The following is a 55,057-nucleotide window of genomic DNA, read 5'->3' as shown; positions in this document are numbered from 1 at the left end:
CGCCGCCGTTCCGGTTCCCGCCGGGCGGCCGCTTCTTGCTGCCCGGCTCCCCTGCGAGCTGCGGAGCACCCCTTGAACCCCGTCCCTTTTCCCGAAGTCATGTCCCTGCCCGTCGAGGCGGGCGGCAGCGCGCACGTCCGTGCCGAGGGCCTGACCGTCACCCGCGGGTCCCGGCGCGTCCTGCACGACGTCTCGCTCACCGTCTCCGCCCGGTCACGCATCGCCGTCGTGGGCGAGAACGGCCGCGGCAAGACGACCCTGCTGCACGTCCTCGCCGGACTGATCACGCCCGCCGAGGGTGCCGTGCACCGGGCCGGCACGATCGGCCTGGCCCGCCAAGAGCTGTCCGCCCGCGACGGTGAGACCGTCGGCACCCTGACCTCCCAGGCGCTGGCCGCGTCGCTCGCGGCGCTGGCCGCGCTGGACGAGGCGACCCTCGCCCTGGCCGAGGGCGACACCGCTGCCGATGACCGCTACGCCGACGCGCTCGACGCCGCCACCCGCCTCGACGCGTGGGACGCCGAACGCCGGGTCGACGTCGCCCTCGATGCCCTGGGCGCCTGCGCCGACCGCGACCGTCCCTTGTCGACGCTGTCGGTCGGGCAGCGCTACCGCGTCCGCCTCGCGTGCCTGCTCGGCGCGCGGCACGACGTCCTGCTGCTCGACGAGCCGACCAACCACCTCGACGCCGACGGCCTGGACTTCCTGACCCGCAGGCTGCGCGAGCACGACGGCGGTCTCGCGGTCGTCAGCCACGACCGGGCGCTGCTGCGCGATGTCGCGAACCGGTTCCTGGACCTCGACCCGTCCCGCGACAAGAAGCCACGTCTGTACGCCGGCGGCTATGACGCCTGGCAGGAAGCCCGGCGCCGTGAGCGCGAGCGCTGGGAGCAGGACCACCAGGAGCAGCAGGCCGAGCACCGGCGGCTGCAGGACGCCGTGTCCACGGCCCGCGACCGCCTCTCCACCGGATGGCGGCCCGACAAGGGGACGGGCAAGCATCAGCGCCAGTCCCGCGCACCGGGCGTCGTGCAGGCCCTGAAGCGGCAGCAGGACACCCTGGAGGCGCACCGGATCGACGTGCCGCAGCCACCGCCGGTGCTGCGGTGGCCCGACCTGGGGGTCCGGCCGAGCGCTCCGCAGCTGCGGGCGCACGGGGTCGCGGTCCACGGGCGGCTGGCCGGTCCGGTCGACCTCACGCTCGACGGCGGCGACCGGCTGCTCGTGACCGGACCCAACGGCGCCGGGAAGTCCACGCTGCTCGCGGTCCTCGCCGGTGCGCTCGAACCCACGGACGGGCATGTGCGGACGGCGAAGGGCGCACGGATCGTCCGGGTGACCCAGGAGACCGCCCGGCAGGACCCCGGTCTGACCGCGCACGAGGTGCACGCCCGCCACGTGGGACGGCTGGTGGCCGGCGGATCGCTCCGGGACGCCGACGCCGTCCCGCTGGGGGTGCTCGGGCTGCTGGACGCCGACGCGATGCGCACGCCGGTCGGGCGTATGTCGCAGGGGCAGCAGCGGCGCCTCGACCTGGCGCTGGCCCTGGCCGGGCGGCCCGGTCTGATCCTGCTCGACGAGCCGACCAACCACCTGTCGTCGACGCTGATCGACGAGTTGACCGATGCGCTGCGCGGCACCAGCGCCGCGGTCGTGGTCGCCACGCACGACCGCCAGCTTCTGCGGGATCTCGCGCACTGGCCGCGTCTGGAGGTGGGTGAACCTCCCGCGCCAGGAGGCCGATCCGGCGCGGCACGTTCGATCGGCGGGTGACAGCGCCGCCCGATGTCGCTGGGAGCACCACCGTCGAGCGCGCCGAGCACGTCCAGGCGCCCGCTACATGCTCACGCTCAGCGGGGTGCCTGCCGCAATGCCTCGTGCTGCTTTCCTGCCGCGGGAGCCGGCACCGTTCGTGGCTCGCCCGTCAGGAGGTACGTGGCGAGCGTTCCTCCGGTGCGTACCACCGTGATGCTGTTGCCTCTGGCGCCCGGGGCCCGCGTGTTGGTCAGGACGTACGCGACGGAGTCGTCGCCTGCCTTGGCAGGGGGCAGCGGTTCGACGGTGAAGGGGGAGGCCCAGCCTCGTTCGGACGTGGCGGTGAACTCGGTGCATTGGGTGCGGGCCGCCTTGAGGTCCCTCATCCAGGCGTCGGCCCCGTCGCGGGCGAGGCTGGAGAGGGCCAGGCTTCCTTCGACGGAGGTGTCCTTGTCCTCCAGGGTGGCCCACACCAGGGCCTGGCGCGGGTGCTTGGGGCGCACGCTCATCATGTCGGCGATGGGCCGGCATGCGGGCTTGTCCACGGTGACCACGTCCTGCTTCTCCAGCAGGGGCAGGCTCTGGGCCTTGGCGGTGTAGCCGGGAAGACCGTCGGCGGCCGGCAGCGCGTCCCTCAGTGCCGCCGCGCTCAGGGGCTCGTCGGAATCCGGCGGCGTACCGCACGCCGCCAGAGCGACGGTCGACAGGACAACGAACATCAGCGGAATGGTGCCGCGCACAGACAGCCCCTTCATCCTCGGCGGAACTGCGCCCCGCGCCATGCGAACAGCTGATGATCGCAGGACGGGGTCCGCCGATCCAGCGCTTTGTCCCGGCCGTGTACCCCGCGCCATGCACGGCCCCGCGCCGCGCACGGCCGCCTCGTCAACTCCCCAACAGTTTCTCCTTATTGAGGACAAAGTATGGACGGTGCGCGGCACTGTTCGTACGCTGGGCGTCGCTCTCGTACGGAAGTCTGCGCAAGGCGCGGCCAAAAGCCGCAGCCCGCACCACCACCGGTATGTGCAACGAACTCCACTCCGCGGACGCGGGCCGAGGCGGCCCGGGCCGCCTCTCAGCGCCCAGCAGGAGACAGAGTGACGCCACACGAGCACCCCACGCGCCCACCCCGCATCCGTCCACGCACGCGCCTGAGACCGCGCAGAGCCACCGGGATACTCCTCGGACTGCTGCTGGCCGGCGGGCTCACCGCGCCGGCCGCCGGCGCCGACGACAAGCCCTTCGCCGACCTGCCGCCGCAGGAACCCGGCGTCACGCTGCGGGTGTTCGACGTCCAGTCCCCGCTCAGCAAGCTCTGCGACCTCAAGCCCGCCCAGACCCCCAACGTCGACAAACTGATCCCCACCGTCGACTGGTCCTCCACCGAGGGCTTCGGGTTCAGCGACAACTTCGTGTCGCAGATCATCGGCAACATCGACGTGCCCGCCGACGGCGCGTACACCTTCCGTCTGATCAGCGACGACGGCTCGCGCCTGTTCATCGGCGACAAGAAGGTCATCGACCACGACGGACTGCACGGGGCCGAGCCCAAGGACGGCGAGATCACGCTCACCCCGGGCCACCACCCGCTGCGCATCGACCACTTCGACCGGAGCAACGACCAGCAGGTCACCCTGCAGTGGAAGCCGCCGGGCGCCGACGCCTTCGCCCTGGTGCCCAACTCCGTGCTGAGCACGGACGCCGACGTCGTGCGGGTCACCGCGCCGGGCCGCAAGGAGTGCGAGGGCACCTACGACACGCCCGGCGACGGCCTCCCGCTGAAGTCGGTCAACCCCGGCTACACGCTGACCGACCTGCGGCCCAAGGGATTTGAGCCGCAGGTGTCCGCGATGGACTGGCTGCCCGACGGCCGGCTCGCGGTGACCACGTGGGGCGGCAGCCAGGAGACCAAGGGCGAGGTGTACGTCCTGGACAACGTCACCGGCGACACCGGCCCGGACAAGGTCACGTACGAGAAGATCGCCGACGGGCTCAAGGAGCCGATGGGCATCAAGTACGTGGACGGGAAGCTGTACGTCTCGGAGAAGCACCAGCTGACCGAGCTCGCCGACCTCGACGGCGACAACGACGCGGGCGAGACCCGGAAGATCGCCGAGTGGCCGTACGGCGGGAACTTCCACGAGTTCGCCTTCGGGCTGCTGTACGAGAAGGGGAACTTCTACCTGAACCTGTCCGTCGCCATCAACTACGGCGGCGCGACGACCGATCCACAGCCCGCCGCCAACCGCGGCACCACGATCAAGGTGAACAAGGCCAGCGGAAAGGTCAGTTACCTGGCCGGCGGTCTGCGCACCCCCAACGGCATCGGCCGCGGCCCCGACAACGAGCTGTTCGTCACCGACAACCAGGGCGGCTGGCTGCCCGCGTCGAAGCTGATGCACGTCAAGCAGGACCGGTTCTTCAACCACTACACGAACCCCGACGGCCCCTTCGACGACAAGAGCGTCACCAAGCCGGTGCTGTGGCTGCCGCAGAACGAGATAGCCAACTCCCCCAGCACCCCCATGACGGTGAAGAAGGGACCCTTCGCCGGGCAGCTGATGTTCGGCGACGTCACCTACGGCGGACTGCAGCGCGCCGACCTGGAGAAGGTCGACGGCGAGTTCCAGGGCGCGGTCTTCCGCCACACCCAGGGCCTGGAGTCCGGCATCACCCGCATCTCCACCGGCCCGGACGGGGCCATCTACACCGGCGGGCTCGGCGCGGACGGCAACTGGGGCCAGGAGGGCAAGCTCCGCTTCGGGCTGCAAAAGCTCACCCCGAACGGCAAGACGGCCTTCGACATCAAGACCATGCGCGCCACCCGCGACGGCTTCAAGCTCACCTACACCAAGCCGCTGTCGGACAAGACCGTCGAGAAGCTGACCAGCGGCGCCTACTCCGTCGAGCAGTGGCGCTACGCCCCCACCCCCGCGTACGGCGGCCCCAAGGTCGACGAGGAATCCCTGCCCGTCACCAAGGCCGACGTCTCGGCCGACCGCCGTACCGTCCAGCTGACCATCCCCGGACTCAAGAGCGACCGGGTGGTGCACGTGCGCTCGCCGCGCCCGTTCTCCTCGGCCGACGACGAGCAGCTGTGGTCCACCGAGGCCTGGTACACCCTCAACGCGCGCCCCGGCCACAAGGAGCCGGTCACCTCCTACGACGCCGAGTCGGCGCGGCTGTCGGGCGGCGCGGACACCGACACCGAACACGCGGGCTTCACCGGCGGCGGTTTCGTCGACGGCTTCAGCAAGGAGGGTGCCACGGCCACCTTCGACGTCCAGGCTCCCGCCAAGGGCACCTACGCCGTGGGCCTGCGCTACTCCAACGGCCCCAACCCCTCCGCCGGAACCAAGACGCTGGGCGTCAGCGTGAACGGCGGTGAGGCGCGCCAGACGAAGCTCCCCTCGACCGAGACATGGAAGCGCTGGTCGACCAAGACCGAGCAGCTCGCTCTGCGCAAGGGCCGCAACACCATCACGTACGCCTACCGTTCCGGGGACACCGGTCACGTCAATCTCGACATGATCGAGGTGCGCCGGCCCAACAGCCGTATCGATCTGTTCTCCGGCGGCAGCACCTCGACCGCCTGGCAGCACACCGACGGCCGCAGCGTCGAATGGCCGCACACGGCCGACAAGTCGATCGAGGTGTGCTGCGGGGACATCCGCACCAAGCAGGCCTTCGGCGACTTCAAGCTGCACGCCGAGTTCCGTGTGCCGAAGCTGCCGGACGACGTCACCGGACAGGATCGCGGCAACAGCGGGATCTACCTTCAGGAGCGGTACGAGATCCAGATCCTGGACTCGTTCGGCGTGGAGAAGCTCGCCGCGAACGAAGCCGCTTCCATCTACAACAAGAAGGCCGCCGACCTCAACGCTTCCACCGCGCCCGAGACGTGGCAGAAGTACGACATCGTCTTCCGCGCCGCCCGCTTCGACGCTGACGGCAAGAAGACCGCCGACGCCAGGGTCACGGTGGTGTGGAACGGCAAGAAGGTCCACGACGACGTGGCCGTCGACGGCCCCACCGGAGCGGGCGACGCCGAATCCGCGGCGGCGGGCGCGATCCGACTGCAGGACCACGGCAACAAGGTCCGCTTCCGCAACGTCTGGATCGAACCGGTCGACTGACCAGTGGCCTGACCTGGTGCTCTCCGGGCCGCCGTGCGGCGGCCCGGAGAGCACCAGACACCCCTGACATCACCCCTGCGGGGGATAGCCGCGCACCGAACAGGGCAACGAGCCTGAGGTGACAACGGCCCGCGCCTCGCAGAGCCGCGGGCCCCGATGACTGAGGCGGACGCTATGCGCAGGGCAATCACGATGAGGAAAAAGCTCTCCGGACTACTGATGGCAGCGGCCGCGACGACCGCTGTCGTGGTGCCGGCCTCGACGGCACACGCCGCCGACGGTTACGACCGGTGCCCCGACGGCTCCTACTGCATGTTCTCGGGCCTCGACGGAACCGGCGACATGATCGCCCTCAGATCCAGCACCCCGGATCTCGCGGCGCTCGGCATGTCCGACCGCGCCAAGTCGGACTGGAACCGGACACCGTCGACCATCTACCTCTGGTCCGATGCGAACTACAGCGGCTGTACGGTCGTGACCTCTTCCGGCCCGACGGGCAAGGGGAACTTCTTCCCTGCCTACCGGGACTTCCTGAGTTCGGTGCAATTCGGCGGACCGGGCGGTCAGAGCTGCGGCACGCCGCCCGGCGAGGGTGGCTGAGCACCACCGGCAGCACGAGGAAGCCGGCTCAGGGGTGAAGGGCGTCCTGCGGCCGGCTCTCCGGGTGCCAGAGGCCCGCCCGCCGCAGGGACTGTGAGCAGTGCAGGAAGATCTCGTCTATCTCGACCACGAGTGCCAGGTGGGGGCGCCGGCCCTTGACGCTCATCGCGTCGAAGAACGGGGCGTCCGTCAGGATCCGTGCCCGGCCGTTGATGCGCAGGATGTCGGAGCTGCCGGGCACGAGGTGGAGCAGGCCCACATGCGGGTTCTCGAGGATGTTGCGGAAGCTGTCGCCGCGCCGGTTGCCGGGGCGGTCGGGCAGGACGACGGTGCGCGCGTCGAGGATGTGGACGAAACCCGGTGCGTCGCCGCGCGGGGAGGTGTCGCAGTTGCCGTCCGCGTCCGAGGTGGACAGGACACAGAACGGGGAGCGGGCCAGGATCCCCAGGTCGTCCGGGGTGAGTTCGGCGTGGACCTTGTCGATGACGATCGGGTGGGGTTCGCCGAGCAGTGCGGTCAGCTCGTCGTCCGAACCGAGCTCTTGCCAGGTGTGGGGCGCCGTGGCGCTACCGCCAGGGGACGGGACGGTTGCGGGTGTCGCGGCGTCGGGCACGGGGGTCCTCACAGGTCGGCGGTCAGGCGAACGGACTGGCGAGTCAGTTACGTTAGGCTCACCTTACTTGAACGTAGAACGACAGCTGGGTGTGCCCCTCCAGCCGGTACCTCGGGGCGTCGAAGCAGGCATGAATCGGCCGGGGCCTGCCTACGTTTGACGTATGGAAAATGTGTCGCGTGATCCTGTCGTGCCGCACGGCTCGAATCCGCTCCGCCGGCTCTCGCTCGAGCAACTGCGACGGCGTACGAGCATGAAGTGGCGGACCTATCCGCCCGACGTGCTGCCGCTGTGGGTGGCCGAGATGGACGTCCCCCTGGCCGAGCCGGTCGCCGACGCGATCACCGAGGCCGTGGCGCTCGGCGACACCGGTTATCCCGCCGGGACGGCCTATGCCGAGGCGCTGGCCGAGTTCGCCCACAAGCGGTGGGACTGGGACGGGCTCGCCGTCGCGCGCACGGCGATCGTGCCCGATGTGATGCTGGGCGTCGTCGAGATGCTCAAGCTGGTCTCGGCGCCCGGCGACCCCGTCATCGTCAACTGCCCCGTCTACCCGCCCTTCTACCAGTTCGTCGGCAACCTGGACCGCCGCGTCGTCGAGGCACCCCTGGGACCGGACCTGCGCATCGACTTCACCGTGCTGGAGGATGTGTTCCGGCGTGCGGCCCAGGGGCCCAACCGGCCGGTGTACCTGCTGTGCAGCCCGCACAATCCCACCGGGACCGTGCACACCGCCGCCGAGTTGGCGCGGGTGGCACACCTGGCACGCGAACACGGCGTACGCGTCGTGGCGGACGAGATCCACGCCCCGGTCGTGGCGGCGGACACCGCGTTCGTCCCCTTCCTGAGCGTGCCCGGAGCGGAGAACGGGCTGTCCCTCATGTCGGCCTCCAAGGCCTGGAACCTGGCCGGGCTCAAGGCCGCTCTCGCCGTCGCGGGACCCGAAGCCGCCGACGACCTCGCCCGCATCCCCGAGGAGGTCAGCCACGGCCCCAGCCATGTCGGCATCATCGCCCACACAGCAGCCCTGCGGGACGGCGGCGACTGGCTCGACGCACTGCTGCGCGGCCTCGACGACAACCGTCAACTGCTCGCCGCCTTGCTGGCCGAGCACCTGCCCGCCATCGGCTACGCGCCCGCACAGGGCACCTTCCTGGCCTGGCTGGACTGCCGGGAACTGGGCCTGGGTGGCGACCCGGCCCAGGCCTTCCTGCACCGCGGCCGCGTGGCCCTGAGTTCCGGGAAACCCTTTGGAACCGGCGGTGAGGGCTTCGTCCGTCTCAACCTGGCCGCCTCACCGGAAGTGGTCACCGAGGCGGTGCGGCGCATGGCCTCGACCGGCGGCTGACCCCGGCTGCGAGAACTTCGAACACGAGATCAACATGACCGGGATATGGGGGTGAATATTCGCCCAGTGTGTTCACCGGTGCACACGAACACGTAGTCTTCGCTGCCCGCACATGAGTTACTGCTGTTGCAGGTTGGGCAGTCAGCATTCAGGGGTGTGTTCAGATACGCCCTCCACCAGGAGTGCTCAGTCGTGAGCACGACCCGCCATTCCCCGCACGATCGCGTGCGCTCACGAAAAGGTCACTGCTTATGTCAGACGTTCAGTCCGAAACCGCCGGAGTGCAGGCCCAGTACGCCGCCCGCGTCACCGCGGACCTGGAGACCAATCGCAAGGAGCAGGAGCGCATCGGCGCCGATGTGGCAGCGCTCCAGGAGCAGTTGCAGGCCCTGGAGAACGACCACGCGCTGCTGCTGAGCATGCAGCAGGCACTGGGCTCCCCCAGCACCCCCGCGCCCGCCGCGCCCGCCAAGCCCGCCGCCAAGAAGGCGTCCCCCCTCAAGAAGTCGGTGCCTGCCCCGCGGGCGAGCGCCAACTCCCGTACGGCTCGCGCGAAGAAGCCCGCTGCCACCAAGCCCAAGGGCAAGGACAAGGACAAGTCGGCCAAGAGCACGCCCAAGGCCGCCGCGCAGAAGTCGGCCGCACCGACCGCGCCGGCCGCGGGGCCGACGCTGGTCGAGCTGATCGACAGCCACCTCGTCGAGCAGAGCGAACCGCGCTCCGCCGCGGAGATCACCACCGCGCTCGGGCAGGCTCACCCCGACCGCGCCATCAAGACCACCGTCGTGCGCACCACGGTGGAGGGCCTGGTCGCCAAGGGCCGGGCTCTGCGCACCAAGCAGGGGTCGTCCGTCTTCTACACCGCGGCCGCCGCGGCAGACTCCCCCGCCGCCCCGCAGGCGGAGACCTCCACCACCTGAGGCCCAAGCCGCCCCACTCCCTCGGCGGGCACCACGACCTGGTGCTTGCCGATGGGGCGTCGGCGCGGAAGCACGCTACCCACGCCGTACGAGATCGGCCGCCGCATCCGGCCAGTCGGCGTGCTCGAAGACGAAGCCCGCGTCGAGCAGTCGGCCCGGGACGACGCGGCGGCTCTTGAGGAGCAGCTCGGTGTCGGTGCGCAGCGCGAAGGCGCCGATCTCCGCCATCCACTTGGTGGCGGGAAGTCCCACCCGGACGCCTGCCGCGGCCCGCAGGTCCCGCATGAACGCGCGGTGCGGGAGCGGGCCGGGGGCGGCCAAATTCACCGGGCCCTCGATGTCGTCGCGGGCGATCAGGAACTCCACCGCGCGCACGAAGTCCCGGTCGTGGATCCAGGACAGGTACTGGGCTCCGCCCGCGACCGGCCCGCCCAGGCCGAGCCGGACCATCCGCAGCAGGACGTCGAAGACGCCACCGCGGTCGGGACTCATCACCATGGCGGCGCGCAGGGCGACCTTGCGGGTGTGCGGGGTGACGGCCTCCTGCTGCGCGCGCTCCCAGTTCTTGGCGATCCGTACGCTGTACTCCCAGTAGTCCGGGACACCGGCTTCCGTACCGCCGATGATTCCGGTGGCCTCGTCATGGGGTGCGTCGAAGCGGTGCGCGTAGATGGTGGCGGTGCTCATCTGGAGCCAGAGCGCCGGCGGTTTCGCCGCGGCGGCGATCGCCGCGCCCACGGCCTCGGCGGACCGCACCCGCGAGTCCATCATGTCCCGCAGGTTGGCCTCGGTGTAGCGGCAGCTCACGCTGCGCCCCGCCAGGTTGACCACGACGTCGCAGCCGTCGATCTCCGTGGCCCAGGGGCCCGTTGTCCGTGCGTCCCAGGCGACTTGGCGTGCGTGTACGGGGTTCCTGGTCAGGACGACGACGTCATGCCCGGCAGCGGTCAACGCACGGTCCAGGACGGCTCCGACCTGCCCGGTGCCTCCCGCCAGCACTACCTTCATCGGGCTTCCCCCTCGCTCGGTGAGCACTCCCCGAGCATGAGCCTAGACCCGCCCCACCAGCGGATTCACCCGGGTCCCGCGTTGGCCTGCGGTGCGTGAGCGGGCCGGTGTTCACACGCGGCCGGACGCGATCTGCTGTCGGCAGAACCGTCAGGGGACGGGGCGCGGAGGCTGCGAGCCCGACCGCATGGAGAACGGCATGGAGAAGAAGACGGCGGTTCGTCGACTCGACCTGGGCTACTTCGTTCGCCCCGCATCAGAGGCCGGGACCGCGCGGCCACGCGTTGAACCCTTATTCGGGTACCTGGTTCGGCGCGCCGAAGGACTGCTTCTCTTCGACACCGGTATGGGCGCTGTCGACCGCGGAACCGAAGGCCATTACCGTCCCCGGCGCAGGCCTCTTACGGACGCGCTCGCAGCCGCGGGTGTCACCCCCGCGGACATTTCCACGGTCGTGAACTGCCACCTGCATTTCGACCATTGCGGCGGCAACCCTTTGTTCGGCGGCAAGCCCATCGTCGTGCAGGCGACGGAGCTGGCCACCGCTCGCCGCGGTGGTTGCACCATCGACGAACTCGTCGACTTCCCCGGCGCCACCTACCAACAACTCACCGGTGAAACGGAACTCTGGCCCGGAGTCCGGATCATGCCCACCCCCGGTCACACCGAAGGACACCAGTCCCTGGCGGTCCAGCAGGATGACGGCACCGTCATCCTCGCCGGCCAGGCCCACGATTTCGCATCCCACTTCGCCTCGGACGAGATGGCTCACCGAGCGATCCGAGACGGCCTTGAACCACCACTTCCTGCCTGCCGGCCCTGGACGGAACGGCTCATGGAGTTCGACCCCCGCAGGGTCCTCTTCGCACACGACTGCTCGGTCTGGGAACCAGCCGACAAGGGCTGACGCCGCTGGCGGCTGACGCCTCAGTGCTGCAGCAGCCCGCCGACCGGTACGGGAGCGACGCGGCCGGGCGGCGGGCGACGGCGGGGATCGGGGTCCAGAGATGGGTGCATGACGTCCATTTGATCGGCAGACTGAAGCGATGCAGGTAGGAAGCGTTGCTGGGAGCCTTGCGGTCCGGTTCGGTGTGACGGTTGGGGCGGTCGCCGCAGCGCCGCTCTTGTTGGTCGCCGGGGCTCCGATGCGCTACCGCTTGCTGCGGCGGCTCCATCGCGAGGATGGACCAGGGCTTGTGGACAAGGAGCACGGCTGGGTAAGCCCGTGGTACTTCGTGGTCACCAACGCACTCGTCCTGGTGCTCTGTTGGCCGTCGGACTACGTGCTCCGGCGAGCACCGTCCTGCTTGCGCAGGTCCGTCACCGGGCAGCAGTGAGAGCGCGGGAGATCAGCGTGCGAGGGAGACCGCGAACGGCTGGAATCCGCTGCGGCGCAGCACATGGGGGACGAGCAGGACCAGTGCTTCGGTGGCGCGGGCGGTGGTGATGTCGCCGAGGTCTTCGATCCATGCGGGTTGCCAGCCCAGGTCGCCGAGGAGAGCGGCGGCGACGGTCTTGGCGTGTGCGTCGTTGCCGGACAGGTAGGCGGTGGGCGGGGTGGACAGGGCGGCGGGGGCGGTCATGACAGGGAAGAGCATGGTGTTGAGCGTCTTGACGACCCGGGTGGCGGGCAGCGCCTGCTGGAGCTGCTCGGCGAGGCTGCTGCCGGGGTAGCAGAGGTCCGCGGGGAGCCCGTCGGGACTGTGCCGGGTGGCGTTGGAGACGTCGATGAGGATCTTGCCGGTCAGTTCGGCGCCCAGGGCGGACAGTCGCGTCAGCGCGCTGTCGCCGGGCGTCGCGTTGATCACGACGTCGGTGGTGGCGGCCGTGGCGCGCTGGTCGGCGATGCGGATCGCCCCGGCTGCGCCGCCGGGCTCGCGGACCTCTGCCTGCTCGGGTGGCTGCCGGTGGCCGAGGGTGACCTCGTGGCCGGCGGCGGCGAGTGCGCGGGCGAGGCCGCTGCCGACGCGGCCGGTGCCGAGAATCCCGATGCTGGTCATCTTGGTGCTCCTTGTGGTGTGACGGATGGTCAGGCGAGCGGGGAGAGGATCGTGACGGCCGCGTCGTGGACGCCTGGGGCGGCGGCCAGGAAGTCGGGGCTGGTCAGGCTCCACGGGTTGCCGTCGGTGTCGGTGACGGTGCCTCCGGCCTCGGCGACCAGCAGGGCGCCGGCCACCAGCCCCGAGCGCACGTCGGAGAACTGCCAGAAGGCATCCATCCGGCCGGCCGCGACGTGGATCAGCTGCAGGGTGGCGGGCACGGAGACGCGCACGACGAGGCCGTTCATCAGCATCTGGGTGACGGCCGCGCCGATCCGGCGGAACGTGAGCTCGTCCTCCCCTGGCCGTGCCTGGCCCGTGCCGGTCAGGGCCGCGCCCAGGTCGGTCTTGGCCGATACGCGCAGCGCAGCGCCGTTGAGATGGGCGCCGCGTCCGGCCACCGCGGTGTAGTCGTCGCCGGTCAGCGGGAGGTGAACGACCGTGAGGACCGGCTCGTTGTCGCGTACGAGGGTGGCGGTCACGGCCCAGTCCGGCATGCCGTGGACGTGGTTGATGTTGCCCTCGGCCGGGTCGACGATCCACCACTCCCCCGCCGGCAGCGCACCGCCGGCGAGTTCGTCCTCGGCCCAGTTCGCTCCCGGCCGAGCGGCCAGCAGCGGCGCCTTCAGGACGCCGAGCACCGCGTCGTCGTTGGCGTGGATCTCCGAGACGATCTCCTCGGTACTCGTACCGCGGGCCTGCTCGGTGTAGCGCTCGCGCAGCAGGTCTCCTGCCGCGCGGACGGCGGCGGTGACCTGCTGGAGCAAGGCGTCGTCGAGGTCGGTGCCGGCACCGGGGGCGACAGTGGACAGGCGGGTCTCAGCGGACATGCGGGGCTCCCACGGGGCGTGCTGGACAGGGAAGTTGCAGCGAAAGGGAGGGCGGAGTGACGTGCTCCGCCCTCCGTTCTGAAGGGGCGGCGTGATGCGCGTCGCCGTTCGTGTCTCGACGGTAGGCACCCCGCGGATTAACAGCAAGTGCATGCTTGTAACCCCTAGCATTACCCTCATGCAACTGGATTTGAATCTGCTCACCGCGCTGGACGCGCTCCTGGAAGAGGGCAGCGTGGCCGGCGCCGCCGCCCGTCTGCACGTCACGTCCCCGGCGATGAGCCGGACCCTGGGCCGGATCCGCCAGGCGACCGGCGACGAGATCCTGGTCCGCACCGGCCGCACGATGGTTCCCACCCCGCACGCCCTGGAGCTGCGCGCGCAGGTCCACGACCTCGTCCACCAGGCCCACCAACTCCTCAGCCGGGAGCGGGAACTGGACCTGGCCACCCTGAGCCGGACCTTCACCATCCGCTGGCACGACGCGCTTGTCGCCGCGTGCGGCCCCGCACTGCTCGCCGCGGTCCACCGTCAGGCGCCCGGCGTACGGCTGCGCCTGGTGGCCGAATCGAACTCCGACGGCCCGGAACTGCGGCGCGGCGAGGTCGACCTCGAATCAAGTACCGCCGAGCCCTCGGCGCCCGACGTCCGCCACCAACTCATCGGCGAGGACCGCCTGGTCGCGGCGGTCCGTCCCGGGCATCCCCTGACCGACGGGCCCCTCACCCCCGAGCGCTACGCCGCGGCCGGACACGTCACCGTCTCCCGGCGCGGACGCCTGCGCGACCCCGTCGACGACGCCCTCGCCGCCCTCGGACTCGAACGCCAGGTCGTCGCCGCCGCCCCGAGCGCGGCGACAGCCCTGCCCCTCGTCCTCGACACCGACCTGATCGTCACCGTCCCCCGAGCGGTCACCGACTCCGCCCTGCGCGGCATCGGCCTGCGGACACTGCCCCTGCCCTTCCCGTTGCCGCCGATCCCCTTGCACCTGGTCTGGCACCAGCGCCACGACAACGATCGCGCCCACGCCTGGCTGCGCGCCCAGGCCCACTCAGCCCTGCGGGCCGTGTTCGACAGCGGCCGCGCCGACACCCAGGGCCTCCTCGATCCCGATGGCCCACGAAGGGGCGACGGCCGGGCTAGGGTCCACACGTGAACAGCAGGCACCCACACGAGTCCCCCGACCGCTGCGCGATCGTGATGGTGGCCGCTTCCGCCGGGGGTGTCCAGGGCCTGCAAACGCTGTTGGGCGGCCTGGACGCGGGGCTCCCGGCGTCCGTGCTGGTGGCCCAGCACCTGCGCCGCTCACGCTCGACGCATATCGTCGCGATCCTGTCTCGCGCCACCGGCTTGCGCGTCAGCCTGGCCGAGGGCGGGGAGTACCCGAGAGCGGGCAGCGTCCACATCGCACCGCCCGACCACCATCTGTGCGTGGAGACGGACGGCAGGCTGGCCCTGTCCCAGGAGGACCCGGTCAACTACGCGCGCCCGGCCGCCGACCCGCTTTTCGAATCGGCCTCGAAGGCCTACGGGCCACTGGTCATCGCTTGCGTGCTCACGGGGGCCGACGGCGACGGCGCCCGGGGCGTGGAAGCGGTCAAGTCGCGCGGGGGCGTCGTCATCGTGGAGGACCCCGCGACGGCTGCGTTCCGCGGGATGCCGAAGTCCGCGATCGAGACGGGCAAGGTCGATTTCGTACGCCCCGCCGAGGGCATCGCGCCCCTCATCGACCACCTCCTGCACCCGGCCCGCAGCACCTGAACGTGTCGCTGGGGCAGGAGTGCGATGAGTTCCCGCCCTGCCGCGAGTCTCCCCTGACAGGTACTGGCGTCGAGCAAAGGAACAGCCGTGAACGATGATGTCTGGTCGCTGGTGCACGCCGAGCGTGCGGCGCTGGTCGAGGACCTCACCCACCTCGATGACAAGCAGTGGGAGCAGCCGTCGCTGTGTGACGGATGGACCGTGCACGACGTGGTCGCCCATCTGGTCGACACCGCTCGCACGACGCGTCTCGGCTTCGTGAGTGGCATGGTCCGGGCGCGTTTCGACTTCGACCGGCAGAACGCGCGCGGCGTGGAGCGCCGGCGCGGTGCCTCACCGCAGGAGACGCTGGAGCGGCTGCGCCAGGTGGCCGGGCGCAGGACGGGCCCTCCGGCACCCCTCGACACCCGGCTCGTCGAGGAGGTCGTACACGGCGAGGACATCCGTCGGCCCTTGGGGCTCCCCCACTCCTACTCGCCCGAAGCGGTCATCAGGTCGCTGCGCCTGCAGGTGCGTACGTCGGCGTCGTTCGGCGGAGCCAAGGAGCGGGTGGCCGGGGTCCAACTGGCCCCGGGGGACGCCGACCTGTCGATCGGAGACGGCCCACAGGTGCGCGGCACCGCCCTTTCGCTGCTGCTGGCCATCTCCGGGCGACGGGAAGTGCTGGACGAGCTCGACGGGCCGGGAGTCGCCACGCTGAGAGCAGCCGCCTGACGGCCTGCCGGTCGAGGGGCCCCGACGCTCTTGCGGAAGGCAGCGACTGCCTCTGGGCAGGCAGGCGTCAGGCTCCGGGCAGGCAGGCCCCACGCAAATCGTTGGCCGCCCGGACATCGGGGTCGCTACCGTGACGCAGGCCTGAGCCCCGACAGCAAAGAGCGGTCATGACCGTCCCCGGAGCAGACGTACTCGACGCCTTCCAACTCTCCGGCAGCCCCCTGCGTCTGCCGGGCGGCGAAGGCCGCAGCGTCCGCGTGGGAGACGTCGTACTCAAGCCGAGCGGCCCCGACCTGGAGTTCACCGAGTGGCTGGCCGACATCATGGACTCCGTTGCGGAAGACGGTTTCCGCGTCGCTCGCCCCCTACGGGCCCTCCATGGCACCTGGAGCCACGACGGCTGGACCGCCTCCCGATTCGTCCCCGGCACCGAACCCGAGCACGCTGCCGCACCCCGCTGGTGGGAGATCGTCGCAGCAGGGCGCGCCTTTCACCGCGCACTGGCCGCCGTGCCCCGCCCCGGCTTCCTCGACCGGCGCTGCGACTGGTGGGCGACCGGCGACCAGGTCGCCTGGCAGGAGAAGGAGGTCACCCTGCTCCCCGCTTTGCGCGGGCCCTACGCCGAGTTGACCGCCTTGCTCGGCCCGGAGCCGCAGGACCAACCCCAGCTCATCCACGGCGACCTGACGGGCAACGTCTTGTTCGCCCCGGGGCTGGCGCCGGCCGTCATCGACTTCTCCCCCTACTGGCGCCCGCCGGCCTTCGGCGAGGCAGTCGTCGTGGGCGACGCCCTGATCTGGCACGGGGCCGGCCCCGAACTGCTCCACGAGGCCGCTTCCGCGAACGGCCCCGACTTCGTCCAGTACGTCGCCCGCGCCGTCATCTTCCGTCTCGTCACCACCAGCGAACGTGTCCGCGCCCTGCCGGACGAGGGCTTCTCCGCCAATGCCGCTGCCGCTGCCGCTGCCGCTGCCGCTGCCGCCGAGATTCCCCGCTATGAGCACGTCGCACGGCTAATCCGTTGCTAAGGGCCTTCCGGCGGACCCTGCTCGATGCGGCGCAGTACCGGGGGGAGTCGGTCAAGTCCTTCGTTCGTCTGGATCTGTCGCTCGTCCCACCAGGTGGCCCCCGCCTCGGCCAACGGGCCGATCAGGTCACGGGTCTTGGCTGCGTCGTCGCCCGGCGTGGCACCGCCGAGGACGATGTCGAAGGGCGTGTCGGAGCGGTCCTCGCGCTGCTTGCGTACGTAGGTCACCAGGTCGCGGACCTGGTCGATGGGCGGCACGTGGCCGTGTTTGGCGTCGGTGAACAGCGGGACCGCGCCGTCCCAGCGGGCGGCCCGGCGCATCGGTGGGCGGTTCGGCCAGAAGCCGGCGACCCAAACCGGTGGCCGAGGACGTTGCTCCGTGGCCGGCAGCAGCGTCACGTCCCGTGCCTGGTAGTGCCGTCCGTCGTGGCTGACCGGTTGGCCCGACCAGTAGCGCTCCAGCAGCTCCAGGCCCTCGTCAAGCCGCTCGGCCAGCACCTTCGGGTCCGTGGTGTCACCGAAACTCGCGTACTCGTCCTCGACGGGACCGCCCAGCCCCGTGCCGAAGGTGACCCGGCCGCCGCTGAGGACGTCCAGCGTCGCCACCTGGCGGGCGAGCTGTTGGGGGCGGCGCCGGGCGACCGGGGTGACCAGCGTGCCCAGCCTGATCCGGGAGGTGGCCAGCGCGGCGGCCGTCAACAGCATCCAGGGATCGCCGAAGGGCCTGCCCTGATGCCGGCGGTGCAGGACGTGATCCCAGACGAACAGCCCGTCCCACCCTGCCTCTTCCGCCGCCGCGGCCACCTTCGCCACGGTCCTGGGATCGGCGAAGTCACCGAAGTTCGGGATGTTGACCGAGAAGCGCATCCCCGCATCCTGCTGCACGGCACCGGGACCGGCAACCACCCACCGATCGCCTCCCCCACCTCCCCCGCCTCAACCGGCCGTGAACGCAAGGGTCAGGCGAAGGCGGCGGTGGGCAGTGGCGCCTGGGTGTCCTCCCAGGCGATGGACGCCCCCAGCTCACGCTCGAGGAATCCGAGGAAAGCCACGTCGGGCATCTCCTCACCGTTGTAGGTGAAGCCGGGCACCTGCTCGTCCTGCGCGGCGTCTCCCGGGCCCGGCCCCGACGGTTCGTAGTCGGCCACCTCCCGGCCGTCGCGGGCGTAGCCCACCCGCTGCATGCCCGCGCCGCTGCAGAAGACCGTGTACACGCGCGTACCGCGCGACAGTGCTTCCAGGTGGTATCTCGTGCGGGACGAGAAGCTCTCGATGGCGTAGGTCCAGCCCGGGATGGCCCCGGCGCGGACGATGGCGTCCGGCTGCGACAGGAATCCGGCCTCCGTCAGCCGCGCCACCAGAGCCTCGTCCTCCCAGTCGAGGAATTCCAGATCGCTCAGATGGCCGTCCTCCGGCCACATCAGCAGCTCCGAGACCGCCAGATCGGTCAGCTCGTGGATCCGCTGCGGCTGCGCACCGATCCTCACCAGGAGTTCCAGCGGCGTGATGCCCTGGCACAGCGTGAACGTGTAGCCCAATTCGTACGCGCTTGCTATCCATCGAAGCCCGTTCTCCACTGCTCACCCTCCGCACGATTGATCATCCGAGCCGCAGGACAGCCCAGCGACTTCACTCTGCCGCGATGAGTTCCGGCCCCGTCACGAGTCTGTTCTGGTGACCGCCCGGAAACTGCGTACGACACTGCCCGGCACGCGACACCTTGGAGGACGCCGTGACGACCACGCCCAGTGACCCGACCAGCACGCACCCCGGCCGCCCGCCCGTCGTCGATCTGGCCACCTGGCAGGCCGCCCGTGACGAGCTCCTGGTCCGCGAGAAGGCCCACACCCGTGAGGGCGACGCGATCGCAGCGGCTCGCCGCCGACTGCCGATGGTGGAGTTCGACGGGACGGTCGAAATCGTCGGCCCCGACGGCCCGGTCCCATTCCTTGACCTGTTCCAGGGCCGCGACGAGCTCGTGATCTACAAGCACATGTGGTACGACGGCGCGCCGCACCAGGGGCAGTGCGAGGGCTGCACCACCACGGTCTGGCACCTGAAGGACGCCCTCTACCTCAACGCCCGCGGCGTCTCGTTCGCCGTCGTGACCACGGGCCCGTGGGACGAGGTGGCCTCCTTCGTCGAGTTCATGGGCTACACCCAGCCCTGGTACTCGGTGCGCGACGTGGACGAGCCGGTCGGCGGCAGCATGGGGTACCTCACCTGCTTCCTGCGCGACGGCGACCGCGTGTTCCTCACCTACTCCACGACGGGCCGCGGGACCGAGCCGGTCAACGGGTCCATGCGCCTGCTGGACATGACGCCCTACGGTCGCGGCGAGGCGTGGGAGGACAACCCCAAGGGCTGGCCGGTGATCGGCGACGTCCGCGCCGGGGACCCGTCCGAGGGCGGCCAGGCCTGCTGGTACTGGCGCTCGGACGCCGACGGCGTCGCCACCTGGGGCCCGACCAGCCGCCCCGTGCCGCAGTGGACCCGCCCCGGCGCGACTCCCGTGAAGACGCTGGGCCGGCACGGCGACTACCACTGACGCGCCTCCGTCAACGTGACAACACTTCTCGGCCGGGTCACCGGGTCAAGCGAAAACGCCATCCTTTGTGACTGTTTCTCGCAAGGAGAGGTAGTCGCGCGCCGAAGCACTGCAAGATGGGGTCTGTGGTAGGCAACCTTCCCGCAATGACGACCACCTTCGTCGGCCGCGACAATGAACTGGACGTCATCTCAACGGCGTTGACCGAACACCGCTTGGTCACCCTCACGGGTGGCGGCGGTGTCGGCAAGAGCCGTCTGGCGCTGCGCGTCGCCGAGCGATCACGGAACGCGTACGCCGACGGGGTGTGGTGGGCGGATCTGTCCACCCTGTACGACGACCGGTTGCTCACCGCCACGGTCTGCGATGCCGTCGGCCTCCTGGACCACAACCCGCGTGCGCCCATCGAGGGGTTGTGCGAGTGGCTGACCGGCCGGGAGGTCCTGCTTGTTCTCGACTGCTGCGAGCGGGTCCTGGTGCCCTGTCTGCACCTGGTGGGCGAACTCCTGGCCTCCGCTCCGCAGTTGACCGTCCTGGCCACCAGCAGGCAGCCTCTCGCCACTCGCGGCGAACACTGCATCGAGGTCGCGCCGCTGTCCACGGACGACGACGGGGAAGCGGTGCGCCTCTTTCGTGAGCGATGCGCCACGGCCGCCCCCACGGTGTCGCTCGACGCCCCCGGCGCCTCAGAGGTCGTCTCCGGTATCTGTCGCCGCCTGGAGGGAATCCCCCTTGCCGTCGAGCTCGCCTGCGCACGTCTGAACGAGAACAGCCTCGTGGAGATCGCCGAGCGGCTGAGTTCGCGGCTCGACACCCTGGTCGACGAGACGGTGTGGCCCACGCGCCACCGAGCCCTTCGCACCGCGATCGGCTGGAGCCACGAACTGTGCGCCCCGCTCGAACGCCTGGCGTGGGCCAGGCTCTCCGTCTTCCACGGCCCCGTGGAGGAGGCGGACGCCCAGTCCGTGTGCGCGGGCGGGCCCCTGAGCGCCGACGACGTCCCGTTGATCCTGGACCGGCTCGCCGAGCAGTCCGTCCTCCAACGGGACGGCACCCGCTACCGGATGCTCGACACCCTGCGCGAGTACGGAGCGATGTGGCTCGAAGAGCTCGGTGAGAAACGCATCCTCACCCAGATGCACGCCGTGCACTTCGCCACCGTGATCGCGCAGGCCGAGGCGGGCTGGCTCAGTGACCGGCAGGTCGCCTGGTACGCCCGCGTCTCCGTCAGCCACGCCGACGTACGCGCCGCACTCGATCACCTCATCGCCGAAGACCCGTACGCCGCCCTGGAGATGGCCGGACGAACGGGCCTGTTCTGGCCCTGCTGCGGGCACCTCCACGAGTCCCGCGACTACCTCGAACGCGCGCTCGCTCTCGACACCCCCGAGGGGCCTTCGCGCACCCGCGCGCTGTGGGCCCTGGGCATCACGCTCACCCTGCAGGGCGACCACCAGAGCGCCCTGCGCATCGGGGAGGAGTGCGCCCTGGCCGCGGAGAAGGACCACACCCCCGAATCCGCGCTCTTCGCCGCTCATACCCTTGGCCTCACCCATCTCATGGCCGGCCGCCCCCAGGCGGCGTACGACGTGAGCGACCACGCCCTGATCACCCACGGCAGTTCGCCCCCGGCGGGCGCGCCGCAGCTGTGCTGCATGGTGATCAGGATCTTCGCCCACTCCGCGCTGGGCCGGCTGGACGAGGCCTACGAAGGGGCCGCCGCCCTGCTGCGGCTCAGCCGTCAGTACGGCGAGCACTGGGCCCGGTCGTACGCCTTTCACCAACTCGCCTTCATCGACCTGCACCGGGGCCGCCCGCAGGCTGCCGAGAACCACGCCCGGGCCATGCTCACCAGCAAGCACAACCTCAACGACAACCTGGGCATCGCCCTGGCGCTCGATCTCCTCACCGGCGCGAACGCGGCGCAGGGCAACGGAATCCGGGCGGCACGCACCTCCGGCACCGGGCACACCTACTGGCGCATGCTCGGCCACCCCAATCACGGCACGCCCGAACTCTCCGAGATCCGCGAGCAATGGGAGCAACAGGCCCGTGAAGCGGCCGGGGCCAACGCCTACGACAGGGCCTTCCGCGACGCGTTGAACGACGACGCCGAGAGGGGCCTCACCCTCGCGCTGCAGGTGCCCCCCACCTCCTGACCGGCTGCCGGGTCCCGCACGCGCCGTGGCGGTCCGGGAAGCGCGGTGACTTCCCGGACCGCCGGGTGAAGCGTGCGGTGTCGCATCAGGCGGCGAGCACCGTGTGCTCGCGGGAGGCCAGCAGGCCGGCGACGAGCTGGACCGCCAGCACGGCTCCCAGGACGACCATGGGCGCCGTCCAGCCGCCGGTGAGGCTGTGGATCGCGCCGAGGCCGAACGGGCCCAGCGCGGCGACCAGATAGCCGGTGCCCTGCGCCAGCGTGGACAGCGCCGAGGCATGCGCGGCATCCGGTGCGCACCAGACGATGAGGCTCAGCGCCAGGCTGATCGCGGCCCCCTGCCCCAGGCCCAGCAGCACCATCCACAGGTAGGCGAGGGAGACCGGGGTGGTGGCCAGTCCCACGTAGGCCGCCCCGCACAGCACGACCGTGGCGATCACGGCCGGGAAGCGGCCGGCCGGGCGCCGCGCGAGCGCGGGCGTGAGCAGGGAGGCGACGACACCGGGAAAGGTGGAGAAGGACAGCATCCAGCCGGCCTGGCCGGCGGACATGCCCGAGTCCTGGAGCAGTGAGGGGATCCAGGACAGCAGGGCGTAGTAGCCAAGGCTCTGGGTGCCCATGAAGACGGTCACGGCCCAGGCGGTCCGGTCGTGGGCCAGCGCTCGCAGGCCGGGCCCGCGTCCCGCCGCACGGGCGCCGGGCGCTGCGGGACCCTCGGGCGCGGAACCGTCGGGGGCGAGCTGGTGGTCGGCTGCTTGGGCGGCCCGGCGGCTGCCCGTCTGCGGCAGCCAGAGCAGGAACGCGGCGATAGCCGGCAGCGCCCACAGCGCGAGGGTGTGCCGCCAGCCGGTGCCCAGGGCGTTCTCCAGCGGGACGGTCAGTCCGGAGGCCGCCGCCGCGCCGATGAACAGGAAGGTCGTGTACAGGCCCATCATCAGGCCCGAACGGTGGGCGAAGTCGTGCTTGATCAGCCCGGGCATCAGCACGTTGGCGACGGCGATCGAGGCGCCCGCGACCACGGTCCCGGAGAACAGTGCGGCGGTGGACGGCTGCAGGCGGACCAGCACGCCGGCCGCGAGCAGCAGCATCGTCACGCCCAGCAGCCGGTGCATGCCCCACCGGCGGACCAGTGCGGGGGTGACGAAGGCGAAGCCGCCGAAGCACAGGACCGGGATGGTGGTGAACACTCCGGCTGCCGTGGAGGACAGCGGCTGGCCGTGCTCGATGTCGTCCAGGACCGGGCCGACGCTCGCGATGGCGATGCGCAGGTTGAGCGCGGCCAGCAGCAGGCCCGCCGCCAGGAGGATCGGACCGCCGCGACGGCTCGGGGGGGAGCGGTGGCGCGGGGCGGCATTCGGTGCGGCGTCCGGTGCGAAGGAGACGGTCCGTGGTGGCGGGGGCGGGGCGGCGGTGGTGGTGGCGGGCCGGGTGAGGGTGCCGGGCGCGGTTTCGGGTTCGGGATTCGCGGACTGTTCGTGCATAGGGCCAGTTCAGCGGCGACCAGCACCAGCGGTCGACCGTTATTCTGCTCAATTATGCCGATCTTCCGCCACGCGGCCGGTGAGCAGACCCACGACCTGGAACACCGTGAGCGCACCCCGGTCCACCGCCACAGCCAGGGCCATCTGATCTATCCGGCGCGCGGGGTGCTGTCCGCATCCGCGTCCGGGCAGACCTGGATCATCCCGGCGAACCGCACCGCCTGGATCCCGGCGCACTTCGACCACTACCACCGTGCGCACGGCCGCACCGACATGCGGATCGTGTTCGTCACCGCGTCGCTCGCGGTCCAACTCCCGGACCGCCCAGCCGTTCTGTCGACCACGCCGCTGGCCCGCGAGGCGCTGCTGTCGCTCACCTGCCCGCACCCCGTCGCACGTTCGCGCGAGGCCAGGGACCGGCTGCGGCACGTCGTCGTGGACGAACTGGGGCCGGCCCCCGAGGAACCGCTGCACCTGCCCGAGCCGCAGGACCCGCGGCTGCTCGAGCTGGCCCGGATCATGGAGAAGGATCCGGCGAGCACGGCCACACTCGCCGATCTGGGGCGGGCCATCGGAGTCGGCGAGCGGACCCTCAGCCGGCTGTTCCGCGAGGAGATGAGCACCGGATTCACTCGCTGGCGGACTCAGCTGCGGGTCCACCGGGCGCTGGTGATGCTCACTGAGGGCGCGGGGGTGCTGGAGACCGCACACGCGTGCGGCTGGTCCAACCCCAGCACGTTCATCAGCAGCTTCACCGCCCTGGTCGGCCAGACCCCTGGCCGGTACCGGCGCAACCTGCCCTCGGCGTGACTGGGCCAGGCGGCGTCCGGGGAGGCGCCGCGCGGGCTGGCCGAACGGCGAGGAGCGGCTCCGGTCGGCCCTTGCGAGGGTGACCGGAGCCGCTTTTTGAGGGCGAGTGGATCTGGCGACCGGCTCAGGCGACCGGCGTCGGCGCGGTGTTCTTGCCGGCGCCGTCGGGCCGCGCACCGCTCTCGTCGCTCTCCTTGCTCTCCTCGCTCTCCTGGGCGAGCCGTTCCATGCCGCTCGTCGTCTGCAGCGGCTTCTCCTTGATGAAGATCACCGCGACCAGCGCGAGGGCCGCGAACGGAGCTGCCAGGAGGAAGAGGTCGGCGGTGGCCAGACCGTAGGCGTTCTCCACGATCTCCCGCATCGGAGCGGGCAGTTGCGTCATGTCGGGTACGGCGCCCTCGCCGCCACCGGAGTCGCCGGCGGCCGAACCTCCTGCCGCGCCCACGCTCTTGGAGATCTCCGAGGCCACGCGGTTGGCCAGGACGGCGCCGAGGACACTGGTGCCGATGGTGCCGCCCATGCTGCGGAAGAACGACAGGACGGAGGTCGCCGCGCCCAGCTCGGCGGCCGGTACGTCGTTCTGCGCAGCAAGGACCAGGTTCTGCATCAGCATGCCGACGCCGATGCCGAGCACGGCCATGTAGAGGCTGAGCAGTCCGAAGCCGGTGTCCGCGTCGATGGTGGACAGCAGGCCGAGTCCTGCGGTCATGATGACGGCGCCGGAGACCAGGTAGGCCTTCCACTTGCCGGTCCTGCTGATGAGCTGGCCCGCGACGGTGGAGGAGACCAGCAGGCCCAGGATCATCGGCAGGCTCATCAGGCCTGCCACCGTGGGCGACTTGCCCAGCGCGATCTGGAAGTACTGCGAGAGGAACACGGTGCCGCCGAACATGGCCACACCGACCAGCAGGCTCGCGACGGTGGTCAGCGTGACGGTCCGGTTGCGGAAGATGGCGAGCGGAATGATCGGCTCCGGCACGCGTGACTCCACGAACACCGCCGCCACCAGCAGAACCAGCCCCGTCGAGGTGAGCGCCGCGGTCTGCCAGGACGCCCAGTCGAACTGCTGGCCCGCCAGCGAGGTCCAGATCAGCAGCGCGCAGACGCCGGCCACGATCAGGAAGGCACCCAGGAAGTCGATCTTCACGTCGCGGCGCACGGTCGGCAGTCGCAGCGTGCGCTGCAGGATCAGGATGGCCAGCAGCGCGAACGGCACGCCGATGAAGAAGCACCAGCGCCAGCCCAGCCAGGAGGTGTCCACCAGGACGCCTCCGACCAGCGGTCCCGCCACCGTGCCCACGGCGAACACGGCACCGAAGATGCCCGCGTACTTGCCGAGCCTGCGGGGCGGGATGACGGCCGCCATGACGACCTGCGCGAGGGCGGTGAGGCCACCGGCGCCGATGCCCTGTACGACGCGGCTGAAGATGAGCAGCCCCACGCCCTGGGAGAACCCGGCGAGCAGGGAGCCGACGATGAACATGGCCAGGGACAGCTGCAGGAGCAGCTTCTTGTTGTAGAGGTCCGAGAGCTTGCCCCACAGGGGGACGGTCGCCGTCATGGCGAGCAGTTCGGAGGTGACGACCCAGGTGTAGGACGACTGGCTGGCACCGAGGTCGGCGATGATGCGCGGCAGGGCGTTGGCCACGACCGTGCCGGCCAGGATGGCGACGAACATGCCGGCCATCAGCCCGGACATGGCCTGGAGTATCTGCTTGTTGCTCATGGATGTGGGCGCCTGAGCGGGCGCCTCTGTTGTGCTCAAGGTGTCCTTCTCGGAAGTCGATCCGTGGATCGGGCAGGAACGGAAGTCGGGAGTGACGCGGGCTCAGGAGTCCGCTGCGGGGGCGGCAAGGCCTGCGGCCAGGTGCTCGAAGGTGAGGCGGAAGACGTCGACGAAGGCGATGTCCGTCGTCCGCCCGCACCAGTCCTCGATGGCGACCCGGATGGCGGTGGTGGAGACGGCGGCGACCAGTCGGGGGTAGAGCCCGACCGCCTCGCCCGGCGCTCCCCCCAGCCGCTCGGCGATCGCCTGGGCCAGCTCCAACTCCTCGGCCATGTGGGCACCCAGGCCGCGGACGAGGAGGTGCGGGGAGCGCTGGAAGACCTTGGCCCGCAGGCTCCAGATCTCGTGGCGCTCCTCGATGTCCACCAGTTCCGCGGCGAAGGCCTCGCGCAGCACGTCGAGGACGGGCAGCGCGGCGGGCGCTTGGCGCACGGTGCGCCGAAGGCGCTCGCCGACCTCCTCGTCGAGCATGAGGAAGGCATCGTCGTGGCTGTCGAAGTAGTTGAAGAAGGTGCGCGGTGAGACTCCCGCCGCGCTGCTGATCGCCTCGACGGTGACGTTCTCCGCCCCGTGTTCGGCGGCCAGCCGCACCGCCGCATCGGCCAACGCCGCCCGCGTGGCCCGCTTTTTGCGCTCACGGAGTCCGGGCGCGGGGTCTTTGCTCGTCACATCTTGCAGAGTACGCAAAGATGCAGAGCACGCAAAATTCTCCCCACCGGCCAGCGCGCCGACACGGCGGCCTCACCGACTGTTCCCACACCCCCGCTATGGGTTAGGTTAGGCATACCTAAGTTTGAGGCTTGGGACTCTTCAACGGCATGGAGCATTGGGATGCGCCCACACAGCACCCGCATCACGCGGCCGACCCCCGCCGAACGCGTGCACGCGATCCTGCACGCCGCACAGTCGATGACTGTGATCAGCGACGGGTGTCACACCGAGGTCCACCGGCTCGACGGCACCGGCGCGGGGCACATCCACCTGCACGCCCCCGACCAGGACACCCCGGCAGTCCCGCGGGAACGCCGCCCGGTGCGCCTGGAGTTCACCGACATCGCACCCACCGCCGTACGCGACCGTCTGCGCGCCCGCGTCACCGTCACCGGGCTGCTGACGGCCCCGTACAGCGACGAGTCGTCCCGGAGCACCTGCATGGAGTTCGGCCAGGCGCTCCTCAAGGACGCCCAGGGCCGCCACTTCGTCTCCCTGGACCAGCTCTGCTCGGCCACCCCGGATCCGATCACGGGCAACGAGGCGGACATGCTGACCCACCTCGTGGACAGCCACCAGGAGCTCGTCCCCCTCATGGTGCGTCTGGTGCAACCGCAGCCCGCGAAGGGCATGTTGCGCGCGCTCCCGCTGGCCATGGACCGCTACGGAGTGACGTTGCGCCTGGAGTACCCCACCACGCATGTCGACGTCCGGCTGCCGTTCGCCACTCCCGTCAGCCACATCGACCAGGCGGGGCCGCAGATCCGCGGCCTGTTGGCCGCGGCCCGCCGCCTCTCCCACCGCGGTCGCCTGATCGTGTGACCGACGCGGTCCCGCACGATCGGGTCAGCGGTGGATGTCCGCGCCGGGGCCAAGAGGCAGGCCCAGCCCGTAGAAGAGGCCGAGGACCGCGAGCCAGGCGATCAGGAACGGGACCACGAACACCGAGAGCCGGGACAGGACCGTGCCCAGCTGCGCCCCGGGTTCGTAGCGGCGCAGGATCGTCAGCATCAGGAAGACGTACGGATTGAGCGGCGTGATCATCTGGGTGGCGGAGTCGCCGATCCGGAACGCCGCCTGGGTGACGGCCGGTTCCATGCCGAGGAGCATGAACGCCGGGACGAAGACCGGCGCGACCAGGGACCAGAGGGCCGAGCCGGAGGTCACGAACAGGTTCAGGACGCAGACCAGCAGGACGAACAGGACCAGGCCGGTGAAGCCGGTCAGGCCTGCGGACTCCAGGAGGTTCGCGCCGTTGACCGCGAGCAGGGTGCCGACGTTGGACCAGTCGAAGACGCCGATGACCTGTGAGATCACCAGGATCAGCACGATGTAGCCGGACATGCCGGTGATCGATTCGGCCATCATGCGCGGCGCGTCCTCGGCGCGCTTGAGCGTGCCGACGGTACGGCCGTAGACGACCCCGGCCAGGACGAACGCGACGAACAGCAGGGGCACGATGCCGTCGAGGACCGGCGAGGGGACAAGGGCGCCACCCTCGCCGCGCAATGGGGAGCCCGGCAGCAGCCAGCAGGTGACCACGACGCGTAGAGCAGGACGGCCAGGCCCGAGCGCAGCAGGCCCGTGCGCTGCCGGGCGGTGACGGTGACCGTGACGGCGGAGGGCGCGGCGGCCGCGTCCGACGTCGCCTCGGACTCGATCGCGGGCTCGGTCTCGGTCCCGGCCCCCGGGTCCGGCTGGGGCAGCCGGGGTTCGAGGACGCGGGAGATCAGGAAGCCGCCGATGAGGGCGAGGATGCAGCTGGCGGCAGCGGTGAAGAAGTAGTTGATGAGGATGTGCGTGGGGGCGCTCTCGCCGCCGGGCACGACCGCGGCGGCCTGTTGCGTGATGCCGGTGTAGAGCGCGTCGAGCGCGCCGATGGAGAAGCCGGCCGCGTAGCCGGCGCAGACGCAGGCGAAGCCGCCGATGAGGCCCGCGATCGGGTTGCGGCCCGCGTTCTTGAAGGCGAGTGCGGCCAGCGGCGGGATCACCAGGATCGCCACGTCGCTCATCAGGTGCGCCTGGCAGGACACGAAGGCGACCAGGTAGGGCAGCAGCCGCCGGGGTGCCCGTGCGATGGAGGCGCGTACGGCCGTCTCCAGCAGGCCCGTCTTCTCGGCCACGCCGACCGCGGCCATCATCAGCAGGACGGTGCCCAGCGAGGGGAATCCGGTGAAGTTCGGGATGAAGTTCTCGAGCAGCCAGCGCACGCCCTCGCCGGTGAACAGGCCCTTGACCGCGAGGGTTTCGTCCTCGCCGGGCACCGTGACGGTGGTTCCGGCGACGGAGAGCGCCGTCGAGACGGTGCCGATGATCAGGAAGAGGCCGAGGAAGAGCAGCACCGGGTGCGGCAGTCTGTTGCCCGCGCGCTCGATGCCGTTCAGGACCTTGTCGAGCAGGGACCGCTGGGGCGGTCCGCCCGTCGGCGTCGTCGTCGGGGTGACCGAGGTGCTCATCCGGTGGCTCCTTCCGATGGCGCGCCGCCGCCTGCGGGGGCGCTCTGGGCCAGGCCGAGCGTGTCCTTGCGCACGGCGCCGCGCTGGGCGACGAGCACGATGCGCTCCGGGTCGGACAGGACCGCGATGTCCGCGAGCGGATCGCCGTCGCACATCACCAGGTCGCCGTGTTTGCCCGCCTCGAGGGTGCCGATCTCCGCGGAGAGGCCCAGGAGTTCGGCGGCGCTGCGGGTGCCCGCCTCGATGGCCCGCTCCGGGGTCATACCGAGGGACACGAGGTGGGCGAGCTCGCGCAGATTGCGGCCATGGGGCACCATCGCCGCGTCGGTGCCCATGGCGATGCGTACGCCGTCGGCGATGGCCGCGGCGATGTTCTCCCGGGTGATGCCGGACCAGCGGACCTTCTTCTCGTAGTGGAAGGGCTGCATGGTCGCGCGGTCGATGCCGTCGAAGACCGTCGACAGGGTCGGCACCACGAACGTGCCGTGTTCGCCTGCCAGTTCACGGGCCTGCGCGGTCAGGCCATAGCCGTGCTCGACGCTGCTCACCCCGCCGCGGATCGCGTTGACGATGCCCGCGGTGCCCTGGGCGTGGGCCGCCACGGGGCGGCCGCCGTGCCGGGCCACCTCGTCGACGACCGTGCGGATCTCCTCGACGGTCAGGCCCTCGTCGTCGGGCTGGTCGTAGGGACTGCTCATCCCGCCGGTCGCACACACCTTGATCACGTCGGCGCCGGAGCGCAGCAGCCGGCGCACCGCGACGCGTACCTCGTCCGGGGTGTCGGCGATCTCGCCCACCCCGGAGCTGGGGTCGAAGCCGCACTCCGAGCGGAAGTCCGCGTGGCCGCCGGTGTGGCTGAGGATGCGCACGGCCGTGTGCAGGCGAGGGCCGACGGTGAGGCCCGCGGCGACCGCGTCCCGGTAGCCGGCCGGCAGGCCGCCCAGGTCGCGGGCGGTGGTGATGCCCGCTTCCAGGGTGATGCGCAGCCGCTCGGCGGTGCGGAACGTCTCCAGGGTCGGGTCGCTCTCGTGGCGGCGGACCATCTGCCGGGGCGATTCGATGGCGAGGTGGACATGGGTGTCGATGAAGCCCGGCAGGACCGTGCGTGCGGCCGGCCGCGTCCACGGTCCGGGCCCGGGCGGGTGCTTGTGGTGCCGTGGCGGCCGGTCCGGCGTGGACGATCGTGCCGTCCTCGCCGATGTCGATGACGGCGTCGGTGACGGGGGCCGCTCCGGTGCCGTCGAGCAGACGGGCCCGGATGATGCGCAGGGAGGAGAACGGTGCGTGGCTCATGGCCGACGATCCTCGGTATCAGGGATCACGACTGTGTAAAATCGCCGGAATCCTTCACCGCACCGGCCTTCGACGCAGGATTCGGTACCTCTCATGGAAACGCAGCGGACGCACACCCTGGACGAGCTGGATCTGGCGATCGTGCACGCCCTCCAGATCCAGCCCCGGATGCCCTGGGTGCGCATCGGCGAGGTCCTGGAGGTGGACGCGGTGACGGTGGCCCGGCGCTGGGAGCGCCTGGTGCACGCGGGCGTGGCCTGGGTGGACGGCTATCTGTCGCCCGGTCACGACGAGGGCGTCTACGCGCAGCTCGAGATCGACATGGACGGGCGGCCGAGCGAGGACACGATCGACCAACTCGCCCGCGACCCGCATGTGCTGAGCCTCAAGCAGACCTCGGGCGGGCGCGACATGCTGGCGATCGTCGCCGCCGCCGACCTCGACGGGTTGGCCCGGCTCTCCGGCGACCGGGTCTCGCAGCTGCCGGGCGTGCGGGCCGTACGCAGCCATGTCATCACCGCTGCACCCTTCGAGGGCGCGTCGTGGCGGCTGCGCAGCCTGACCCGGCAACAGCGCGGCGCACTCGCCGTGGAGCGACCCGCGCTGCCCGCCGAGCCGCTGCGGCCCCTGGACCGCCGGATCGCGCTCGCGCTGGGCACCGACGGACGGATGCCCCTGACGGAGCTGGCCGACACCGTCGGCGCCTCCGCCGCGACCGTCCGGCGCCGGCTGCGGGTACTGACCGGCACCGGACGGCTCTCGCTGCGCTGCGCGCTGGCCCGGCCGCTGACCGGATTCCCGGTCTCGGTCGTGTACTTCGGCTCGGTGCCCGCCCAGCATCTGGACGAGACCGTGAGCGCCCTGCGTACCCTGCCGGGCCTGCGCATGTGCAGCATCACGGCGGGCGCGCACAATCTGATGCTCGACATCTGGCTCCCGGCCCTGTCCGAGGTCCACACCACCGAGGCGCTGCTCAACAGCCGTCTCGCCCACCTGGACCTACGGATCACCGAGCGTGCCGTGGTGCTGCGCACGGTCAAACACGTGGGGCGGATCCTGGACCGCAGAGGACACAGCGTGGGCTCGGCGCCGCTCAACTACTGGGATACGTAAGAGCGTTCACGCCTTACAAGCTCCGGCTCCCGCCCGTCTCCCGCACCCGTCTCCCGCACCGCCGCACGTCAGTCGGCCCCCTGTCCGTTGGCCTTCGGGATCGTGCGGGCGCCGCCCGTGGTCCCGGCCTCCGAGCGAAGGGCGTACAGCCGGGTGAGCGGGTGGAAGCGGTAGCGGCCCGGGGCCGGGGACTCCAGGAGTTGCACGTCGACCAACTCCTCCAGGATCGCCTCGGTGGCCGACGGGGCGCCGCCGGTCCTCGCCGCCGCCTGTTCCACCGTCAACTCGCCCTGCTCCGCCGCCAGCAGGGGCAGCGCCCGCGCCGCGTCCCGGCCGGTGGGGCCCCGGTCCAGCAGCCCGCGGCGGCCCGCTTCCAAGGCCGCCCGTACGTCCAGATCCGCGAAGGACAGTTCCGCCAGGCGCCGCGCGGGATCGGTGAGCCGGTCGGCGAGCGCCCGCACCGGCCAGCGGGGGCGTGCCGCCAGGCGGGCGCCCGCGATGCGCAGGGCCAGCGGGAGGTGGCCGCAGTGGTGCGCGATCGCCTCGGCGGCGCCGCGCTCGGCGCCGAGCCGTCCCGGCCCCGCCCACAGGCCGAGCACCTCGACGGACGCCGGGGGCGGCAGGGGCATCAGGTGGAGGTAGGCGGCGCCGTTCAGGGCGGCGAGGACCCCGCGGCTGGTGACCAGGACCGCACAGCCGTGTGCCGCGGGCAGCAGCGGGCGGACCTGGGCCGCGTCCAGCGCGTTGTCGAGGACGATCAGCACGCGTCGCTCGGTGAGCAGTGTGCGGTAGGCCGCCGCCGCGTACGCCTCGTTGCCCGGATGCGGCTCGGGCGCACCCAGCGCGTGCAGGAAGCGCCGCAGGACGACGACGGGCGGGACGGGGTGCGCGTCGTGGCGAGAGCCGCGCAGGTCGGCGTAGAGCTGGCCGTCGGGGTACCGCTCGGCAAGCCGGTGGGCCGCGTGCACGGCGAGCGCCGACTTGCCGACACCACCGGGGCCGTCCACTGCGACCACCGGAGGGCCGACGCCCCGCCGGGCCGGGCGCAGCACGTCGAGCCTTTCCAGTTCCCCTGCCCGGCCCGGGAGTTGGGGGATGTCCACGGGCAGCTGGCGCGGCACGACGGGACGGCAACCCGCGGCGTCCGTGCCGGGCGCGCTGTCCGTGCCGGTCGCTTCGTCCGTGTCGGGCGGGTCGGCACCGCGGCCGGTAGCCGTGTGCGCGCGGCGCGCCTCCTCCACCCGGTCTCGGGCCGTCGCAAACAGTCTCAGCTCTTTGCCGGTGGCGCCGAGCAGCTGGACCAGGGTGTCGAAGCGGTCCGTCGGCGGCAGGGTCTTGCCCGCGAAGTAGTCGCCGATCGCCCCGTGCGCCCATCCCGTTCTCGTCGCCAGCTGGCGGTAGGTGAGCTGGGTGCCCCCGTTCCTGCGTGCGGCGCGTCTGCGCAACTGCCGCAGCAGCGCGGCCAACGCCTGGACCGTGTCCACCGATTCGACCGGGCCGACGTCCGCTGCCGTCTCCCGCACTCCCCCGTCCGGCGGGTGTCCCGCCGCCCCCGTTCCTCCTGGCACCGTTCGCAACCTCCGCACCGGCCCGCACCGGGCGACCGCGTGTGACCGTCGCCTGGCCGAGGCCATCCGGACCTGTCCGGCGGCGCCCGATCCCGGGGATCTCCCTGGAACGCACTGCAAGCATCCCGCTACCGCTCGGATCCCCCGAGCCGGCGACCGGGCACCACACCGGCTGTCACCACGGTATTCGTGGAATATCGCCCTCCGGTTTGGTGCGGTTTCCCGCCGGGCGCCGGAGGCCGGGCTTCGCGAGACCGCGCGACCGACACCGCACGACCGCCGTCGGACAACCTGACGTCAGACAACTCGACGTCGGACGACCAAGGGGGCACGACCCATATGAGCAGGATCTGCAACAAGGCCCCCGCCCCGCCTGACGGCAGCGTGACCGACCAGTCTCTCCAGTCTCTGTACGAGCGCGTCGACGGCCCCATCGCCACCGGCTCGGCCCACTTCATGCGGGCGGGCAGCGAGCTGCACCTGATGCACTCCGACCTGGAACTGGGCGACGCGCGCAAGGCCGCCCTGCGGGTGCGCTGTGCTGCCGCCGCCGTACGGACCGCGCTGGTGGAGTACCGCACCTCGCACCGCGTCGCCCAGGAGCTGGGTTTCTACCCGGTCCACGACGAGCGGCTGCGGCTCGCGGGCGGCGGGGTCGCCCCGGTGCGCGAGACGCTCCGCGCCGCCCGGGAGGCGAACCTGGTCCAGCTGGATCGAGTATCCATCGAGGCTGTCGCGCGGCGTCACGAAGAGGGCGGGGACGAGGCGGCGTTCGGCCACTTCGTGTCCGAGCTGACCGCGTTCTCGGCGGAGCTCGAGGGCTTCGCGGCCCAGGCCACCCAAGCCGGCCCCGCCGACTGGCAGCCCCTGGCGTGGCAGTTGCTCACCGGTTTCGACCGTATCCGGATCTACGGTCAGGCTCTGGCCGTCGTCAACATCCTCGCTATGGGTCCGCCGAGGCCCGCGAGAACCCCGACGGCTTCTACCGCTCCATAACGGTTCCAGGTGTGCCGGAGGCCGTCGTCGCGCCGGTCGGTCAGCTGCCGGTGAGACCGCGCCGGCTCGCGTTGACGCCGGCCTGGAACCGCGAGTCGGCCTCCAGGGCGGTCATCAGCTCGGCGACCCGCCTGCGGTAGGTCCGCACGGACATGCCGACACGGCGCGCGCCCACGGCGTCGGTGAGCCCGTCCGCGAGTGCCCGCAGCACGGCGAGGGAGTCGGCGTCCAGGCCCTCGGCCTCGTGGCGCAGGTAGTCCGCGATGGGGGTGCCGGCGTCCCATGTGGCACACATCAGGGCGTGCACACCGCCGACGAGCGCCGGTGCGGTCGTGATCGTGAACTCACGGCCGCGGGCGCCGCTGCGGCCGGCGAGGATCATCACCCGCCGGTCGATGATGATCGTCTCGTGCGGCAGTGCCGCGGCACGGACGCGCACCTGCCCGCCTGCGGCCGCGATGTCGAACAGGTGCAACCGCTGTTCCTCGTCGGCCAGTACGGCCGGTGTGTAGAGCTTGCGTACGACCATGCCGTCAGCGGTCCGGGGGCGCAGGCTGCGCGCGATCGACGCTCTGGCCTCGGGCCGCGTCCAGGTGTGCAGGTCGTTGGCGGCGCAGAAGAACTCCCGCGTCGTCCCGCGGAACAGCTGGGCGGTCCGCGCGGCCAGCTCTCTCTCGCCGTGCACGATCAGCGTGCTGGTTTGGTCGGTCACCCTCCCAGTCTCCGTCATCGTCCGTGGCAACAGATTGCCATCCGGCCTGCCGATGGCCCTCGCGGGTCGAGGGTGGGGTCATGACCACACAGATCACGGCCGCAGCGAGCGGCCAGTTCATGCTCGGTGGCGACCGCGGCGTCAACCGGCTCGGTTTCGGCGCGATGCGCCTGGCCGCAGGCACTTTCACCGGGCCGGCACGCGACCCGCGGACCGGTGCCGCGGTGCTGCGGCAGGCCGTCGATGCGGGTGTCGACCACATCGACACGGCCGGTTTCTACAACCGGGGGGAGGTACGTGCCAACGATCTGATCCGCACGGCGCTCGCGCCCTACCCGGCCGAGCTGTTGATCGCCACCAAGGTCGGCCCGCTGCTCGGAGCCGACGGCATGCCCACCGGCCAGGCCGGTCCGGAGCAGCTGCGCGGGCTGGTGACCGAAGATCTGCGCGCCCTCGGTCTCGACCGGTTCGACCTGGTCTATCTGCGGGTCGGGGGCATGCGGGAGCCGGGCGGCGAGAGTGTGGCCGACCGGTTCGCGGCACTGGCGGACCTGCGCGAGGAGGGTCTGATCCGCCACCTGGGGGTCAGCAACGTCGATGCGGCGCAGCTCGACGAGGCGCGGGGCATCGCGCCGGTCGTCGCGGTGCAGAACCAGTACCACGTGCATCGCCCCGATGACGCCGCCGTGCTCGCGCGCTGCGAGGAACACGAGATCGCCTACGTGCCGTTCTTTCCGCTCGGTGGCGGCTTCGATCCGATCGAGCACGGCCGCCTGGCACAGGTCGCCAAGAGGCACGAGGCGACCACCGCGCAGATCGCCCTCGCCTGGTTGCTCGCGAGCTCCCCGAACATGCTGGCCATTCCCGGCACGGGCTCGCCTGCCCACCTCGCCGAGAACCTCGCCGCGGCCGGACTGCGTCTCGACGCCGCCGACCTCGCCGAACTGACGGGCTGACGGGCTGACGGGCTGACGGCTACGAAGTGCTGCACCGGCTGGTGGCTTGTCGACTCACGGACAGGTCACCGGCCGGTGCGAGTGGGTGACTGACCGAGCCGCGGCGAAGTCCACGTCGGCCGCGGGCAGCACCCGGACGCTCCGCCCCGGGAAGCGGAGGTGCCGGAAGATCTCGTTGTGGTGGGCGATCGACTGCGCGGGCGCGGCGTACTCGCCGCTGTCGGGCCGGACGGACGTGGTGTGCCCATCGGCGACCACCACCAGGTCGTATCCGTGGCTCAGCGCCTGCCGGGCCGTGGTGTCCACGCAGATCTCCGTCGCGAACCCGGTGACGACCACCTCGGTGACGCCCAGCGTCTTCAGGGTCCTGTCGAGATCCGTGCCGAGGAAGCTGTCCGGGCTGGTCTTGCGGACGCCGAACTCGCCATCGGCGGGAGCCAGTTCAGCAACCACCTGCCACCCTTGGGTGCCCTCTTCCATCCCGTTGCCCTGATCCTGGATCGTCACCACCGGCACACCGGCGGCTTTGGCGCGTTCGCGCAGCTCGGCGATCACGGCGACGGTTTCGGCGGCCCGATACGCGATGGCCACCGGAGTGTTCTGCATGTCGATGACGAGGAGCGCGGAGGCGTGTGACATGGGCACACCGTAAAGGACCTTTACCCTTCACCCGGCACTGTTTTGGCGGCCGCGGGTCAGGCAGGTCTCGATCGTGCCGCGAACGCCGAGGATGTCCAGAACCGAGCGGGTGCCGACCGCTTGGACCTCCAAACACCTCACGCCGCGCCCTCTGCGGTGACGGAGGGCGCTCGCGCGTTGATCAGCCCGTAGCCGCTTGCCGTTTCCTCAGGGCCTCGCCGAGAGCCGTGCGGACCGGGTTCGGCAGCGGTTCGCCCTCCGTCGTGGCGATCAACTCTTCTGCCACCGCCCGCAGTTTGGTGTTGGAGTGCTGTGACACCTCGACCAGGATCTCCCACGCCTCCTCCGCGGTACACGGACCCAGCGTCATGAGCATGCCCCGCGCCTGGTCTATGCAGGGGTGGGAGTCCAACGCGCGATGGAGGTCGTTGACCTCGGTGCGCAGTGCCTTGATCTCGGCGACCTCGTCCGCGCATTCGCCGTCAGGAGCCGGCTGCTCGGGAACGGGGCGAGGGTTCAGTGCTGGGGTGTTGAGGGAGTCCGATGAGGAAGCCACCCGCTCTGCCTCTCGTTTACTCGCGCCGCCTCTGTCAAGTCGGCAGGACCGCTGATGAGGTGAGCATCGCAGATCCCGCACATCCATGGCCAGAGTTTGTTGCTTCCGCGCATGCGGCAGCGCCGGTGGCTGTCTGTCCCAACCGACCGGCGCCTACGTCGCACAGCGCTGTGCCTTCGCCGTGATCGAGTAGCCATCTCCGTTGATCTGAAACAGGTGCAGCCCTATCAGCCTGCTCCAGGGGGGCTAGTCAGCCAATTAGTCGCGGGCCGTCACGCGGTGCCCCCCTCACCGACTCACCGACCCGGCAGCGGGCACGGCCAGTGCGCGTGTTCGACTCCCCCCTGGCCCCACCCCGATTTCGAGCGTAGACCGCCCCAACTGCACCCCCGCGGGCCTGGGTGCACGCTAGCGTCGCCGCGACGCACTGTTTGGCGGGAGGGGCAGGGATGCGGCGCTCGGCCGGGCATTACGCGCTGCTGCAATACGTGGCTGACGTGCAGCGCACAACCGATGGATGGGCCACCGCAGGGCCCGGACTCGATGAACGCACCATGGGCCCCTTGGTGAGACTCGGGCTTGCCCGGGTGGCGTCCCGCGAGGATCAGGCGGAGCTCTCCGCGAAGGCGGGCCGACCGGTCCCGTGGGCGGTGCAGCTGACGGACGACGGGTGGGACGGGCTCCTGTACGCACAGGTGCGGGCTGCTCCTCCGGCCGTCGAGGCCCCCGCGCCCGGGCTCCAGCAGGTGGGCCTGCGCCGCTCGGAGCTGGATGCCCTGCGGCGGTTCCTCGCGTTGCGCGGACGGCTGCGGCGCGGGCCCGCGCCGGGTCTGGAGGCGGCGGTGGACGCGGCGCGCTTCAACGCGGCGTCCAACCGGTGGATCGTGTACGTGAGCGGTGAGCAGATGGACTCGATGGCGCGTGCGTTCTTTCTCGAGCGGCTCGGCGGCTCGGCGACGCTCGCCAACCGGTTCGCCCGTGTGTACGGGGTGAGCTATGCGCCCCCGCCTCTCCTCTACGCCTCCGAGTCGGAGCGCGGCGAGGCCGGCTAGCCGCCCGGCGGTCGCGGGAGCCCCGTCGTGCCGCCGCGCGGGGAGTGGGAGTGCGCCGGGGAAGGATCTATAGGCTGCGTGTGTGGCCAGTACAGAAGATTCAGCGTTGAGCGGCATTACGGCATCCGACCCGGCTCCGACAGATCTGCAGTCGTTCGCGGTGCAGCTGCGACGCATGAACGGCGAGATCAACCGGCTGATCCACGGCTTCGCGGCCGGCCACGATCTGCACGCGACCGACGTCCAGGCCCTCGCGGCGATTCTGGACTCGGACGCCCCGCTCACTCCGGGACGGCTGCGTGAGCATCTGGGGCTGACCTCGGGTGCCGTCACCGCGTGTCTGGACCGTCTGGAACGGGCGGGGCACGTTCACCGTACGCGGGACAGCGAGGACCGTCGGGTGGTGCACGTGCACTACGCCGCCACGGCGAAGTCGGCGGCGCGCACCTTCTTCCAGCCGCTGGCGGCGGCGACGGAGAGCGCTCGCGTGCGGTTCAGCGAGGACGAACTGGCCGTCGTGGTGCGCTTCTTGGCCGCCATGAACGAGGAACTCTCCGAGCTGCGGAGTCGTCAGCGCTGAGCTGACGCAGGGCCCCGCCGCGACAGGCCCGGGCGCGCGCCGGGCACCCGCTGGGCACCTCCACCGGACAAGATGTTTCAATCATTGAGATTCTTATTTATTGAGCTATAGAAGTCCGCGAGGAGATCCATGTCCACAGGCACACGCGTGGCACGCTGGCTGGTCCCCGTCGTCCTGCTCGTCGCCTGGCTCGGCATCGGCGGAACGCTGGGGCCGTACGCCGGAAAGCTCGGCGAGGTCGCCACCAACGATCAGTCCGCCTTCCTGCCCCAGAACGCCGAGTCCACACAAGTCATCGACGCCCAGCGGAAGTTCCGTCAGGAGGAGACCCTTCCCGCGATCGTCGTCTGGACCACGGACGGTGACACGCGGGCCGACGGCATCGATCAGGACCAGAAGGACGCCGCCACCCGGGCGCTGGCAGCCCTGAACGACGCGTCGGGGGTCGCGGGGCCCGCATCCCCGGCGGTGCGGTCCAAGGACGGCCAGGCGCTGCAAGGGGTCGTCCAGCTGCGGCCCGACCTGGGCGAGGAACTCGAAGGAACCCTGGAGCAGGTCAGGAAGGCCGCGGGGCAGGTGCCCGGCACGAACGCCCAGGTGGCCGGCCCCGCGGCCAGCCAGGCCGACCTGTCCGACGCCTTCGGGGGCATCGACGGTCTCCTGCTCGGGGTTGCCCTGATCACCGTCCTGGTGATCCTGCTACTGGTCTACCGCAGCCTGCTGCTTCCGCTGGTGATCATCCTCGGGGCCGTCTTCGCCCTGGGGCTCGCCTGCGGCATCGTCTACGTGCTGGCCGACCACGACATCGTCCGGGTCGACGGCCAGGTCCAGGGCATCCTCTCCATCCTGGTCATCGGCGCCGCGACCGACTACGCGCTGCTGCTCACCGCGCGCTTCCGTGAGGAACTGGCCGCCGACCGCGACCGGGTCGCCGCCATGCGGGCGGCGCTGCGCCGTTCGCTCGGTCCCGTCGTCGCCAGTGGCGCCACGGTCGCCCTGGGGCTGCTCGCCCTCCTGCTGAGCGACCTCACCAACAACCGCGCGCTCGGCCCGGTGGGGGCCATCGGCATCGCCTGCGCCGTACTGAGCACGCTGACCTTCCTGCCCGCTGTCCTGATCCTTCTCGGGCGCGCGGCGTACTGGCCCGCCCGGCCCAGGTCCGCCACGGAGAAGTCCGCGGGGCAGGGCGTGTGGACCCGCATCGCCTCTCTCGTCGACCGCGCGCCGCGCAAGGTCTGGGCGGGCACCCTCGTCGGCCTGTTCGTCTGCGCCGCCTTCGCTCCCACCCTCAGCTCCAAGGGCGTGCCGCTGGACGAGATCTTCGTCAACGACGCGCCCTCCGTGGCCGCGCAGAAGACGCTCGGCACGCACTTCCCCGGCGGCTCGGGCAATCCGGCCGTGGTGATCGCGGACGCGGACCGGGCCGAGCGGGTGACGGCTGCCGTCGAACGCACCGAGGGGGTGTCATCGGCTGCGGCCGCGAGCGCCTCAGGCAGGCCGGGCGCGGGAGAAGCGGGCGCGTCAGACCTGCTCGTCGTCGACGGCCGCGTACGCATCGACGCCACCTTGGAGGACGCCGCCGACAGCGACGCGGCGAAGGACACCGTGGCGCGGCTGCGGGACGCCGTCCACGCGGTGGACGGGGCCGACGGACTGGTCGGCGGCTACACCGCGCAGCAGTACGACACGCAGCAAACGGCCGAGGGCGACCGCCTGCTCATCGTGCCGGTCGTCCTCGCCATCATCCTCGTCATCCTGATCGGGCTGCTCAGGTCGCTGCTCATGCCGGTCCTGCTGGTCGCGACCGTCGCGCTCAACTTCCTTGCCACGCTGGGAGTTTCCGCCCTGGTCTTCCAGCACGTGCTGGGATTCAGCGGCACCGACTCCTCCGTACCGCTCTACGGGTTCGTCTTCCTGGTGGCCCTCGGCGTGGACTACAACATCTTCCTGATGTCCCGGGTCCGCGAGGAATCACTGCGCCACGGGACGCGCGAAGGAGTGCTGCGCGGTCTGACCGCGACCGGCGGGGTCATCACCTCGGCCGGGGTCGTGCTCGCGGCGACCTTCGCGGCGCTCGGCATCATCCCCCTGGCCTTCCTCGTACAGATCGCCTTCATCGTCGCCTTCGGCGTCCTGCTGGACACCTTGGTCGTACGGTCGCTCCTGGTGCCGGCCCTCGTCCGCGACATCGGGCCCAGGGCGTGGTGGCCCGGAGCCCTCAGTCCCACGGGGAGCTCCGGGGCGGAGTGATCCGGGCGGGCCTCGGCCGGGTCAGGTGCCCGCCGTCACCGGCGAGTCGGTCCGGTCGCCCACCGAGTCCCGCGTGGCGGACTTGGGGATGGGCCGGTCGTGGCGCAGGGCGGTCCACACCCGCTGCGAGGCCTTCTTCAGCGGCAGGACCCGTCCCGCGTCCTGGGAGTCGTAGGTGACGGGCATCGTGACCATGTCGGTGCGGTCGGGGCTGATGCCCTTCAGCTCCTTGGCCAGGCCGAGGAGTTTGTCCGCGGAGGCCAGCTCGGAGTCCGCGCTGATGGTCTTGGTCGCGGTGTCCGCCAGGTCGTAGGACTTGGCGGGGCTGCCCAGCGGATCGACGGTGTCCGCCTGGTGGATCAGCGCCTTGATAAATGCCTGCTGGAGCTGGATGCGGCCCAGGTCGCTGCCGTCGCCCACGCCGTGGCGGGTGCGCACCAGCTCCAGGGCCTGCTTGCCCTTGAGGGTGTGCTTGCCCGCGCTCAGGGCGAGACCGCTGTTGGGGTCGTGGATCGCCTTGCGGGTGGTGATGTCCACGCCGCCGAGCTCGTCGATGAGCTTCTGGAAGCCCTTGAAGTCGACCTCGAGGTAGTGGTCCATGCGCACGCCCGACATCTTCTCGACCGTCTTCACGGTGCACGCCGGTCCGCCCACTTGGTAGGACGAGTTGAACATGGCCTGCCGCGCGCCGGCCGCCGTGCCGCCGTGCGGCTCGGCGCACTGGGGCCGCTCGACCATCGTGTCGCGCGGAATGCTGACGACCGAAGCCTTCTTGTGGGTCTTGTCGACGTGCAGGACCATCGCCGTGTCGGCGCGGGCTCCGCTGACGCCGGTGCCGTACTTGCCATGGGTTCCCGCCCGGGAGTCGGACCCGAGCAGGAGGATGTTCATCGAGCCGTCCTTCTGCTGGCTGGGCCGATCGTGCCCCAGGACGGCGTTCATGTCCGTGCCCTGAATGTTGCCGTTGAGGTGCTGCCAGGCATAGGCCGCACCGCCTCCGCCGATCAGGAACACTCCCAGCGCGCCCCACGTGGCGTATCGCAGGGTCTTCTTCTTCGGCTTGCGCCGGGAGCGCCGTACCCGCGGGGGCCCGTAGTCGGGCACTGCGGGGCCTTCGGCCATGTGCGCCTGCTGCTCGTTGCTGCTCTCGTGCGGCATGCGCTGCCCCTTCTCTGTGACCGGTGGCTCAGTGGGTTGCTCGACCCACGGCTCAGTACGCGGAGTCGACGTTGTCGATCGAGCCGTACTTGTCGGCGGCGTAGTTGGCGGCCGCGGTGATGTTGGCGACCGGGTCGGTCAGGCTATTGGGGGTGCCCGAGACGTGGTAGGCGTCGAAGGTCGGCTGGATGACCTGGAGCAGGCCCTTGGACGGGGTGCCGTTCTGCGCGTTCACGTCCCAGCCGTTCTGGGCGTTGGGGTTGCCCGCGGACTCGCGCATGATGTTGCGGTGCAGGCCCTCGTAGGAGCCGGGGATGCCCTTGGACTTCATGATGTCCAGGGACTCCTTGATCCAGCCGTCGAGGTTGTCAGCGTAGTTCTTGTCGTCCGCGGCGGCCTGGGCTGCGCGGGTGCTCGCCGCGGTCGGCTCGGCGGCCTGGGCGGGCGAGGGGATCAGGGTGAGGGCCGCGGCGGCGGCACCGGCGGTGGCAATGCCCGCGACGGAGATCTTGCGCAGTCGGGTGGTGCGGCTGGTGCTGGTCTGCGTCTGGGTGGTGGCCATGCGGGGGTAACTCTCCAATGCGAAGGGTGTGGGGGCCCGGTCGACCCGAGCGGCATTCGCCCGGTGCGATCCCGGCTCCCCGGAACTTCAGCAAGGGTTAGCGGTGGCCGGAGCGGGACGCAACGATGTGACGTACTACCGCGGTACGCAGGACGCCCTGGTCAGGGCCTTCACAGGGGACGCGCGGCCTTCCGCGGGCGCCTTGAGCCATCTACTACCGTCGTTAGCATGTGACGTGGCTCCTATGGGTGGGCTCACAGCTTCGGCGGCGTTTGACTGCTCTGGGGGGCGTGGAAACGGCGTCCTGGGGAAGACGATCGGGCTCGACGCCACGGGCGACATTATTTGCCGCTTATTCGCCGCGAATGCGCAGGTCAGGACGGTTTCAGCGCCTTCGTGGCGCCGGTCGGGCGTCGATGCGGCCGATGGTGCTCGGCGGCGAAGCGGGACGGGGGCATGCCGAAGGCGCGGGTGAAGGCGGCGGTGAAGGCCGCGGGAGACGCATAGCCGATGCGGCCGCCGACTTCGCTGACCGATGCGGTGCGCAGCAGCGGGACGGCCGCGAGCAGACGGGCCCGGCCCCGCCAGGCGGCGGGGCTCTCGCCGGTCTCGGAGCGGAAGCGCCGGGTGAAGGCCCGTTCGCTCATGGCCGTGCTTGCGGCCCAGGCGGCGTTGGTGGCGTCGCCGTCCGGGGCGGCCAGATACGCGCGGCACAGGCGCGCGAGGTCGGCGGAGGCGGGAATCCCGACGTGGAACGGGAGCGGGGCGCGCTCGGCGATCTCGTACAGGAGAAGCGCCGCGATGCTTCCCTCGCGCCCGGAGAGGCTGTAGTCGCTCTCGAACTCGACAGCGGCCAGGAGCAGCTCGCGCAGCAGCGGCGGCACGTCCACGACCGTGCAGGTGGCGGGCCACCAGGGGACGGCGTGCGGCTCGATGTACAGGCTGCGGGTGCTCACCCCCAGCATGTGGACCCGGTGCCGCGTGGCGGGCGGGATCAGCACGGCGCGTTCGGGCGGAACGGTCCAGGTCCCCTCGGCGGTGTCGACGACCATGACGCCGGTGGCGCCGTAGAGGAACTGCGCGCGCCGGTGCTCGTGCCAGTCCAGGACGTGGCCGGGCGGGTAGTCGGTGCCGATCGGCAGGACGGCCCGGTCGACGTGGTCGACATCGGCCAGCGGGACGTTCTTCACCCGCACACCTTAGTGGCTGACACGCGAAAGAATGGTGCCGACCATCGCATGCGGGTAGATCGTCACGGCTGGTGGGGTGGGGCCATGGACTTCGCGATGTTGATCGGGGTCGGGCTCCTCACCGGGGTGACGACCGTGTTGTTCGGTTTCGGTGGAGGGTTCGTCGCGGTGCCCGTGGTGGTGGCGGCGGACGCCGCACTGGGCGGCGACGCGATGCGGGTGGCGACGGCCACCTCGGCCCTGGTGATGGTGGTGAACGCGGGGTTCGCGACGGCCGTCACACCCCGGCGGATACTGCGCGCGCTGCGCGGCAGCGGCCGGCTGGTGCTCCTGCTGGCGGTCGGCGCCTCGGCCGGTGCGTTCGCCACGCGTCTGGCCCCGGCCGATCTGGCGCACTGGGCCTTCGTCGCGTACGTCGCGCTGACCATCGCCGACCTGCTCCTGCGCCCCGGCTTCCTGCGCCCGCGTCCCCCGGCCGGGCCGGCGTCCGAGGCTCCGCGTCCGCTGTCGACGTGCCTGGGCGCACCGATCGGCGCGGTGGCCGCCTTTCTCGGCGTGGGCGGCAGTGTGATGACCGTTCCCGCGATGCGGCGGGCCGGGCACCCGATGCAGGTGGCCACGGCCCTGGCCAACCCCCTGACCCTGGCCATCGCGCTGCCCGCCACCGTGGTGTCGCTGGGCGTGGCGGCGGTCCCCGCGGCTGGGGCCGCGCAGGTGCACCTGGTGGGCCTCATCGACCTCCGCGCCGCTGCGGCCCTGCTCCTGGGAGCGCTGCCGGTCATCGCCCTGCTGCGGCGCCGCCCGCCGCGCATACCCGACCGCGTCCACGCCTGGGCGTATGTCGGGCTGCTCGGCCTGGTGACGGTGGCGATGCTGCTCATGGCGTGACGGGGCGTTTCATGGCGAGACTGCTGCGCACGGGGTATTCCACGGCGAGGGCGCTCCGTTGCGGGAGATCGCCGTCGGCGACGTCAGGTCCGTACGCGCGTGGGACGGCTGACGAGCTGCCCGCCGCAATTGGGGCAGACGTCCTGCATGGCCTCGGCGCACGGGGTACAGAACGTGCACTCGTAGGAACAGATCTTCGCCGGCGCGTCCCACGGCAGCGCCGCACTCTCGCAGCGCTCGCAACGATCACGCATTTCCAACGCCATGATGTCCCCCGTAGCTGGCCGACCGGTGTCTGCGCGGTAATGATCTCGGGAGCGCGCTGCCGCAGCGACCGGCGCGGCGGCCATACATCGACACGATCGGGCCATGCCCCGGTGGCCGAGCGCCGCCCCGACCGGCCGGTACCGCCGATGGGCGGTACCGGCCGGTCAGGGCGGTCGTGCATCGGCCGCCTACCGTCTGCCGTCGGCCTGACCGCCCGGTCTCACTTCAGGTGCCGGGTGAAGAAGCGGCCCCCGTCCTCCACCTCGAACCACGGGGTGCCGGTGTGCCCGCCCAGGTTGGCGTGCAGCGTCTTCTGTCTGCTGCCGAAGGCGTCGAACAGGTCCAGGGCACGCTGGCGGGGGTTTCCCTCGTCGTCCCACTGCAGCAGGAACAGCAGCGGAACGGTGACCTGCCGGGCCTCCTCGCGCTGGGCGCGGGGCACGTACCCCCCGGCGAAGAGGCCGGCGGCCGCGATGCGCGGCTCGGTCGCCGCGAGGCGGATGCCCAGGGCGGTCCAGCCCGAGTACCCGACCGGGCCGCCGATCTCGGGCAGCGCCAGGAGGGCGTCCAGAGTGGTCCGCCAGTCCGGGACCGCCTTCTCGACCAACGGGCCGATCATGGATTCGAAGATCTCGTCGACCGGCTCGCCGGCCTGCATCGCCCGGCGGAGGTCGGTGCGGGCCTGCTCTTCGGCGGCGGAACGGGGCCGGTCACCGCACCCGGCGGCGTCGATGGTGGCCACCGCGTAGCCGTGCGCCGCGGTGTGCCGGGCCCGGGCCATCAGCCGGGCGTCCCTCTTGGGCAGGCCGTTGTTGTGGGCCATCAGGATCAGCGGGGCCGGTGCGGCGGGTCCAGGCTCCCCCGGTGCGGCGGACTCAGGCGTCCACAGCGTGCCGGGGATCTCGCCGAGGGTGAACTCGCGCTCGAGGACGCCGTCGTCGAGGCGCTGTGCGGAAGTGAAATGCATGGTCGTGCCTTTCGGGAGTGCTCACAGCGGCGCTCCCGGACGACCTATCGCCCGACCGTGACCCCGGAGGGGAGCACCCATGTCGATACTGCGTTCACGGGTACCACCTCCTCGTTCTCTCGCACGGCCTCCGGGAAAGTAGCAGGGGCCGCCGGGGTCCGCCAACGGGTTTTCGCGCGGGCTCGGCCCGGGGCGGTGGCGGCGATGAGTTCGGGGCGTCCGTCCGGTCTGCCGTGCGGCGGGTGCTTTCGCACCGGCGCGACGAAACGAGGAGCTCCGGATGTTGGACATCGAGCCGCAGCAGCCGCCGGGAAGGTCCTCCTGCACTTCAGCATGTCGCTGGACGGGTTCGTGGCGGGTCCGAACCACGCCACGGACTGGCTGGCCGGGGTCACCGGCCGCGACGGCGTGGAAGAGGAGTACATCGAGACCACCGGCGCGGTCCTGGGCGGGCGGGACGGCTGGGACCGCGATCCGAGCGCCCGGCCCCTACAGCGACGACTGGAACGGCTCGATCTTCGTCCTCACCCACCGCCCCGAAGACGCGACGCCCCCCGACGGCGTCACGTTCCTGAACCGCGACGTGGCCGAGGCGGTACGCATCGGCCTGGAGGCCGCCGGCGGCAAGAACCTCGAGGTCCTCTCCCCCGCGATCGGCCGCCAACTGCTCGAACGCGGCCTGATCGACGAGATCGATGTGCGTTACCGCCCGGCTGCCGGGGCGTCGGAAGCCCATGTGTCCGGGCCGCGCACCTAGCGCGTCGTGGTGAGCCAGTCCTCGTAGTGGGTGGGAGCCACGCGCGCGTCGGGGCCTGCGACAAGAACGTCGCCGCGGACGGCGGCGAACATGCCCGCCGTCTCGTCGGTGACGACGGTGCGGGGGTCCTTGCGGGCCGACAGCGTGAGGCGGCCGAGTTCGTCGAGCGGGAAGACGTCGGGGCCCGCGACGTCGAGCGTGCCGTTGCGTGGCGGGGCGGTGGCCACGTCCGCGAGGGCCTGGACCACCTCGGCGGTCGCGATGGGCTGGATGCGCGTCGCGGGCAGCCGGACGCTCTGTTCGTCGGCGGTCCACGTCATGACCGCGTCCATGAACTCGAAGAACTGGGTGGCGCGCACGATCGAGTACGCAGTGGGCCCCTGCCGCAGCAGCTCCTCCTGGAGGGTCTTCGCGCGGTAGTAGTCCAGCTGCGGCACCTGGTCGACTCCGACGATGGAGAGGATGACCTGGTGGCGGACGCCGGCGCGCTCCCCCGCGGCCAACAGGTTCCCCGTGGTGGTGCGGAAGAAGTCCGGGGATGCTTCGTCGAACGTGGGCGAGTTCGACACGTTGACGACCGTGTCCGCGCCCTTGAGCGCCTGGTCGAGGCCCGTGCCGGTGAGCAGGTCGACCCCGGTCGACAGGGATGAGGCGACCACCTCGTGGCCTGCCTCGCGAAGCCGGGAGACGAGCTGGGATCCGATCAGTCCGGTACCGCCGATGACCGTGATGTTCATGATCGTGCCCTTCTGTGAACCGAGTTCCACTGCCGAGCAAACTCGGATATCCGATGTCCGAGATAATACTCGGATACTCTATGTCCGAGTCAACTGGGAGGGCGCATGAAACTGTCCGGCGGCGTGGAGTGGGCGCTGCACTGCTGTGTGGTGCTGACCGCGGCAACCGAGCCGGTCCCGGCTGCCCGACTGGCGCAGCTGCACGACGTCTCCCCCAGCTACCTGGCCAAACAGATGCAGGCCCTCTCCCGGGCGAACCTCGTCAAGTCCATCCAGGGCAAGACCGGTGGATACGTCCTGACCAGGGCGGCCTCCGACATCGCGGTCCTGGACGTGGTGCAGGCCGTCGACGGGGCGAGCCCGGCGTTCACCTGCACCGAGATCCGCCAGCGAGGCCCCTTCGGGACCCCGCCCCAGGACTGCGTCAAGCCGTGCCCCATCGCCCGCGCGATGGCCGCGGCCGATGCCGCCTGGCGCGCGTCGCTTGCGGCGGTCTCCATCGCCGACCTGGTCGGCTCGGTGGAGCAGGACAGCGGGCCCCAGGCCCTGCCGAGCATCGGCACGTGGCTCGACGCGGCGAACGGCTCCGACGGCTGAGGTGCCCGCACCCTGCCCCGGTCGCGCGCCCTAGCTGTCGCCGCTCGGCTGCTCGGCGGAGCGGGAGCGTCGATGGGCCGCCACGCGTTCGCGGGTCGCGCATCGGCGCGAGCAGTAGCGGCGCTCGGGACCGCTGCCCTGGCTGATGAAGACGTCGTGGCAGCTGGGTGACGCGCAGACTCGGCCGGGCGGGCGTTGACGGTCCCAGACCAGGACGGTCAGGGCCATGCAGGACGAGGCCAGGAGCCACTCGTCCCAGCAGGCGTCGTCGGCGTGGTCGAGGTGGGGATGCCAGGGGGTGCTGCCGCCGTGCGAGGTCAGGCGGAGCGCTCCGGTGTGTTCCCGCAGGAGGCGGTTGAGCGCGGCTGCGGCGCCGTCGGCGTCCTCGGCGGCGAAGACCTGTCGCAGCAGGGCGGCGGCCGCACGCATCCCGGCGACGTCGCGCGCGGTGAGGTCGATGGGGTCCGCCTCGCCGTAGGCGCGGAGCACTGCGGCGACGTCGGCCGGGTCAGGGCAGTCGCCGGCGAGAGCGTTGACCAGGGCGGCGGTCCGCTGAGCCGTGGTCAGCACCGAGTGCCGGGTGGACCAGTCGTCGCTGTGGGAGGACACCTGTGGAATGTAACGCATCTTGCTGAGTTTTGAGTTACCTGCGTAACGTCCTGAAGATGAAAAGGCGTTACTCGCTCCCCCGCTATCTCGCCGGGGCATCGGCAGCTCGCGCCGGGGACGAGATGTCAGGACCGGCGCTGATGCTGGCGGGATTCGCCCTGACCGGATCGGCCACCGACGCCTCTTCCCTGCTCGCGGGCATCACGGTCTCCGCCGCGGTGGGAGGACCGGTGCTCGGGGCGCTTCTCGACAGGGCAGTGCGGCCCGGACGCGTACTGGCCGGGGCCCTCGTCCTGTATGCGGCGGGGCTGGGGACCGTCCTGGCGGGACTCGGCCGGTGGCCGCTGCCCGTCACCATCCTGATCGCCGTGGTGACAGGGCTCCTGGGCCCGGCCCTGTCGGGGGGATGGACGGCCCAACTGCCCCGCGTGGTGCCTGGCGAGCGCTTGCCCCGGGCGAACACCCTCGACGCCATGACGTTCGGCGGGGCGAGCCTGGCAGGACCGGCTCTGGCCGGCGGTGTGGCGGAGGCGCTGGGGGCATCGATGTCCGTGGTGGTCGCCGTGGCGCTGATCGCCTCGGCACTGCCCGCGGCGTGGCTGCTGCCCGCCCGTCCCGGCCGGGCGCGGGACGCCCGGACCACCTCGGTGATCAGCGACCTGACGGCCGGGATGCGGGTCATCGCCGGAAGGCGGCCCTTGGCCCGCGCGACCCTCACCTCGGTCGTCTCATGCGCCGCCCAGGGCATGCTGGCGGCGTGCGTCCCGCTCCTGGGCGAGCGCGTTTTGGGCGGGGCCGGCCGCGGCGCGCTGCTGCTCTCCTGCGCGGCGGTCTCCGCCCTGCTGGCCAACGCCGCACTCGCCCGGTTTCCGCGGTCGGTCGCCCCCGACACGATCATCTGGGGCAGTGCACTCGTCCAGGCCGTCGCGCTGGCCCTGGCCGCGTGGGGGCAGCCGGTCGTACTCATCGTGGCCGTACTCCTGGCGGGAGTCGGCGAAGGACCCCAACTGGCCGCCTTGTTCGCGGTCCGCCACCGGGAGGCACCCGACCACCTGCGCGGCCAGATCTTCACCACCGGTGCGAGCTTGAAGATCACCGGGTTCTCCCTGGGGGCAGCAGTCGCCGGACCGTTCGCGGCCTGGTCCCTTCCCGGCGCTTTGGCACTCGCGGCAAGTGTGGCCGCCCTCGCCGCAGCGGCCTTCTTCGCGATCCCCTCGGCACCCGTCGACTCGTCCGAGGACCGCGTCATGACGCGTTGATCAGGACCGCGGACACCGCTCACGAGGGCCGGGCCGCCCCGCGGCCGGCGGCAGCCCGGCCGCCCCGACCGTCACGGCCAGGGGATCGCGTCCAACAGCCAGGCCAGTAGGGCACCCACCGCTCCCGACACGGCTGCGGTGGCCATGGCGAGAACAGGGCGCTTGCCGACCTCTTCCTGGACCGGGCTCTTGCGGCTCATACGTGGCATTCTGGATGTCCCCTTGGTGAGATCGGCCTCGTTGCCGGGTGCTTCAACTCTGCGCGGCGGGCCCGGTGTTGCGGGGGTACGCACGCGTTGCGAGTCATCCCAACGCTGCGCGAGTCCGACGGGGGCGGGGCATGGACGAACTGGCGGAGCAGCCCGAGAGCGCGGCACGCGAAGAGCTCGTACCGGAACCGTGGGAGGAGGCCGGCGGGAGCGCCCTGAAACCGATCCCGCCTCATGTGGCGCCCCCGTGCCGCGAGTTGGCCGAGGGGCTGCGCAGCCTCTCCGCCGCTCTGCGGATCTCCGTCCGCCGCTACGCGGTCCGTACGCACTACGACCCCGGCACGGTCTCCCGCTACCTGAACGGCACGGCGGTCGCCCCGGCGGAGTTCGTCGAACGACTGCTGACCGATGCCGCCCAGGCGCTGCGACGGCCGATCTCCGTCCAGGTCACCGACCGAGTGACGGTCCTGCAACGGGCCGCGCTGAAGGCCACGAGCGCATTGGGCTACGAGCTTCAGGTCCTCAAGGACCAGCTGATCGAGGCCGACCGAAGATTCCAGTCCGCCGAGGCCAATGTCGAGGCGCTGTCGCAAGTGCTGCTGGACAAGAAGCGCCGCATCGCCGAGATGGATGCCGAGACGCAGCGGCTGCAGCTGTCGTACACCGCCCAACAGGACGAAGGCAGCCGGGCGTTGCAGGCCCTGCACACCGCGCACCAGCGATTACTGGAGGAGCGTGACCGTCTCCTGGGTGAGATCGCGCAGCTTCGACAGGCCCTGGATCAGGCACAACGCCAGGCCATCGAGGCGGAACAACGGTGCGAGGCGCTGGAGCACCAGATGCTCGCCGCGGAGGAGACCCTGGCCGCGGAGGTCGAAGCGCGCTCCGGCACCGACCCCGGCCGCTTCACCATCAGCTACGCGGGACCGGACCGGCCGTGGGCGGTGTGGATCAGGCACCGCCTCGAGACCATCGGCCACGACGCCGTCATCCAGGGTTGGGACCCGCCCGTCGGCCTGTCCCTCCAGGAGGCGCTGCGGTCGCTTCTGGTGGTGGACGGCACCCACATACTGCTCCTGAGTGAGGAGTTCGTGCTGGCCGGCGGCCACACCGAGGACGGCTGGGCGCAGGCCCTGCGCGGCGCCACCCCCTCGCCCCAGACGCCTCGGCTCGCCGCCTTCACCCTCACCGACCGCGAGTTCCCCCACCTGGTCGCCGTACTGCCGAGCACGCGCCTGCTCGGCGTCGACGCGGACGACGACGAGCGCCGCGTTTTGCAGCGCCTCAACATCGATCCGGACCTCGGTGGTGTCAAGACCGGTGCCAGCGCCCCTCGTTACCCCGCCGAGCCGCCACCGGTGTGGGGCGACGTGCCCCGGCGCAATCCGCACTTCACCGGCCGGGGCGTTCAGCTCGGACAGCTGCGCCATTGGCTGGACGAGGCGCCGTCGGGCGCGGCCATGGCCGCCCTGGTGGGCATGCCGGCCATCGGCAAGACGCAGTTCGCCGCCGAGTACGCCCATCGGTTCGCCGCTCAGTACGACGTGGTGTGGTGGGTCGCGGCGGGGACGCGGGAGGCGTTCCGCCAGGGGATCACCGCTCTGGCTCCGGCCCTGGGGGTGGACCAGGACGGCAACCGGATGGACCCGGTCCTCAAGGCCCTGCGCCGAGGAACCCCCTACGGTCGCTGGCTGCTGATCCTCGACGGCGCCGACGAACCCGCTGACATCGCCGGTTCCCTTCCGGGCGGCCCCGGCCACGTACTGATCACCTCTCAGAACAGCGACTGGGCGGAGCATCAGGTGGAGACCGTGCGGGTGCTCCCGCTCGACCGGCCGGAGAGCATCCGGCTGATCCACCGCAGGATTCCCCGGATGAGGCCCTCCCAGGCCGACCGCCTGGCCGACGAACTCGGTGACCACCCGCTGGCCGTCGCCCAGGCGCTCGCCTACCTCGATCACACCCGCATCGCCGTGCCGGAGTACCTCGAGCGACTGCGGGACACCTCATGGGAGAGGGCGCCCCTGCGGGTGACGGGCGAATACCCGACGACATTCTCCCGCGCCCTGATGGCCGTCCTCGAGCGCCTCCGCGAATCGTCCTTCGAGGCGGTGGACCTCCTGCACGTCTGCGTACTGTTCGCCGACACCGGGGCCCCGCTGGGCCTGCTCAGGCTCAGCCTTCCCGAACCCTTGCGCGGACAGTCCCTGGACTCGCTCCGCTGGCAGGAGCTGGTCGGCACCATCGTGGCGCACTCGCTGGCCGACATGGAGGCCGGCGAGGAGAGCGACGAGACGATCGAGACGCCCAGCACCACCCTGCGCATGCACCCGCTGGTGCGCCGCGTGGTCCGCGACGACATGGCCGGCGGCTACCGTTCGACGCTCCTGCGGCGCGTGCGCCACGCCCTGGCCGCCGCGGATCCGCGTGACCCCGAAAACGTCCGCGTATGGCCCCAGTACGCCCAGATCGTGCCGCACCTGGAAGCTTCGGCGGCCCCGGGCGAGGCCATCGCGGAGGATTCGGGACTGATCCTCAACTGCGCGCGCTACCTTCACCTGCGCGGCGAGTCCCGGTCCGCGCTGTCGCTCGTCGAGCGCGTCGAGCGCGCGTGGACCAGCCGGCCGGGCGACGACGGCCCGCCCCAGGCACACGTCCTGGCGGCGCGTCGCAGCGAAGCCCTCAGGGCGCTGGGCCACTTCGGCCGGGCGCTGGACGCCGACCGCGCGGAGCAGGCGAGGCTGCGGGCGACCGCGCACCCCGCGGGCGCCGACACGATCGAGACGACGGGTGACGTGGCCGCGGACCTGCGCGGCCTCGGCCGCTACGAGGACGCGCTGGAACAAGCCCGCACGGCGCGCAGGGGACGCGAGGACCTGCACGGTCCGAGCCATCCGTGCACCCTGGGAGCGGTCGTCGGCGTGACCGACTCGCTGCGGCTGCTGGGACGGTACTCCGAAGCGCTGCTCCTTGACCGCAGGGCGGTCGCGGGACATCAGCGCCTCGCGGAGCCCCCGACCATGGGCAGCCTGCTGGCCCAGGCACGCCACGCGATGGACCTGCGCCTGCTGGGCCACTTCGAGAACGCGCTGGCCCAACAGTTGCAGGCCACCCTCGGCCACCGTGAGCTGCTCGGTTTCGAGAACCCCGCCACCTTGTGCGCCGAGCACCACCTGGCGCTCTGTGAGCTGCGCACCGACGCCGTGGGAGAGGGCCTGACCCGACTGCGGGAGGTGCGCCAGGCCGCCGACGAACTCCTGGGCCCCGACACCCCGCTCGCGCTGAGGGCCGCAACGAGCCTGGCGGCCGCGGAGCGTTCGCACGGCGACTTCGACGACGGCACCGCGCTGTGTCAGCACGTGGCGAACCGCTACCACGCACTGCTCGGACCCGAACACCCTTACACCGCAGGGGCGTTGACGAACCTCGCGGTGGCCGTGCGCATGGGAGGTGACACGCCGGGCGCGGTGACCCTGGGCGAACAGGCGATGCGGTCCGCCGTGACCGCCCTCGGCGCCCGTCACCCCTGGACCCTGGGCATCGCGTACAACCTCGCATCGGACCTGGGCCACCACGGCCGCCATGAGGCGTCCCTGGCCCTGGCGAGGGACACGGCGCGCGATGCGGCGGCGACGCTGGGGCCCCGCCATCCGCAGACGCTGTTGGCGCACGTGGCCGTCGCCGCGGAGCTCGGGGCGGCGGGGGCCGGGGAGGAGGCGGACGCGATCCAGGCCCGCGCCCTGGCCGACCTCACGGAGACCCTGGGAGAGCAGCACCGCCTCACCTCGGCCGCCCACGCCCACGGCCATCCCGTCTGGACCTTCGACCCGCTGCCCACCTGATACGCGGATCACGGCCACCGCGCGAGCGCGCCCACCGACGATGCCGTCGATGGGCGCGCTCACCTGCTCGGGTACGCCTAGCCGCGCGGGGCGGGCTCCCGGTTGGCCGCGGTCCTGAGACCGGCGACCGTGAACGCCACGACCAGCAGTGCGGCCAGCGCGGCGACCACCGCCGACACGGCCGGGATGGGCGCTGTCACCCCGTCAGGCCGCAGTACGTAGGCGAGCGTCCTGGAGTCGAACCGGTCGTCCACGAGATGGCCGACAGCCAGCGCACCGGCCACCAGCGTGCTCGCCACGGCCACGACCGGCGATCCGCTCAGGAACAGCGCCACGCCCGCCACGGCGCAGATGACCGAGACGCCGAGCGCGGCGGACAGCGCGAGGGTGGAGGCGTCCGACCAGTTCAGCGGGAAATGAGCCGCCGCACAGAGCAGGAGCAGGACGCCTGCCATCCGACGCAGCCACACCAGGGGCGTCGCGCCCTGGGCGTGTGCGGTCCCGGCAGCGGGGGCGGGAGCGGTTGCGGGTCGGGCGGCCTCGGCGGGCGGCGTGCTCGGCACGCGCGGCGCGTCCGGGATGTCGATTCCGGTGGTGTCGGCGGCCTTGTGGTCCCGCAGGCTGTCGATCAGCTGCATCAGATCCTCGACCGACCTGGTCGTGCCGGCGGCGTGCACCGCCTCGGCACCGCTGTGCGGATCGTGCGGGGGACGCGACAGGAGCTGGACCAGACGGCTCACCTCCGGAATGGGCCGCTCCTCGGCGGCGTGCCGGATGGCCTCGTCCATGTGGTCGACCGAGTGCTTCGGCGGGCCCAGCAGTTCCACCAGCCGGGTGACGTCGTCGACCGAGCGGGCCACGGCGGCCAGCCGGAGCACCGAGGCGGCGGTGGTCACGCCGTCGGGCGACTGCTCCAGGAGGGTGACGAGGTCGACGACATCGTCCAGCGGCCGGGACACGACGGCGACGCGTATGAGCTCGACCACCGCCTCGTCATCGGCGTCCGGCGCAGCCTGTTGCGAGGGGGCGACGTCGGGCTCGGGCGCCTGCCGCCCCAAGGGACCGTCGTCGGCTTCGTACGCGGTGCGTTCCTGGGGAACCTCGTCGGTGTCCTGGTCGGCTGTCTGCGGCCACGGTGCGGGCTGCTCCCGGGGTGGGGCGCCGAGCTGCGCGGTGCCCCAGTGAACCGACGTCGTAACCAGAGGTTCGCCGGTCCCGGAAGGATCCCCCGCGGCAGAGAATGACTCAGCGGCCATTTCAGTTCTCCATTTCAGCGGGACGTCCTCGTCCCACACGTGTACGTGTATCCCGTTCTATGCACGCTTCTTTCACCCCGCCACTGGAGGAGTCCTCCGGCGGCGCGTACTCGATCACTTCGGGCGCGAGGGAACCGAGGAGGGAAATCCCGCGAAAGGGCGGCGCCTGCCCGATCCGTGAAGAACGCGTTTGGGTCCGCCGAGGTGCCTGGGCCGGAGATGTCGTGTATTCCCGCCTCAGGCAGACGGCCTCCGCCCGGCCGGATACCGCCCGCCGGCGAGCGCGGCCCGAACCCCGTTGTCGGTGAACGGAGTTGACGGCCCGTGGCCGTCGGCGCCCGTG

General features: G+C 71.3%; 49 protein-coding genes and 2 pseudogenes. 25 read left to right on the top strand and 26 right to left on the bottom strand.

Going from position 1 to position 55,057, the window contains the following annotated elements:
• Nucleotides 1–72: 72 nt before the first annotated feature.
• On the top strand, nt 73–1,773 hold the full coding sequence (locus tag ACZ6ZP_RS17170; RefSeq protein ID WP_469407353.1) for an ABC-F family ATP-binding cassette domain-containing protein: 1,701 nt from the start codon (nt 73–75) through the stop codon (nt 1,771–1,773).
• Nucleotides 1,774–1,850: 77 nt separating this feature from the next.
• On the opposite strand, the gene ACZ6ZP_RS17165 is transcribed toward ACZ6ZP_RS17170, so the two are convergent.
• Nucleotides 1,851–2,474, bottom strand: a complete 624-nt coding sequence (locus ACZ6ZP_RS17165; RefSeq protein WP_469407351.1) for a hypothetical protein — start codon at nt 2,472–2,474, stop codon at nt 1,851–1,853.
• 378 nt (nt 2,475–2,852) lie between these two features.
• On the opposite strand from ACZ6ZP_RS17165, the gene ACZ6ZP_RS17160 reads away from it, so the two are divergent.
• Together ACZ6ZP_RS17160 and ACZ6ZP_RS17155 are read left to right on the top strand one after the other, a co-directional pair.
• Nucleotides 2,853–5,891: a 3-keto-alpha-glucoside-1,2-lyase-like domain-containing protein gene (locus tag ACZ6ZP_RS17160; protein WP_383824695.1), complete on the top strand. Its 3,039-nt coding sequence runs from the start codon at nt 2,853–2,855 to the stop codon at nt 5,889–5,891.
• Nucleotides 5,892–6,065: 174 nt separating this feature from the next.
• The gene (locus ACZ6ZP_RS17155; protein WP_351166482.1) at nt 6,066–6,491 is read left to right on the top strand and encodes a peptidase inhibitor family I36 protein; all 426 of its coding nucleotides are present in this window, start codon (nt 6,066–6,068) and stop codon (nt 6,489–6,491) included.
• A 28-nt stretch (nt 6,492–6,519) separates the two neighbouring features.
• Here ACZ6ZP_RS17155 and ACZ6ZP_RS17150 read toward each other — a convergent pair whose 3' ends face one another.
• Nucleotides 6,520–7,104 (bottom strand): MSMEG_1061 family FMN-dependent PPOX-type flavoprotein, encoded by a 585-nt coding sequence (locus ACZ6ZP_RS17150; RefSeq protein ID WP_383824698.1) that lies wholly within the window; start codon nt 7,102–7,104, stop codon nt 6,520–6,522.
• A 163-nt stretch (nt 7,105–7,267) separates the two neighbouring features.
• Here ACZ6ZP_RS17150 and ACZ6ZP_RS17145 point away from each other — a divergent pair, with 163 nt between their 5' ends.
• Together ACZ6ZP_RS17145 and ACZ6ZP_RS17140 are read left to right on the top strand one after the other, a co-directional pair.
• Nucleotides 7,268–8,452, top strand: a complete 1,185-nt coding sequence (locus ACZ6ZP_RS17145) for a MalY/PatB family protein (RefSeq protein WP_469407348.1) — start codon at nt 7,268–7,270, stop codon at nt 8,450–8,452.
• A 251-nt stretch (nt 8,453–8,703) separates the two neighbouring features.
• Entirely contained in the window at nt 8,704–9,372 is a 669-nt protein-coding gene (locus tag ACZ6ZP_RS17140; protein ID WP_468616572.1) for a hypothetical protein, read from the top strand.
• A 75-nt stretch (nt 9,373–9,447) separates the two neighbouring features.
• Here the strand turns inward: ACZ6ZP_RS17140 and ACZ6ZP_RS17135 are convergent, their stop codons facing one another.
• Nucleotides 9,448–10,380: a TIGR01777 family oxidoreductase gene (locus ACZ6ZP_RS17135; protein WP_469407346.1), complete on the bottom strand. Its 933-nt coding sequence runs from the start codon at nt 10,378–10,380 to the stop codon at nt 9,448–9,450.
• A gap of 199 nt (nt 10,381–10,579) precedes the next feature.
• Here ACZ6ZP_RS17135 and ACZ6ZP_RS17130 point away from each other — a divergent pair, with 199 nt between their 5' ends.
• The gene (locus ACZ6ZP_RS17130) at nt 10,580–11,287 is read left to right on the top strand and encodes an N-acyl homoserine lactonase family protein (protein WP_351166472.1); all 708 of its coding nucleotides are present in this window, start codon (nt 10,580–10,582) and stop codon (nt 11,285–11,287) included.
• A 442-nt stretch (nt 11,288–11,729) separates the two neighbouring features.
• On the opposite strand, the gene ACZ6ZP_RS17125 is transcribed toward ACZ6ZP_RS17130, so the two are convergent.
• Both ACZ6ZP_RS17125 and ACZ6ZP_RS17120 read right to left on the bottom strand, forming a co-directional pair.
• A complete protein-coding gene (locus ACZ6ZP_RS17125; RefSeq protein WP_351166470.1) occupies nt 11,730–12,380 on the bottom strand; it encodes an NADPH-dependent F420 reductase in 651 nt (216 codons plus the stop codon).
• 29 nt (nt 12,381–12,409) lie between these two features.
• Nucleotides 12,410–13,249 (bottom strand): inositol monophosphatase family protein, encoded by an 840-nt coding sequence (locus ACZ6ZP_RS17120; protein ID WP_351166468.1) that lies wholly within the window; start codon nt 13,247–13,249, stop codon nt 12,410–12,412.
• A gap of 178 nt (nt 13,250–13,427) precedes the next feature.
• Here ACZ6ZP_RS17120 and ACZ6ZP_RS17115 point away from each other — a divergent pair, with 178 nt between their 5' ends.
• The 4 genes from ACZ6ZP_RS17115 (at nt 13,428) to ACZ6ZP_RS17100 (ending at nt 16,752) form a co-directional block, all read left to right on the top strand.
• The gene (locus ACZ6ZP_RS17115; RefSeq protein WP_399976124.1) at nt 13,428–14,405 is read left to right on the top strand and encodes a LysR family transcriptional regulator; all 978 of its coding nucleotides are present in this window, start codon (nt 13,428–13,430) and stop codon (nt 14,403–14,405) included.
• Nucleotides 14,402–15,010, top strand: coding sequence for a chemotaxis protein CheB (locus ACZ6ZP_RS17110; RefSeq protein WP_351166464.1), 609 nt, complete (start codon nt 14,402–14,404; stop codon nt 15,008–15,010). Before ACZ6ZP_RS17115 ends, ACZ6ZP_RS17110 begins: the two co-directional genes overlap by 4 nt.
• 87 nt (nt 15,011–15,097) lie before the next feature.
• The gene (locus tag ACZ6ZP_RS17105; protein ID WP_399976118.1) at nt 15,098–15,724 is read left to right on the top strand and encodes a maleylpyruvate isomerase family mycothiol-dependent enzyme; all 627 of its coding nucleotides are present in this window, start codon (nt 15,098–15,100) and stop codon (nt 15,722–15,724) included.
• Between the two features lie 167 nt (nt 15,725–15,891).
• Nucleotides 15,892–16,752 (top strand): aminoglycoside phosphotransferase, encoded by an 861-nt coding sequence (locus tag ACZ6ZP_RS17100; protein ID WP_399976115.1) that lies wholly within the window; start codon nt 15,892–15,894, stop codon nt 16,750–16,752.
• Here the strand turns inward: ACZ6ZP_RS17100 and ACZ6ZP_RS17095 are convergent.
• Together ACZ6ZP_RS17095 and ACZ6ZP_RS17090 are read right to left on the bottom strand one after the other, a co-directional pair.
• A complete protein-coding gene (locus tag ACZ6ZP_RS17095; protein WP_366465047.1) occupies nt 16,749–17,618 on the bottom strand; it encodes an LLM class flavin-dependent oxidoreductase in 870 nt (289 codons plus the stop codon). The two genes, ACZ6ZP_RS17100 and ACZ6ZP_RS17095, sit on opposite strands and share 4 nt — an antisense overlap.
• 92 nt (nt 17,619–17,710) lie before the next feature.
• Nucleotides 17,711–18,328: a DUF6461 domain-containing protein gene (locus ACZ6ZP_RS17090; protein WP_366465048.1), complete on the bottom strand. Its 618-nt coding sequence runs from the start codon at nt 18,326–18,328 to the stop codon at nt 17,711–17,713.
• Nucleotides 18,329–18,483: 155 nt separating this feature from the next.
• On the opposite strand from ACZ6ZP_RS17090, the gene ACZ6ZP_RS17085 reads away from it, so the two are divergent.
• Together ACZ6ZP_RS17085 and ACZ6ZP_RS17080 are read left to right on the top strand one after the other, a co-directional pair.
• A complete protein-coding gene (locus ACZ6ZP_RS17085) occupies nt 18,484–19,299 on the top strand; it encodes a DUF899 domain-containing protein (protein WP_351166454.1) in 816 nt (271 codons plus the stop codon).
• Nucleotides 19,300–19,445: 146 nt separating this feature from the next.
• Nucleotides 19,446–21,458 (top strand): ATP-binding protein, encoded by a 2,013-nt coding sequence (locus ACZ6ZP_RS17080; RefSeq protein WP_351166452.1) that lies wholly within the window; start codon nt 19,446–19,448, stop codon nt 21,456–21,458.
• Between the two features lie 85 nt (nt 21,459–21,543).
• On the opposite strand, the gene ACZ6ZP_RS17075 is transcribed toward ACZ6ZP_RS17080, so the two are convergent.
• Complete coding sequence (locus tag ACZ6ZP_RS17075; protein ID WP_469407344.1) at nt 21,544–22,938, bottom strand: CynX/NimT family MFS transporter; 1,395 nt, start codon at nt 22,936–22,938, stop codon at nt 21,544–21,546.
• Nucleotides 22,939–22,992: 54 nt separating this feature from the next.
• On the opposite strand from ACZ6ZP_RS17075, the gene ACZ6ZP_RS17070 reads away from it, so the two are divergent.
• Complete coding sequence (locus tag ACZ6ZP_RS17070; RefSeq protein WP_351166448.1) at nt 22,993–23,748, top strand: AraC family transcriptional regulator; 756 nt, start codon at nt 22,993–22,995, stop codon at nt 23,746–23,748.
• A 124-nt stretch (nt 23,749–23,872) separates the two neighbouring features.
• On the opposite strand, the gene ACZ6ZP_RS17065 is transcribed toward ACZ6ZP_RS17070, so the two are convergent.
• Nucleotides 23,873–25,474, bottom strand: coding sequence for an MDR family MFS transporter (locus ACZ6ZP_RS17065; protein ID WP_383824743.1), 1,602 nt, complete (start codon nt 25,472–25,474; stop codon nt 23,873–23,875).
• 102 nt (nt 25,475–25,576) lie between these two features.
• Complete coding sequence (locus ACZ6ZP_RS17060; RefSeq protein ID WP_361468928.1) at nt 25,577–26,212, bottom strand: TetR/AcrR family transcriptional regulator; 636 nt, start codon at nt 26,210–26,212, stop codon at nt 25,577–25,579.
• A 153-nt stretch (nt 26,213–26,365) separates the two neighbouring features.
• Between ACZ6ZP_RS17060 and ACZ6ZP_RS17055 the strand changes: the two genes are divergently transcribed.
• Complete coding sequence (locus ACZ6ZP_RS17055) at nt 26,366–27,067, top strand: DUF2470 domain-containing protein (protein ID WP_469407343.1); 702 nt, start codon at nt 26,366–26,368, stop codon at nt 27,065–27,067.
• A gap of 24 nt (nt 27,068–27,091) precedes the next feature.
• Here ACZ6ZP_RS17055 and ACZ6ZP_RS17050 read toward each other — a convergent pair whose 3' ends face one another.
• The 3 genes and pseudogenes from ACZ6ZP_RS17050 to ACZ6ZP_RS17040 all read right to left on the bottom strand — a co-directional run bounded on the left by ACZ6ZP_RS17050 (nt 27,092) and on the right by ACZ6ZP_RS17040 (nt 29,994).
• The gene (locus ACZ6ZP_RS17050; RefSeq protein WP_469407342.1) at nt 27,092–27,787 is read right to left on the bottom strand and encodes an AbgT family transporter; all 696 of its coding nucleotides are present in this window, start codon (nt 27,785–27,787) and stop codon (nt 27,092–27,094) included.
• Nucleotides 27,788–27,942: 155 nt separating this feature from the next.
• Nucleotides 27,943–28,701: pseudogene (locus ACZ6ZP_RS17045) on the bottom strand (AbgT family transporter); the annotation flags it as partial.
• Nucleotides 28,698–29,994 (bottom strand): annotated as a pseudogene (locus ACZ6ZP_RS17040) (metal-dependent hydrolase family protein). The pseudogenes ACZ6ZP_RS17045 and ACZ6ZP_RS17040, both read right to left, overlap by 4 nt.
• 93 nt (nt 29,995–30,087) lie before the next feature.
• Here ACZ6ZP_RS17040 and ACZ6ZP_RS17035 point away from each other — a divergent pair.
• On the top strand, nt 30,088–31,107 hold the full coding sequence (locus ACZ6ZP_RS17035; protein WP_361468829.1) for an Lrp/AsnC family transcriptional regulator: 1,020 nt from the start codon (nt 30,088–30,090) through the stop codon (nt 31,105–31,107).
• Between the two features lie 68 nt (nt 31,108–31,175).
• Here the strand turns inward: ACZ6ZP_RS17035 and ACZ6ZP_RS17030 are convergent, their stop codons facing one another.
• The gene (locus ACZ6ZP_RS17030) at nt 31,176–32,675 is read right to left on the bottom strand and encodes a helix-turn-helix domain-containing protein (protein WP_469407341.1); all 1,500 of its coding nucleotides are present in this window, start codon (nt 32,673–32,675) and stop codon (nt 31,176–31,178) included.
• A gap of 339 nt (nt 32,676–33,014) precedes the next feature.
• On the opposite strand from ACZ6ZP_RS17030, the gene ACZ6ZP_RS17025 reads away from it, so the two are divergent.
• Nucleotides 33,015–33,671 (top strand): hypothetical protein, encoded by a 657-nt coding sequence (locus ACZ6ZP_RS17025; RefSeq protein WP_468616597.1) that lies wholly within the window; start codon nt 33,015–33,017, stop codon nt 33,669–33,671.
• A 40-nt stretch (nt 33,672–33,711) separates the two neighbouring features.
• On the opposite strand, the gene ACZ6ZP_RS17020 is transcribed toward ACZ6ZP_RS17025, so the two are convergent.
• On the bottom strand, nt 33,712–34,383 hold the full coding sequence (locus ACZ6ZP_RS17020) for a helix-turn-helix transcriptional regulator (RefSeq protein ID WP_361468838.1): 672 nt from the start codon (nt 34,381–34,383) through the stop codon (nt 33,712–33,714).
• A gap of 80 nt (nt 34,384–34,463) precedes the next feature.
• Here ACZ6ZP_RS17020 and ACZ6ZP_RS17015 point away from each other — a divergent pair, with 80 nt between their 5' ends.
• Nucleotides 34,464–35,339, top strand: a complete 876-nt coding sequence (locus tag ACZ6ZP_RS17015; RefSeq protein WP_469407340.1) for an oxidoreductase — start codon at nt 34,464–34,466, stop codon at nt 35,337–35,339.
• A 54-nt stretch (nt 35,340–35,393) separates the two neighbouring features.
• Here ACZ6ZP_RS17015 and ACZ6ZP_RS17010 read toward each other — a convergent pair whose 3' ends face one another.
• On the bottom strand, nt 35,394–35,978 hold the full coding sequence (locus ACZ6ZP_RS17010; RefSeq protein ID WP_469407339.1) for an isochorismatase family protein: 585 nt from the start codon (nt 35,976–35,978) through the stop codon (nt 35,394–35,396).
• Between the two features lie 181 nt (nt 35,979–36,159).
• Complete coding sequence (locus ACZ6ZP_RS17005) at nt 36,160–36,534, bottom strand: ANTAR domain-containing protein (protein ID WP_351166426.1); 375 nt, start codon at nt 36,532–36,534, stop codon at nt 36,160–36,162.
• A gap of 566 nt (nt 36,535–37,100) precedes the next feature.
• Here ACZ6ZP_RS17005 and ACZ6ZP_RS17000 point away from each other — a divergent pair.
• The 3 genes from ACZ6ZP_RS17000 to ACZ6ZP_RS16990 all read left to right on the top strand — a co-directional run bounded on the left by ACZ6ZP_RS17000 (nt 37,101) and on the right by ACZ6ZP_RS16990 (nt 40,416).
• Nucleotides 37,101–37,586, top strand: coding sequence for a DUF6417 family protein (locus ACZ6ZP_RS17000; RefSeq protein ID WP_361468931.1), 486 nt, complete (start codon nt 37,101–37,103; stop codon nt 37,584–37,586).
• 106 nt (nt 37,587–37,692) lie between these two features.
• Entirely contained in the window at nt 37,693–38,166 is a 474-nt protein-coding gene (locus tag ACZ6ZP_RS16995) for a MarR family winged helix-turn-helix transcriptional regulator (protein WP_351166422.1), read from the top strand.
• A gap of 129 nt (nt 38,167–38,295) precedes the next feature.
• Nucleotides 38,296–40,416 carry an MMPL family transporter gene (locus ACZ6ZP_RS16990; protein WP_469407336.1) on the top strand — a complete coding sequence of 707 codons (2,121 nt, stop codon included), beginning with the start codon at nt 38,296–38,298 and terminating at the stop codon, nt 40,414–40,416.
• Between the two features lie 21 nt (nt 40,417–40,437).
• Here the strand turns inward: ACZ6ZP_RS16990 and ACZ6ZP_RS16985 are convergent, their stop codons facing one another.
• The 3 genes from ACZ6ZP_RS16985 to ACZ6ZP_RS16975 all read right to left on the bottom strand — a co-directional run bounded on the left by ACZ6ZP_RS16985 (nt 40,438) and on the right by ACZ6ZP_RS16975 (nt 43,326).
• Entirely contained in the window at nt 40,438–41,574 is a 1,137-nt protein-coding gene (locus ACZ6ZP_RS16985) for an LCP family protein (protein ID WP_469407335.1), read from the bottom strand.
• Nucleotides 41,575–41,626: 52 nt separating this feature from the next.
• Nucleotides 41,627–42,136 (bottom strand): transglycosylase SLT domain-containing protein, encoded by a 510-nt coding sequence (locus ACZ6ZP_RS16980; protein ID WP_351166416.1) that lies wholly within the window; start codon nt 42,134–42,136, stop codon nt 41,627–41,629.
• A 374-nt stretch (nt 42,137–42,510) separates the two neighbouring features.
• Nucleotides 42,511–43,326, bottom strand: coding sequence for an AraC family transcriptional regulator (locus tag ACZ6ZP_RS16975; RefSeq protein ID WP_469407334.1), 816 nt, complete (start codon nt 43,324–43,326; stop codon nt 42,511–42,513).
• Nucleotides 43,327–43,410: 84 nt separating this feature from the next.
• On the opposite strand from ACZ6ZP_RS16975, the gene ACZ6ZP_RS16970 reads away from it, so the two are divergent.
• The gene (locus ACZ6ZP_RS16970) at nt 43,411–44,214 is read left to right on the top strand and encodes a TSUP family transporter (protein WP_383824775.1); all 804 of its coding nucleotides are present in this window, start codon (nt 43,411–43,413) and stop codon (nt 44,212–44,214) included.
• Nucleotides 44,215–44,297: 83 nt separating this feature from the next.
• Here the strand turns inward: ACZ6ZP_RS16970 and ACZ6ZP_RS16965 are convergent, their stop codons facing one another.
• Entirely contained in the window at nt 44,298–44,480 is a 183-nt protein-coding gene (locus tag ACZ6ZP_RS16965; RefSeq protein WP_351166410.1) for a DUF1272 domain-containing protein, read from the bottom strand.
• A gap of 221 nt (nt 44,481–44,701) precedes the next feature.
• A complete protein-coding gene (locus tag ACZ6ZP_RS16960) occupies nt 44,702–45,448 on the bottom strand; it encodes a dienelactone hydrolase family protein (protein ID WP_366464683.1) in 747 nt (248 codons plus the stop codon).
• Between the two features lie 583 nt (nt 45,449–46,031).
• Here ACZ6ZP_RS16960 and ACZ6ZP_RS16955 point away from each other — a divergent pair.
• Nucleotides 46,032–46,205 carry a hypothetical protein gene (locus ACZ6ZP_RS16955; protein ID WP_366464682.1) on the top strand — a complete coding sequence of 58 codons (174 nt, stop codon included), beginning with the start codon at nt 46,032–46,034 and terminating at the stop codon, nt 46,203–46,205.
• On the opposite strand, the gene ACZ6ZP_RS16950 is transcribed toward ACZ6ZP_RS16955, so the two are convergent.
• Nucleotides 46,202–46,942, bottom strand: coding sequence for an SDR family oxidoreductase (locus ACZ6ZP_RS16950; protein ID WP_361468861.1), 741 nt, complete (start codon nt 46,940–46,942; stop codon nt 46,202–46,204). The genes ACZ6ZP_RS16955 and ACZ6ZP_RS16950 overlap by 4 nt on opposite strands.
• Nucleotides 46,943–47,047: 105 nt before the next feature.
• Here ACZ6ZP_RS16950 and ACZ6ZP_RS16945 point away from each other — a divergent pair, with 105 nt between their 5' ends.
• Nucleotides 47,048–47,539, top strand: a complete 492-nt coding sequence (locus ACZ6ZP_RS16945; RefSeq protein WP_351166405.1) for an RrF2 family transcriptional regulator — start codon at nt 47,048–47,050, stop codon at nt 47,537–47,539.
• A gap of 30 nt (nt 47,540–47,569) precedes the next feature.
• On the opposite strand, the gene ACZ6ZP_RS16940 is transcribed toward ACZ6ZP_RS16945, so the two are convergent.
• On the bottom strand, nt 47,570–48,166 hold the full coding sequence (locus ACZ6ZP_RS16940) for a CGNR zinc finger domain-containing protein (RefSeq protein ID WP_351166403.1): 597 nt from the start codon (nt 48,164–48,166) through the stop codon (nt 47,570–47,572).
• 38 nt (nt 48,167–48,204) lie between these two features.
• On the opposite strand from ACZ6ZP_RS16940, the gene ACZ6ZP_RS16935 reads away from it, so the two are divergent.
• Nucleotides 48,205–49,407: an MFS transporter gene (locus ACZ6ZP_RS16935; RefSeq protein WP_351166401.1), complete on the top strand. Its 1,203-nt coding sequence runs from the start codon at nt 48,205–48,207 to the stop codon at nt 49,405–49,407.
• 71 nt (nt 49,408–49,478) lie between these two features.
• Here ACZ6ZP_RS16935 and ACZ6ZP_RS16930 read toward each other — a convergent pair whose 3' ends face one another.
• Nucleotides 49,479–49,607: a hypothetical protein gene (locus tag ACZ6ZP_RS16930; RefSeq protein WP_351166399.1), complete on the bottom strand. Its 129-nt coding sequence runs from the start codon at nt 49,605–49,607 to the stop codon at nt 49,479–49,481.
• 140 nt (nt 49,608–49,747) lie between these two features.
• Here ACZ6ZP_RS16930 and fxsT point away from each other — a divergent pair, with 140 nt between their 5' ends.
• The gene (gene fxsT, locus ACZ6ZP_RS16925) at nt 49,748–53,458 is read left to right on the top strand and encodes an FxSxx-COOH system tetratricopeptide repeat protein (protein ID WP_469407331.1); all 3,711 of its coding nucleotides are present in this window, start codon (nt 49,748–49,750) and stop codon (nt 53,456–53,458) included.
• Between the two features lie 77 nt (nt 53,459–53,535).
• Here fxsT and ACZ6ZP_RS16920 read toward each other — a convergent pair whose 3' ends face one another.
• Nucleotides 53,536–54,714, bottom strand: a complete 1,179-nt coding sequence (locus ACZ6ZP_RS16920) for a hypothetical protein (RefSeq protein ID WP_469407329.1) — start codon at nt 54,712–54,714, stop codon at nt 53,536–53,538.
• Nucleotides 54,715–55,057: the final 343 nt, after the last annotated feature.

The organism is Streptomyces sp. NPDC054047, assembly GCF_055585065.1.
The sequence above is the reverse complement of the archived record's forward strand: the minus strand, read 5'-3'. Positions and strand labels throughout refer to the sequence as shown.

Excerpts from the sequence above, each read along its gene's own strand:
- ACZ6ZP_RS17145 (WP_469407348.1), top strand. The coding sequence starts at position 7,268 with ATGGAAAATGTGTCGCGTGATCCTGTCGTGCCGCACGGCTCGAATCCG.
- ACZ6ZP_RS17115 (WP_399976124.1), top strand. The coding sequence starts at position 13,428 with ATGCAACTGGATTTGAATCTGCTCACCGCGCTGGACGCGCTCCTGGAA.
- ACZ6ZP_RS17130 (WP_351166472.1), top strand. The coding sequence starts at position 10,580 with ATGGAGAAGAAGACGGCGGTTCGTCGACTCGACCTGGGCTACTTCGTT.
- ACZ6ZP_RS17120 (WP_351166468.1), bottom strand. The coding sequence starts at position 13,249 with ATGTCCGCTGAGACCCGCCTGTCCACTGTCGCCCCCGGTGCCGGCACC.
- ACZ6ZP_RS17015 (WP_469407340.1), top strand. The coding sequence starts at position 34,464 with ATGACCACACAGATCACGGCCGCAGCGAGCGGCCAGTTCATGCTCGGT.
- ACZ6ZP_RS17125 (WP_351166470.1), bottom strand. The coding sequence starts at position 12,380 with ATGACCAGCATCGGGATTCTCGGCACCGGCCGCGTCGGCAGCGGCCTC.
- ACZ6ZP_RS16965 (WP_351166410.1), bottom strand. The coding sequence starts at position 44,480 with ATGGCGTTGGAAATGCGTGATCGTTGCGAGCGCTGCGAGAGTGCGGCG.
- ACZ6ZP_RS16950 (WP_361468861.1), bottom strand. The coding sequence starts at position 46,942 with ATGAACATCACGGTCATCGGCGGTACCGGACTGATCGGATCCCAGCTC.
- ACZ6ZP_RS16940 (WP_351166403.1), bottom strand. The coding sequence starts at position 48,166 with ATGCGTTACATTCCACAGGTGTCCTCCCACAGCGACGACTGGTCCACC.
- ACZ6ZP_RS17165 (WP_469407351.1), bottom strand. The coding sequence starts at position 2,474 with ATGTTCGTTGTCCTGTCGACCGTCGCTCTGGCGGCGTGCGGTACGCCG.
- ACZ6ZP_RS16945 (WP_351166405.1), top strand. The coding sequence starts at position 47,048 with ATGAAACTGTCCGGCGGCGTGGAGTGGGCGCTGCACTGCTGTGTGGTG.
- ACZ6ZP_RS17155 (WP_351166482.1), top strand. The coding sequence starts at position 6,066 with ATGCGCAGGGCAATCACGATGAGGAAAAAGCTCTCCGGACTACTGATG.
- fxsT (WP_469407331.1), top strand. The coding sequence starts at position 49,748 with ATGGACGAACTGGCGGAGCAGCCCGAGAGCGCGGCACGCGAAGAGCTC.
- ACZ6ZP_RS16960 (WP_366464683.1), bottom strand. The coding sequence starts at position 45,448 with ATGCATTTCACTTCCGCACAGCGCCTCGACGACGGCGTCCTCGAGCGC.
- ACZ6ZP_RS17025 (WP_468616597.1), top strand. The coding sequence starts at position 33,015 with ATGAGCAGGATCTGCAACAAGGCCCCCGCCCCGCCTGACGGCAGCGTG.
- ACZ6ZP_RS16920 (WP_469407329.1), bottom strand. The coding sequence starts at position 54,714 with ATGGCCGCTGAGTCATTCTCTGCCGCGGGGGATCCTTCCGGGACCGGC.
- ACZ6ZP_RS17100 (WP_399976115.1), top strand. The coding sequence starts at position 15,892 with ATGACCGTCCCCGGAGCAGACGTACTCGACGCCTTCCAACTCTCCGGC.
- ACZ6ZP_RS16930 (WP_351166399.1), bottom strand. The coding sequence starts at position 49,607 with ATGAGCCGCAAGAGCCCGGTCCAGGAAGAGGTCGGCAAGCGCCCTGTT.
- ACZ6ZP_RS16980 (WP_351166416.1), bottom strand. The coding sequence starts at position 42,136 with ATGGCCACCACCCAGACGCAGACCAGCACCAGCCGCACCACCCGACTG.
- ACZ6ZP_RS16970 (WP_383824775.1), top strand. The coding sequence starts at position 43,411 with ATGGACTTCGCGATGTTGATCGGGGTCGGGCTCCTCACCGGGGTGACG.
- ACZ6ZP_RS16935 (WP_351166401.1), top strand. The coding sequence starts at position 48,205 with ATGAAAAGGCGTTACTCGCTCCCCCGCTATCTCGCCGGGGCATCGGCA.
- ACZ6ZP_RS17135 (WP_469407346.1), bottom strand. The coding sequence starts at position 10,380 with ATGAAGGTAGTGCTGGCGGGAGGCACCGGGCAGGTCGGAGCCGTCCTG.
- ACZ6ZP_RS17075 (WP_469407344.1), bottom strand. The coding sequence starts at position 22,938 with ATGCACGAACAGTCCGCGAATCCCGAACCCGAAACCGCGCCCGGCACC.
- ACZ6ZP_RS17065 (WP_383824743.1), bottom strand. The coding sequence starts at position 25,474 with ATGAGCAACAAGCAGATACTCCAGGCCATGTCCGGGCTGATGGCCGGC.
- ACZ6ZP_RS17080 (WP_351166452.1), top strand. The coding sequence starts at position 19,446 with ATGACGACCACCTTCGTCGGCCGCGACAATGAACTGGACGTCATCTCA.
- ACZ6ZP_RS16990 (WP_469407336.1), top strand. The coding sequence starts at position 38,296 with ATGTCCACAGGCACACGCGTGGCACGCTGGCTGGTCCCCGTCGTCCTG.
- ACZ6ZP_RS17010 (WP_469407339.1), bottom strand. The coding sequence starts at position 35,978 with ATGTCACACGCCTCCGCGCTCCTCGTCATCGACATGCAGAACACTCCG.
- ACZ6ZP_RS17035 (WP_361468829.1), top strand. The coding sequence starts at position 30,088 with ATGGAAACGCAGCGGACGCACACCCTGGACGAGCTGGATCTGGCGATC.
- ACZ6ZP_RS16985 (WP_469407335.1), bottom strand. The coding sequence starts at position 41,574 with ATGCCGCACGAGAGCAGCAACGAGCAGCAGGCGCACATGGCCGAAGGC.
- ACZ6ZP_RS17070 (WP_351166448.1), top strand. The coding sequence starts at position 22,993 with ATGCCGATCTTCCGCCACGCGGCCGGTGAGCAGACCCACGACCTGGAA.
- ACZ6ZP_RS17095 (WP_366465047.1), bottom strand. The coding sequence starts at position 17,618 with ATGCGCTTCTCGGTCAACATCCCGAACTTCGGTGACTTCGCCGATCCC.
- ACZ6ZP_RS17140 (WP_468616572.1), top strand. The coding sequence starts at position 8,704 with ATGTCAGACGTTCAGTCCGAAACCGCCGGAGTGCAGGCCCAGTACGCC.
- ACZ6ZP_RS17055 (WP_469407343.1), top strand. The coding sequence starts at position 26,366 with ATGCGCCCACACAGCACCCGCATCACGCGGCCGACCCCCGCCGAACGC.